The organism is Spiroplasma endosymbiont of Tiphia femorata (assembly GCF_964020225.1).
Classification (GTDB): domain Bacteria; phylum Bacillota_I; class Bacilli_A; order Mycoplasmatales; family VBWQ01; genus Spiroplasma_E.
In genome coordinates, this window is sequence record NZ_OZ026544.1 from 865072 (window position 1) to 922742 (window position 57671).

Consider the following 57671-nt stretch of genomic DNA (forward strand, 5'->3'; position numbering starts at 1 on the left):
ATTACTCAATATTTAGTGTCTGCTTTAAGTATTACAAATATTAATAATTCTGATGGTAATTTTGATTCTTCAAAAAATCTTTTTATTAATTTATTTTTGTCACAACCATGATTTATTTTACTTTTATCTTTAAAAAATACAATTCAAGTGGCAACCGAACCAGGAAAAGTTATTGTAAATGCTACTGTAAAACACAAAGAAACAATTTGAGGTTCATATATTCAATCAATAATAAATCTTGTTTTAGGTGTTATTTTGGGTTGAATACTATCAAATTTAGGTTGAAAACATCAAAGTTATCAATATTTATCATTAAGTTTATATATGATTCTTTTATCAAGTTGTATTGGTTGAGTTTATCGTTTAATTTCAATCTGAGTTTATGTTTGAAAACATTTGACGTATAATAGTGATTTACGTTTTATTATTCAAAATACTTTAGTGTTAATTATTCCAATTTTAGCAGTAACATTATTTGGATGTCTTTATTTCTTTGATAAATATCCACCAACATATAATTTCACAGATTATAGTTTTGTATTACGAGTTATCGGTTATTCATTATTATATTCATCAATTTTAATTTTTGGTTTAGCAATGACTATTAATTTTCGTCAGTTTTGATCAATTTTTAATTTTAAGAAATTCTTTACTAATTTATTTTCACGTAAACGTAAGCAAAAAGCATTTATGAATCAAGAAGTACAAGAATTTTTTAAAGATAGTAATAAACCTAAAAATAACTTTACTAATAAAACATTTGATTGAACTGCTACTTATCAAAGTACCAATATGAACGTTGATGACTTTATTGAACAAGAGTTGTTACGAAGAAAAAAAGAAGTAGATATTAAAAGTGAAACAAAAGAATCTGAAAATTCTTCTATTCGCGTTGGTATTTATAAAATTAGAGGTTAGTTTATTTAAGGAGTGAATTACATGTTATTAAATGAAGAATGATTTGCAGAAAATATTGTTGAAGAAAAATATTTAGAATTATTAAAGCGTAATTATCCTCAACATCAACTTAAAGATTTATTTTTATTAAACATTGATTTACGTTTATTGTATTTAAAACATATTTTAATGATTGAAAATTCTTTAAAAAATGCTTTATTACATCAACTTTTTAATGATAATGTTCAAAATTTAGATAATGCTACTTTTCTTAATCCAGAACACCTAGCTCAAATGAAAACAGCTTTACGTTTGATTCGTGCTGGTTATAATAAATATAATAGAAGTGGTGTTTTAAAATCACGAACAATACGCAGTTTAATAGAAGTTATGTCATTTGAATGAACAATGAAATTATTACAAACTTTAAATGATAAAAGTATCGCTAAGATTGCTCATTATTTTGGTATCAAAGAATTTAATGATAGTAAAATTTTATTAGAACAGTTAGAGTATATTAAAGATGTTCGTAATTATTTATCACATAATTTTAAAGTATTAGCAATTCAATTTAAGTATAAAGAACGGTTCGCTTATTATGAACAAACTTTAAATGCCAATAATGATCATCATTATTTGCACTTATTAATTACTCGTTTTTCTAGTAAAAACCAATTACTAGTGCCATTTAATGTTGATTATGAAAATTTATTTAATAGTTATGATGTTAAAATTCATGATTGTGTTAAGGAAGATAATCAAAGTATAATCCATACTTAGTATAGAAAAATTATTAAATTTTAGTAGATTTAATTTAATAAGTATATTATAATTATATCAATTAATTACTAGTGTAAAATAAACCATTGTCATTTAAAAATGACAATGGTTTATTTTATTTAGAATTAATGAAACTTGAAGAAAGTAGGAAAAAAATGAAATCAGAGTATAATGAAAAAAAGATTTAAATATTACAGAATTAAAACGACTTGATTTATTAAAAGAGTTATTTCCCGAAGAAATTATTAGTAAAAAAAATCTTTTTCAGATAATGAATCATTTTTATAAAAACTTAGAAGTAAAATATAAAGGTATATCTAATTATTTTGCTCCAACTATTGAAAAAACTGAAAATAGTATATTACTTAATACAATTTTTAATTTAAATAAAATGAAAATCACAGATAATATACAAAAGGGTTTTTTAAATTGTTTATTATTGAAAGGTAATGCTGAACAATTATATGCAAGTTTGTTAAAAATATCAGAAGTACAAAAGGCGCTTGATCAATTTATTGAAAGAAATAGTCAATCAGTTACAAAGTTTTGGGAGATTGTCAAAAATCCGGAATAAATTAAATCGTTGTAGTCTTATTATAAATTTAGACAAGAAATAATTTGGATTTTTATGAAATTGTAAATTTATCTTACTACTAATTTAAAAATATTACAATTAAAATACTCAATTTTATAAATTATAAAAACATTTTAATAATTTAATTAACATAAATATATAACAAAAATTCTTATTAACTTTTAATTTAATAAGTTTTTTTAATTTTTTATTTTAAAATAAGTAAAATTATGTTTTTAAATTTATTTGATTACATTTAAAAATAACCATTTTTATATAAATAAAAATACTATATGTTCTATTAACAATCATTTCTTTTAAAACATGTCAAATATTTGTTTCAGTAAAACAACCAATATTTCATTTTGCACCTTGATTAACAATACCTTTTTTATTATTTTTAAAATATTGTTTTTTTAACTTTTTATGATTATCTAATTCTTTATATAAATAATCAATTAATTGTTCATATTGACCATTATTAATGAAATCTTTACAATTATTATATTCACTTCAATATTTTCCTTTATTTCCCGCCATTATACCAAGATATAATGTTCTAATTAAATGGAATTTATCTAAAACAAACTCAGCACCAAGATAATCTGCTACATCTTTAATTCATCCAGCACTATCTCCACAAATAATTATTTTTGCTTGTTCAACATTTTCATAAAATTTTTGACAATGTTCTTTAACAAATTCAGCAGTTTTTTTAACTCCAATTGCTGTTCTTGTTGGTCTAATAATTGCTTTTACTCTTTTATTTTGTACTTTATGATTAATATTATCTGTATATGTTGTTATTAATCTCATAGAGTGTTTTATACCTTTACGTTTAAAATCTCAAAACTTTCGATGTCCATCATCAATTGCTACAAAAATAGGTTGATTTTTTTCTAATTTTACTTTTACTGGATTTGCTTCAATTACTTCTAAATTTTTAAAAACTCTATGAACAGTACTAACACTAATACCTGCTTTTTTACAAATATCACAAATATCATGATATCTTTTTCCATCAGCAAAATATTCAATAATAGTTTGTTCAACATCTTCACCAATTCTTTTATATTTAGGTAATTCTAGTCATTCATCAACTAAACAAACACGAACTCATTTTTGTAATTTTTCATCAAAATATTCATAAATTCTTCTTTTATAAGTTACTAATCCATACATTATTTTTCTTGTTCGATATTGATAATCAACAATTTTATATTTCTTTTTATCTCTTGTATTTTTTATTCTTCAATCTCATTTTTCTCATTTTTTTGTTATATGTTCTAAAACTAATTTATCAATTTTTGCACTTTGTTCTCTAAAATTTCATTTATAATTAAAATTCACATTTACTTCTCCTAACTATTTTAAAAAAATCTAAATTTATTGTAAATATATTTAAAAAATTAATTTACTTAATTATTATATAAATATATAAGTGTAATTTTAAATAAAATAAAAATTATTTAAAAAACCACTTTCATATTTAAAATATAACAAACAATTTCAATATAATTAATAGTATAGGTATCACAAAATAAACACCTTTAATTTAGGCATTATTTTGAGTTTAAAAGCATACTTGTAAAAATAATCAAAAATAGTACAATTTATAAGTAAAATCAAGGAAAAAAGGAGTAATTAAATATGAAAACATGAATAAAAACAAATTTAAGTAAAATAACATTAGCATTATCACTAACTGGTGCTACAACTGGAACAGTAGGTTTAATCATGGGGGGTGCTTACCCATAATGTTAGTGGAGTTAAATATTTTTTAACTCCACATAAACAAGTTGAATGAGGTGTTCAAACTATTTGAACAACTAATCCTAATGATACTTTAAAAAAAGATTATAAATTTGAGTTATATTTTGCAGATGAACCATTAAGAAGAAAATTTGATATATCTTTTCAAAATTGATATTACAGTACAGATATAGTATGAAATGGTAAATATCCTAATTGTTTATTTGATAGTATGTTGTAAATAATTAATAATTTTGTTTTTTTTATATAAAATATAATATTAAATTAATAAAAAGAATAAACTTATCAAAATATAATTTGATATTGATAGTTGAATATAAAAAATAAAAACGTTATACTATCTCTGGATTAAGTAACACAATTCACCGCAAGATAATTTATTAATTATTTTGTTTTTTATGTTATGATTATTTTGTTATTAAAGTATATAAAATTATTAAAAAATCTGTGGAGTTTTATATATGCAAGAGAATTTTTATATTAAAAAAGTATATTATGGTGCTTATGTTAAAAATATAGTTTTACCTATGAGTGCTATATTAAATAATAAACGTAATGGACAAGGTATTAAAAATTTAGGTATTAATGATAAAAAGTTGCGTAATTCTACTATTCGTACTAAAACAAAATTAATACATAAAGCATATCATAATTTTTATAATTCAAATGTTTTAAGTTTTGTTACTTTAACTTATAAAGATAATATGCAAGATATTAATAAAGCAAAACATGATATTGCTATATTCTTTAAACGTTTGAAACGTTGATGAAATGACCCTAAACGTGCTAAATATTTAGGTGAATTAAAATATATGTATGTTTATGAATATCAAAAACGCGGTGCTATTCATTTTCATATTCTATTTAATAGAAAAATACATAAAAGTATGTTACCTCAATGATGACCATTTGGTTTTAATGATGTAAAATTTGTTCAAAAAGGTACTAATGAAAATATAGTTAAGTATTTAAGTAAATATGTTGTAAAAGTGCAAAATGATATAAAATCTCAAAATCAATATGATTTAGGTGTGCGTGCTTATGCTTTTTCTCGTAATTGCTCTAATCCAAAAGTAATTAAAGGTCAAAAAATAATGTTATATCAACGTTTAATTGACGCTTCTGTAAATGCCTTACATACACAATTTTTTAAAAAGAAAATTGATAATTTAGGTCGTACTATACTTTTTGGTGGTAGTTTTGATACTACTGTTTTTGGCGATAATTTTAAAGATTATAATGAATATGTTTCAATTGATAGTATTCGTTTTAGAAATGCTATTAAAGGTATACCAAGAATTTTACATTAGTGAAATATTTTGATATAATTTATGAAAAATTGTAAAGAGTTGATTATTTTTATGTCTAATGAGAATTTAAAATATTTTTTAGATAATGCTTATAAACCAAAATGTGATTATAAAGAAGTAAACTTAGTTGCACCTAAAAGTAATGATTTAGAAATATGAAAATTATTTTTATTTCTATGTTTCATTAATGATAATATTTATCTTACATATTCTAGTTTAGAACTTAAATTTAGAAAAGCATTAATAAAAATTAATGTATTTCTTAAAAAAAGAATATAACTTAATGTTAAATAATGATGAAAAATTTAATCAAAATATATTTGAAATTAAAAATATAAAAGATGCTTTTGATGAAATAGATAAATTATATAATGAAGTAGCAAATAAATTTCAAAAATATAAGAAAAATAAATTATTGAAGTTAGAAGCACTTGAAATAAATTATTCAAGTTTTATAAATTTTATTTATTCTGATAATAAGTATAACTTAGGTATATTTTTAAATAATTATTGTTCAACTATTATTCAAATACCAAAATTAATTTTAAAAACAAAATATTTAGAAAAGAAAAAAACGAAAATAATCTTTTCATTTGTAAAAGATTTATTATTTTTAGTTTTATCTATTTTGTCAATAATATTAGCAATAGTTGCTTTAAAATAAAATATTATTTTTATAAAATCACTTGTATATATATAATGGTTAATAGCAAAGATGTAAAGTTTTACCACAGATTTAACTTTATGTTTTTGCTTTTTTTGTTGTTTTTTTATTTTTTTATGTTATATTATAAATAATAATGTTTATTACTCGCATTATTAATCTGGCTATTATTAGTCTAATCTGTGGAGGTTAAAATGTATTTTCTTTGTCAATTGACAAAAATTAGAAGTAATGAAGTAATTAAAGATGAAAAAAGTGGTAAGTCCAAAAATTATGATGTACTTACTTTTTCGCCGTTTTATGTTACTGATAAAGGTATTAAAATATCAACTGGTGAAAAATCTAAGGATAAATGGGTTTTACATGATAGTGAATTATTTATTAAACTTTCTAAAATGAATTTAAGTCTTGGTTCTTATTATGATGTTGAAATAACATGAGAAGCAAAAATTATTGACATACATAATTTAAAAACTAAATAGTTATTTATTATAGGGTAATTGTTAAATAATTATTTAAAGGATTTAAGTTATGTCAAAAATTAATAATTGTGCTTGTGAACAACATTTTCATTTAGCAATGTATATATGTAAACTTTGTGACCAAGTTATTTGTCCTAAAAGAGTTTTACAAAATTTATATACTGGAAAATATTACTGTCCAAATTGCATATTAGATATTACTTTGGTTAAACAAAAAGAACAATTACAACAAAAAGAGAATTAAAAACTAAATAGGGAGCATATATATACTTTTTTGTGTACTTTGCTCCCATGTTATACAAATTAGTATAAATATGCTCCTTATTAAATAAGTAAGGAGTTTTATTTATGCCTAATGAGTTAGAACAAACTAGTAATTATACTTTAACTAAAATATTAAGAACTGGATTAAGTCCATTAAGTGCTATGGTAGGAGTTAGTGCTTATTATGGTCAATATTTAAAAGACCCAATTTTAGGAAGTATTAATTCTTTGTTATTTAGTAAAAAGTTAGGAATTGATATATGGAATATTAATCAAAGACCAACTACTAGAAATAAAGTTATTAATAGTTATAAAAAGATATTTTTAGGTTTAGGAACAATTGGTTTAATAAATTATGCTAAGTTTGTTCAGTATGTAGATAAGTCAGTTTCTTTATTAAGAGATGAACCTTGTTTTTGGCCACCTTGTCCTACTGAGCCACCAATTCCTACTCCAATACCAACTCCTAAACCAGTAATTGATAAACCTTTTGTAGATTGAGATACTTATATATCTTTAAATAGTTTTGGTATAGCGAATATTATTAGTGGTTTAACTGAATTAATACCTAATAGATTTCAAAATATAAGAAAAATAGCGAATATGGGTACTGGTGGTTGTTTGATTAGTAGTGGTGTTGCTATGGGTATTAATAATGATTTTAAAAATTATTTTGCTATTCCTACGATTATTGCTGGAGCAAGTGAGATTATAAATACTTTATTGTTACCTTTGGGAAGTACACATAATAATACTGAATTACAAGAAGTATTTACTGATGAAAGAGCAAGAATAATTAATAACAGTGTTAATGATTATCAAAGTACAGATGACGGTATGGTTGAAGTTGATTTAAATGATGATAATATGTCGGAGATTAATTTAGATAGAGCAAGTTTAAACTGGGATTATTCTTATGCTTATACATTAGGTGGTGTTTAAAATGAAAAAAGATAAATGAAAAAATATGCCAAGACAAAAGTTACATAAGAAAAAAGCAAAGAGAAATTTTGAACAAAGATTAAGTGAAAATATGAGTTTTGATAATTTTTTAGGAGGTAAAAAATAATGGTTAAATGAATAGTTGTGATATTGGCTGTGCTTGGTACTTCTTGGGCTTTTAAGGGTACTATTAAAAAGATAATTTGAAAATTTAAACATAAAAAGCATAATGTAATTGACCCAGATTGTTGTTATTGTAAAGAACAAAAACGTAAAGAAAGAGCAAGAAAAGAATTAGAGGAGGGAGGTGATTAGAATGCCCGCAGGTTTAACCGCACTATTAAATATGATTGAGGTAGGGAGGTTCCCAAAAAAGTAGGAAGATGAATTACTAGATAAATAAATTCTTTCCAACATTACCATTTAAAAATGATGATAGACAAATTAAATTCTCTTTTACCCTTAAATTTATATTCGACGTATTTTAAAAAATATAGATTTTATAAGATAAAATAAAAATTATTCTCAAAGGAAAAAGACAAGAAATAATCTTGTCTTTTTTTGTAATTGTAAAATTTTAAAATTTTTATTATTAGCACCCTTTAAATATCTACTACACCAGTGACCAAGTAGGAAAAAGTTAATAATTAATAACCATCTTTAACGCTATTATCAACACGTGTTAGGGAATTAAAACAGTGAACCACAACACAGTTGTTAAAAATAGTGGCCAAAACATGTGGACTTGCATGGATAAATAAAAAGTGGAGTGATACCTAATAAAATATACTAACCAGTAATGGTAATTCTTGGGGTGGGAGCGAATTGGAAACTAGTATATATAGACCTACTAGGGAACCTACTATATTAATTCTATTCTTTATTTAACCAACCTTGCCACTCCCCAGTGAGCAAGCGTTGGTTTTATTTTTTTTGAAATTTATTTTTGAGCCCAGAATTTCTGGAATGAATAAAACTAATAGTATTAATAATATAAAAATAAAAATATATATTCTTTATGCTACAAGCAACAGAATATATTAGAAAAGAAAGTAAAAATGGAAGAAAAAGAAAAGAAAGAATTAATAGAACAAAAAATCAAAATAGCAAAAGAACATCAAAAAAAGTGATTAAAAATAAAAATAATTATTTCTTTAATTTCAACTTTAATTGGATTAATAATTTTATTAATTACTGTAAGTAAAAATTAAAGAAATAAATAAAGTTATGAATATTAATGAAAATAAAAAATGTGAATTAAGAATTTGTAAAAATAAAGTTTGAAAAGATTGTATTAATAATTCTACTAAAACTATTAAATATAAAAATTGACCAATACCTTATTTAATATGTAACAGTTGTTATCACAAACTACCTAAATACCTTAAACAAACAGCAAAAATAATTGAAAAGGATATTTTGATTATGAATAAAACTAAAAAAAGAAGAAAAAGATGTGTTGAATGTAATGAATTATATGAAGATAACAAAATCAATATGCTTTATCACTTTAAAACAGAATTAGAAGCAGAACAACATAATACTAAAAAATATGAAGATAATTATAATATTGAAAAACATTTAGATTATACAAAATCATATGGATATGTTTGTGATTGATGTAGAGATGATTAATAAATGCAATACGAATTAATCATTGGTATTGACCCTGCTGGTATTGGTAATAATGGAATTGTTATATACTCAAATGAAACTAATAATATTATTTTTAATGAAACATTTAAAGCAAAAACAGTTTTAGAAAGTAAAAATATATATAAAGAATATTTTAAATTAATTAAAAAACAATTTAAAAATAAAAAAATATTAGTTATTGTAGAAAATTTCTTTTTAAGTTCAAAACAGTTATTAATTAATCCATTAGCAACACCAAAAGTTATTGGTGCTTTAATGATATTAGTACAAGATGTTATGAACTGAGATTATCATGAAAATGAACCAAAAAACAAACATAAAATAGAAGATTATAAAGGAAATATAAAATTTACAAAACATGAACAAGATGCTTATAAACATATTCAATATTATTTAAGGAATTATAAAAATGAAAAATAAAGAAAATTACGTTAAATTAACAGTAAAACTTAGTAATACTATTGAAGTAAAATATCATGAAAAAGGTAATAAACAATTATATTATACTGTTCGTGGTCAATGAAATGGATTAAACTATGTTACTTTAATTTTTAATAACCCAAAATTTTATAAACGATGTATTTTATTAAATAAAAATGATGAAATTATAGTAACTGGTCAAATCTTTAATACTTTAAATATTCCTAAAAATCGTGCATTTTGTTCAATTAATGTTAAATGATTTAAAAAATGAAAGGAATAAATAATGAATTTTGATGAATGATACATGAAAAAAATAAAAGAAACTTTAAAAATTATTGAAAGTGATAGTTATAAAGAAGAACTAAAAAAAACATAATGAAATCATTGAAAAACATAAAAATTTAATGAAAGGACTAAATAATGAATAAAGAAAAATTAATTAATTATATTAAAAAACAACAAAAATTCTATAACGGTACAGAAATAGATTTGATACTTGATATTTTATTGCAAAAAATAATTAATGGTGAATTTAATAATGAATAAATGTAAAAAATGTAATAAAAGAATCTGATTAAGTAAAAATTGATGTATGACATGTTTAGAAATAATAGTTAATAATTTAAATAAAAATAAGGAGAAATAGATAGTGAATAAAGACCAAGAAATTATTAATGAATATAATAAAAAACGTAATAAAGAAATAACTGAAGAACATTTATATAATATAGAAAAATTAAGAGAAGAGTTTAAACAAAAAGTAATTAATAAATATAATGAAAAATTAATTATCTGATTGAATAAGCAAATTAGTATTTGTTTATGTGATTCATTAAAAGAAGCAGGTAAACTTACTGCTTATTATAAATTAATTGAGTTTATAGAAAATGGAGAACTTCATTAATGATAATATTACCTACTTTGTTTGAAAATAAAGATGAAATTGAAATATTATCACCATTTCCAAAAGCAATTCATACAAGTAATGATATTAGAGCAATTATTTTAAAACAATATCCAAATGTTAAATCAAAACACATAATTGTTTCTGATCCCGAAAGTAATGTTGCATTAATAGTTGGTGATAATGATGTTTATCAAGGTTGAATTAAAGTAACAGTTAAAAAATTAGAAATTAAAGGAGAATAAAATGCCAAGTATAGAAAATACACAATCAAATTATACTTTAACTAAATTAATAAGAACTGGTATAAGCCCAATTTGTGCAATGATAGGTACAAGTGCTTATTATGGTCAAGTAATAGATAATTCAATATTGGGTTCAATTAATAGTTTATTATTTGGTAAAAAATTAGGTTTAGATATATGAAATTTAAATCAAAGACCAAATACTAAAACTAAATTAATTAATAGTTCTAAAAAAATCTTATTAGGTTTAGGAACAATTGGATTAGCAAATTATAGTAAATGAACTGAAAATAATATTAATCCTATTATTCCAACAACACCAATTCCAGTAACTACTACAACTACAACAGAAGGTCCTCCATGATTACTATTAAATAAACAAGAAAATCAGTCATTAATGGATTGAGATACATATATTAGTTTAAATGCTTATGGTATTTCAAATCTTATTAGTGGAATTCTAGAATTAATACCTAATAAATTTGAAACAATAAGAAAAATTTGTAATATGGCTACTGGTGGTGGTTTAATTTCAAGTGGTGTTGCAATGGGGATAAATAATGATTTTAATAATGCTTATGCAGTACCTACCATAATTGCTGGTGCAAGTGAAATTATCCATAATTTATTACCTATGGAAAGAAAATTTGATGTAGAAATGCAAGAAACTAGTTTTACAAATGAAATAGCACATTTAATTAATAATGATAATAGATTTTCAATTAATAGTGAAACAACTAGTCAATATGGTAGTGATAATATGAGTGAAGTTAATGTTAATGCAAATTTAGAATTTGATGAAAATTATTATCATTTATAAAAAGGAGAATATTAAAATGAAATATGCTTATTTATTAAAATATAAAACTAATTATGGAATTGAAACAAAATATAAATTATTTTCTACAATTGAAAATGCTATTAATTTTCATAGAAATTATAAACATCATATATTAGAAAATGCTTATATTCAGGATTATCAAATATTAGTAATGGAATTAGATACAAATCAAAAAATTAATTAATGAAAGGAAAATATTGAAATGAAAGAATTTATACATGAATTAATTATTATTGGAACAAGCGTTGGAACATTAATTTGCAGAGAAATTATTGTTTTATTAAAAAGATTTATCACAACTCCAAAACATGTTAGAGCAAATAACAAAATTATTAAACATCAAAAAAAATTAGCAAAGTTAAATGAAAAGATTAATAAAGAAAATAAATAAAAAAGTGGTGATGTAAATGTTAGAAAATGAAAATAATGTTCAACAAACAACTGAACCTTTAACTGAAAATAATGCTTCTTCACAAGAAATAGAAAATAAAGTTAATGAAGCAGAAAATAAGTTAAATAAACTTAATCAAGAAATTAAAGAAAAAGAAATGATTAATATATTTAAAAAATATCAAGTTAAAACTGAATTTTATGATTATTTAAAATTTAAAACAAGTAATATAGAAAATTCAAAAATTGAAGAAACTATTAAAAAAATGATTAAAGAACAACCGGTATTTAAACAAACAATTAATACAGGTGGCAATAAACAAATAATTATTAATAATAAAACAAATGATAAAGAAAATTTTTTAATTAATTATAAAAAGAAAAATTATTTATAAACGAAAGGAAGAAATAAAATGTCAGTACCATTTAATCAAAATTTAGACAATACAGAGAGATTAGTAGAAGCACCAGAATTTATAGAGTTTTTTAAAATTTCAAATAGTCCATGGGCAAACTTTTTTCCTACTGAAATTGTTGACTCAGTAAATATTGAGTTTATTGTTAAAAAACCAAAAAAACCGGAAGTAAAAATTATTGCTTGGGATGATAAAAGTAAAAGATATGAATTACCATATGTTGATACAGATAAAATTAGTAAAAAAATAACTAAAAAATATCTTGCAGGAGAAATTATTGCAGATGTAGATTTAAAAGCAAATAATGGACAAAATTTATTAGATAGTATGCAATATGAAGTTGCAAATGATTTAGCAGATAAATTGGCAATTGATGATACACAAGCAATTGCAAAATTTGCTACTAAAATCGATATTGAAGATACAACACCAGTAGACTATTTAAAATCGATGTTATCTGCTTGAAATACTTTGTTTCAATTTAGAAATATTGCAAATAGTAAATTTTTTATTACTAATGGTCTTTATGATAGTTTAGTTTATTTAGCAGATAATAAAGGTTTAATTACCGATAATCAGTTGGCACAACAATTACGTTTAAATGGAAATAATTTATATGTAAAAGGCGTATTATGTGAAATCGTTCTTGATGACTATATGATTTTTACTAATGATAAAAATGAACAACAATTAATGACCTTTGTTTTAGCAACACCAAGAGCGATGAAAAGATACATGATAGAAAATACAGTTATTTATGTAGATTTTATTAAAGATGCTAAAGCAGGAAGAACATATAAAGTTGCTGGTGAAGTTGTTGGAGAAGCAATCCCATATATTTCTAATAATGAAACAACATCAAGATGAATGTTATGTGGAGTTATTAAAACAGAAAAAAATGATTTAAAAACTAAAATTACAGTTTTAACAACAAATATTACTGCAAATGTTAATAACAATAACAATGAATTAAATACAGAAATAAAAAGTACTAATGAATTTAAAACATTAAATCCTAATTTAACAAATCCAACTATTAAATATTTTAGTGATGCACAAGGAAAAACTAATGTAAGTAATCAAAAACAAAAAGTAGGTGACTTATATATAACTATTACTGCAAATGTTAATGACTTAAATTATAAAGGAACAACAAATCCAATTAAAATAACTCTTAAATAAAGGAAATTAATATCATGCCAATTGGTACAACTAGTACAGCAATACTTTTAAACATAAATAAACCAAAACATACTAGAACAAGTAACCAACAAGAAAATAAAAGTTTTTGATGAGAAATTTTAGAAATGATTGGTGTACAAGTAATAGCAGTAGCACTTGCTCCTTTTACTGGTGGTTTAAGTGAAAGTATAGCACTTGGATTAGGTGCAAGTGATTTACTTGCTAGTATTAGTGCTGTTGGTGTAGAGTTTTTAACTGATTTTACTATTAATCAAGTTTATGATTATTTAAAAGGAAATGTAACACCATTAAATACTTTTTTTAATATATTACCTGCATTTGTTGGAATTAATAAAATTAGTCGTGGTTATCGTACTACTAAATTTATTAAGTTAGCACAAAAAACTAAAACATTAGAACAAATTGGTGTTAAAGAAGCAAAAAATTTACAAGAAATTATTAGTCAAGTAAGTGGAAAAGAAATTTTAACAGATAAAATCATTGGTAATAAACGTTATTTATTTAATTATAGTTTGGCACCTAATCGTGAAACAATAACACAAAATTTAGGTTATGTTGCTGAAAAACAATTTAAAAATAATTTTAAATCTTTAAAATCACAACAAATAAAAGAATATTTATCATTACAAAATACATTAATAAAATTAAGTCCACAATTAACTCCAAAGTTTAAAATTAAAGATATTGAAAAAGCAAATAACTTTTTAAAAAAATATAATACTGAATTAAAAGAAGTATTAAAAATGAACCAACATGATTGATTAAATTTAGTTCATACAATACATACAGAGAATAGATATGGAAAAACTTTAATTTTAGATTTACAAAAAATTCGTGCTAATGCTATTAAATTTAATTTTAAAAATAGTTCAATTCATAAAATTGTTTTAAATGCAAATAAAATTTTTAAGTATTTTGATATTAGATTTTATTTAAAAAAAGGTTTAAATAAATTTTGAAAAGATACACCATATTTTGAAAAATTACGAGAAAGTATATATAAATTACAAGAAAAATTTGAAAAATTAGAAAAACAAGCATTTGAAAAAATTAATAAATTAAAAGAAAAAGCAACAGATTTATTTACTAGTGCAGAAAAAAGAGCAATTAAACATGCACAATTAATTCCACTAAATTCACCAGTATTTATGGGTTGTAAAATTCAACCTTTATCATTAGACAAATGTGCAATTACTATTTATCATCGTAATCCTAAGTATAAACCAATTACAGTTGTTGATAGTATTCTTAAAGCAAAAACTTTTGTTACTCAAATACATCCATTTCATTGATATCGTTGATATAGTGGTTGATACATTGGTTATGGTGTTAATCGTAATAAATGATTAAAAGCAATAGCATTTGCTCCACCAGTGGTGCAACAAGTAATTAGAGATAGTTTTAAAGTATATAGAGAAATATTTAGAACTATTAGAACTTATCATAAAGTAGTAAATGTTATTAATAATCCTATTGAAAATATTAATAAATCATTTAAAAGTGTTGGTTTAAAATTTTCAGTTAATACTTTATTTGGTACTGGACTATTACATCATTTAGAAAAATTTGCATATAGTCAAGTTGTAGAAAAAGGTAAGAAAAAATTACAAAAAGAAATTATCCATATATCACATAGGAAAACTAAAACAAAAACTAAACATTATAAAAAAGCATTTTTTAAGGAATGATAAATTATGATTAATAAACTTTGAACTGATGTCAGTCTTGAAAATTATAATAACTGATATCCATTAACTGGAAAAATTACAGAAACTCCACCTCAATATATAAATACATGACCTAATGTCAAAGACTGATTTACAACTTTTGCTATTCGCGCTCAAAATGATATTAATGCTTATCTTGATTTTATTTTATCTAAATTTCCTTTTGATAGTTTTAAAGATGAATTAATTAAAGAAACATTAAGAGATATGGTTTATGTAATGGTTGAACATTGAGTATTTAATCGTACACCAATTGAATTTAATGTTGATGCTACTATTCAATTCAATAATGGTACATCATTTAATGCAAGTAGTATTCCTACAATTAATGTTTGAGATTTAGCACCAAGTAGAATGAAAATATGAGCAAGATTAACAGAATTAAAACAAGTATTTTCAAATTATAATCAAGATGAAATAGATATTGAAAAAATTGACTTAAAAGTATTTTATACTAGAAATCAAGTTGATGAATTAATTAAAGAACAAAAAGAATTTACATTATCAAAACAAATAAAATTATATGATGATTTAGTTAATGATAACGAAAATGAGATATATAGGGGTCGTGTTACAAACTTTATAAATAAAGGTTATGTTGCAACTGATTATGACCCAAAAACTGAAACAATGATTTTAGATTGACCTGATGAAATTGGTACATTACCACCAGAAGCATTACAAAATAATCCACAAATTGGTGATTTTACTCATGCTGCGACTGCTGACTTTTCTGCTAAACAACAAAAAAGAATTACTACTAATGAAAATAGTATTAAATTATTAGAAAATAAAGTTGATATTAATAAACAAAATATTGATGATATTAAAAATAATTGATTTAATATTGAAACTAGTCCTTTATGAAAAAAAGTTAAAAATGAAAATATTAAAACAGATATATGATATATTATTGATTGAACATATTATTTTATCGATAGTAAACAACTTATTATAAGTAATAATAAATTAACTAAATCTAATATAAGAATTACTAATCATCAAATAGAAAATAGACAAATAATAATTGAAAAAATTGATGTTAATATTGACAAAGTAATGTTATTATATGATGATAATTTAATAAAATTTATTGTTGCTAATAGCACAAAAAAGTATACACCAATAATTCATAATATATATCAATATCAAGGTACTGGAACACCAACTGAATTTATAGCAGAAGAAAATACTGAACGTGATTATTACACAAAACTAGAAACTAATAATTTATTAGATAAAAAACAAGATAAATTAATTGCAGGTACTAATATAACTATTGATGAAAATAATAAAATTAGTGCTAGTGGTGGTAAAATCGATTTAACTGATTATTATAAAAAAGAAGAAGTAGATAAAAAATTAGAAGACACAGAAAAAAAGTTTCCAGTAGCATTTCAATTGAATGCTGTAAGTCAAGAAATCCCTAATTTAGAAACTATTAATAAAACTGTTGCTGGTGCTATTAATGAAAATAAAGCAAATATTGATAAAAAACAAGATAAAGAAATATGAAAAGTAATAAGTAAAAGTAAAAATAATCGTGAATGAGATACGTTTGAAATTAATTTTAATACTGTATATAGAGTAATTATAACATTAGATGAATTACCAGTAAATCAAGCAAATATAAAGCATAAAGTAGAATTTAAAACTGGTAATTATTTAGGTGGAGATTATTTACTTGCAAAATTTAAAATTAAAGATGAAGATGTAATATTAACTTTAACTGTTAGAGAAAGTAGTTTTAATTGTAGTTTATATTTAAAAGGTGGAGATATTAATTATGGTGCTATTCTTTCATTAGAAGAATTACAAAATACAATTAAAGTTGATGTTACACCAAAAATAAAAATTAATTCAAAAAGTTTAGAAACAAATGAAGTTGAAGAAAATTGTTGAGATATTGAATTACCAGATAATCCAACACCAAGTCCAAATAATCAACAATGAAAAGATGTAGGAACAAGAGAAAAAAATAAATGAGATAATTGACAAATTACTTATGATTTTATAGTTAATAAACATTATAGAGTTTATTATTCTTGAAGTATATATAATCCAGTTTATACTATTCAAGAATTTATTATAACGGATAACAAAATTGCTGGTGTACCAATACAAACCTTTAATGATAGTGTTAATATAGTAATTTTATCAGTTCAACATGCTAAATTGATTACTATTTATAGTGGAAAAGGTAATTTAAAAGGTAATGTATGAAAATTAGAAGAATTACAGGAATAATATTATGTTTTTTAAAATTATAAAAATTATTTTAGGTTTAATTGGAGTAATTCTATCATCAGCAACTGCTGGTTTAATTATATTCATTATTGTAAAAATTATATTAAAAATTAATCAAATATTTTAAAGAAAGGTGGTGAATATTATGCTAAGTTTATTTAAAAGAAAAGAAAAAAATAATATTAATGATAATCAAAGTGAAAAATTAAAATTTTTAACTAATAAAAATAAAAGTATACATGCTTCTATTTTAAATTATTTTGGTTTTAATGATTTTAACCATGAAACTTATTTTACTGATTTTGTAGCAGAAAATAATGCTAATTTATATAATGCTCCATTAGAAATTAATAATGAAACTATTACACAATATTTAATGCAACAAGAATTTTATCGTAAAAATTGAAATTCTATTTTTAAATTAAGCAAATTAGGAATTAGTGGTTATTTAATTTATATTGCTAATGATAATTTATATTTTCAAGTAGTAGATATCCAACAAAGAGTTTATGATATTACAGGTAAATTAATTGAATGTACTATTTTTTATGATAATTATGAACAAAATGCACAAACAGTAAGATTATTTGAAATTTATACATTAAATAATAAACAAGTAACAATTAATCGTGCAATTTATAGTATTAATGATACTAAAAAACAAACTAAATTAGATTTTAAATCATACATTAATAATCCTAATTTATCACAAGAACAAACATTAAACATTAATTATATACCAATAGCAATTATGCGAAATAAAGCAAATGAGTTAGCAGATTGTGATAAAGTAATGGATAAAATTAAAGCACTAGATGTTATTTATGAACAAATTGTTTTAGATTGTATTTTAAACTCACCGAAGTTTATTTTTGACCAAACTTATGGTAATGTTCAATCTTCAATGGAAGAAGCAGTAAGAATATTAGTTACTAAAAACTATATTTGAAAAACTACTGGTGATAATAATGAAAAAAATGAAAATATTAATATGACAAGCAGTAATTTTAAAGGTAAAAACTTAACTGATATCTACGATTGAAATGTTAATGAAATATTTAAACGTTGTGGTATTCACATTCCAAGTCAAAAAAAATCAGCACAACAATCAGTTCCCGAAAGTACAGCTGTAAATATTTCAACCATTAATTATATTGAACAAAAATTATGACAATTTAATATTGATATTCTTAAATTTATTCAATTATTAGTAAGTGTTGATAAAGATTTATTAATTAGTAAAACATTTAATATTAATGATGAACAAGAAATTAATAATTTAACAGTTAAATTAAAATTATTTAATCCCGAAAATAACCAATTAATAGGAGAAAACAATGGACAACCAAGACAACAAACCACAAACCAAGTTTCCACAGAAACAAAAGCAAACTAAACTTAATCAAGCAGATGTAGAAAATGATTACTTAATAGATAATATCCCTTATGATTTTACTAATATGATGCGTGCAACTAGTGACCCTGATATTAATAGAGCATATGATGAATTTAAAAAAAGAACAATTTATATTTATGAAATTGCACGTTTATTTAAAAATAATGAAAATAATAGTTTAAAATTTTCAGCAAATACTATTAAAATAGGTTTTATTGATATTGATAAAGTATTAAAAACTACTGCTGTTGAAACATCAGACTTTACTATGCAATTAAATCAAAGAGCAAGTACTAATATTAATGATAATACTATTGAATATAGTATGACTGATATTAAAAATTTAATATTTCAAGAAATAAATTTATTAAATCAATTTAAGTTATATGCAGTTAGTATTAATGAACCATTAACTGAAAATAATATTGATAATTTATATATCATTAATAATTATTCACAACCTTATCAAAATCCAAAAACTAGAAGTACTAAAAGTATAACTATTATTAAAATTAAAGATTTTAAAACAAGAGATGGTTATCCAATTATTATTAAATTACAAAAACCATTAGACAAAGATATCAAAGTTACTGGTTTAAAAATTAAAGCACCTAGAAGTATGATTTTCGGTAATATAAAGGTACTTGGTGAAGTTGACAATATGGAAGTATACCCAAAGTTATTTGTCAAAGATAAGATAGCATTTCCACTGTTATCAATGCCTATTGAAACTCAACCAAAAGTTAGAATATTACAACAATGATTTAGTGAACAAATATTACCATGAAATTTAGCAAAGCAATTTATAGGACAAGAAAAATCAGTTTTAGATTTAATTGCTATTGGTGGTGGAACTGAAACAAGAAAAGAAATTATTAATAACGCAAGAGTAACTAATGCTTGATTGGGATATGAAATGGGTACTGTTTGAAATGGTCAGTGACCATTGAAGAAAGAAAAGGAATTAAAAGATATAAAGAAGTTTGAAATTTCCCAGCTGAAAGCCAATTTTATCAATATGTTGCAACCAATAACAGATTTGACGATATAGAAATTGAAATACAAGATACGCCAACAGTTGATAGTTTACAAAAAGTATTATTAGATATGCTAACTTATACATATAATTATAATAGAAATTTTGATGGTTTTACTCCTGATAATTTAAAAACTAAAATTGCAACGTTAAGAGCAAAATTTGAAGGACAAAAACCCGAAGAAGTAATAACTAACTTATTTAAACAATGAAAATTGGATTATCCAAATTATATAAATTTACCACAAGTTCATATTTTTAAGAAACTAGTAATTATGTTATCAAATAATATTTATTCAATTATGTCAATTAATAAAGGTTTAAACGATGATAATAAAATTTTATTACCTTATTATTTTGAATTAAAATCAAATCCAATACATCCTAGTAGTGAAGATATTTGAGAATTTAAAGATGTAAAAGTAATATTAAAATCTCATTATTTTGATTTTACAGATATTAATAATATTAAATTAAAAAGTAATGATATTAGCCAAAATGAATTATTTAGATTAGATGATAATCAATTTAATTGATTATCTATAACAAATGAACTAGAAAGTAATAATATACCTTCATTAGTTCCTGCTGATTGAACGCTTGGTAATGGTGAATATGGTAAGTATTTTACAAGATTAATTATTGATAAGATTAAAATTGAAAATGCTTTAAATTTATATGGTTCAAATAAATCTCAATTATTTTCTAAATTAGAATTTTATAAAGAAATATCACAAATTAATAATGATAATGAATTAGAATTACAAATTGAAAATCCGATTAATAATTTAAATCGAATTGAAATTAGTGGAATATTCGGTGCTGGAAGTTATGATTTAATTTTAATTACTGATAAACAAGAAATTAATTTAAAAAATATTAATTTATTTGATAAATATAACGAAAATATTTCTTATATAAATTTAGAAATTTAATTTCAAAAATATCCTTTTGGATAAGTGCCATTTCATACTATATCATCTTTTTTTTCGGGTTTATTATTAAAGTATAGTCTTATTTTATTAGCCCCCCCACATTTTCTTCTCATATTGTAGTATTACCTCAAACTGCTGTGTGGTCATTATTTAAAAAATACTTTAATTCGCTAGTTTTATTTTGTGCTATTGAACCAATTATTAAACCAGTTACTCCACTTACTGCACCAGTTAGTGCTAATGCTAATGTTATTTTACTTAAATTTGTTTTTATTCATGTTTTCATATTAAATTACTCCTTTTTTAAATTTTATAAAACTGTACGACTATTTGAGCAATAATTACTTTTTTCATCAGTTTGAATTTGATTATTATTTATACTATTTACTCATTTTTGACAATTTTCATTTTTTCATTTTTTTTCAAAAAATAAATCTCATTTTATAATCACTTTTTTAAGTTTATTTATTTTTTCATTTAATTGCATAATTTTGATTCTATTTTCTTTGTTTTTATTAATTTTTCCAAAAGTAAAAATTGTAATAAAAAAATTTTTTATTTTTGGTTCTTTTTTAATTTTTATTATTTCATTATTCATATCAGTAATTGTACTTTTTGCAAGTTCAATTTTTTCTTTAAATATTTGTTCAGTTGTTTCTCTTGAATTTGCCTTTTCTAAAAAATTAAAAATTCAATTATATTCTTCTTCAATAATATTCATTATTTTAATTACTCCTTTTTTCTTAATTTTATTTCTAAATTGTACTATTTTTGATTATTTTTACAAGTATGCTTTTAAATGCAAAATAAAACTTAAATTAAAGGCGTTTATTTTATGATACCTATACTATTAATTATATTGAAATTGTTTATTATATTTTAAATATGAAAGTCGTTTTTTAAAAAGTTTTGATTTAATTTTAAATTACACTTATATATGTTTATAATAAAAAAGTAAATTAATTTTTTAAATATATTTACAATAAATTTAAAATTTAAAAAAAGTTAGGAGAAAAAATATGAGTTTTAATTATTTATGAACTTTAAAAGAAGCAACAAAAAGAATGTATCAATCATTTAGAGATGATGTAAAAAATCAATGAGAAAAAACAGATTGAAGAATCTTAAAAGAAAGAGATAGAAAATATATCCCCGTTAAAATTAAAACAAGAACTAGAAATACTATCAATGGTCTTGTTACTTATAAATGTCGTGATTATAAATATTATGATGAACAATTAAAAAAATGAGTTCCTATTTGTTTATTAGATGAAAAATTGCAATTACCTAAATACAAAAGGACTTGTCAAGATATCAAAAATAATGTTATTGAACATTTTGCAGATGGAAAAAGGTATATTGACATTTTACATACTATGAAACAAACAAAATTTAGCACAACAAGTATTAGTAGATTATTTCAAGAATATCAAGTTAGTAAATTAGATGTTCCTAAAATAAAATTAGAACCAAATCAATTTATTTATATTAGTATTGATGATGGACATCGAAAGTTTTGAAAATTTAAACGAAATTCTGGTAAATATTCAATGCGTTTAGTGTTATTTTGTACAGATAATGTTAATCATAAATTAGTTAATAAAAGAGTAGATGTAATAATAAGACCAACAAAAACAGCAATTGGAGTTCAAAAAACTGCTGAATTTATTTTAGAACAAGGAAATAGATTTTTTGAAAATTTTGACCAAGCAAAAATCATTATTTGTGGAGATAGTGCAGAATGAATTAAAGATGTTGCTAATTATTTAGATGCACAATTTGTTTTAGATAAATTCCATTTAGTTAAAAAGTTGTATGTAGGAATTATTGCTGGAAACAAAGGAAAATATTTTGAAGAATATAATACTTGTAGAAACTTTATTGAAAATGGTCAATATGATGAATTAATAAAGTATATGAATGAAATATTAAAAAATCATAAAAAATTAAAAAAACAATATTTTAAAAATAATAAACAAGGAATTGAAAATCAAGGTGCAAAATGAAATATTGGTACTTTTGCTGAAAGTAATATTTGATATATTTTAAAAGAAATGCTTGGTAATAGAACATATAGCATAGATATTTATATTAAAATGGTTATTTTTAAGTGTAATCTTGTCAATTCTAAAACATAATCAAAATTTTTATTTTTATTAAAATATTAAAAACTTATTAATTAAAAGTTAATAAGAATTTTTGTTGTGTATTTATATTAAATTTTCTTATTGATTTTTTAATATTTGTATTTTAATTGAAATTAATTTAATTTAGTAGTAATATTTACTTACAATTGCATATAATTACAATTATTTCTTGTCTATAATTTTAAAGAAATGTTTAAAAAGTAATTATATCCTCCGTTTTTGTTACCGTCCCAATTTTTAGGTCATTGTTTGGGTAGGTGTTAATTATGAGTGTTTGAGATATTTACAATAAAATACATCAATGTATAGTTGATTATTGAACTATGTTTATAGGTAGTCCAGTTGATGATTTTACTACTATTTTATGAAATTTAGTGGTTTATGGAACTCAGTTTTTTATTGGATTTATTATATTTTATGGTTCATGGTGAATTTTAAAATGTTTATTTGGTAAATAATTATGTGATTTAAGTTTGCTAAATTATTTTTTGTTGTAAATAGTACTGTTCAAGCACCCACTAGTTTAATTGTTTCTAATGCACCTAGTGAAAGTAATTACACTATAACTAGCGATATGGTTAAACCCGTTAAATATAATGATTTTAATGATTGAGCAACTATTCCTTGAAATTCTGCTTATTTTGATGTTGGTCAGCCAGATTTAAAATTAGTTTCTGCCGTTGTTCATAAAACTACTGTTACTCCTTATTCAATTCAATTTCATTCTGATGTTGTAGGTAATTTTGATAGGCGAGTTAGTGATTTGTCCACAGATTATAGATTTACAGAACAAGACTTAGACCAATTATCTCTTATTTTATTTAATCATAATTATATACAAACTGGTAAGTTTAATGAGTTAGTTTTTTGGAATTATAATGTTTCTAATAATTTAAGTTTTAAGTTGACTTTTGAAATTTCAAAACCTTTGAGTTTTTATATACAAGGTTTTATGTTTTATATTTCTGCTGAATATTTTAGTTATTTTTCTTCTATTTATACATTTTCGTTTTTAGATTATGAGGGTAATATTCGTTATAATTTTAAAGGTGTATTAAATGATAAAGATAGTGTTTATAATTTAGGAAAATATAATTTTGTTACTATGCCGGTTCGTGTTCCTAATTTAAAACATTTAACGATTAATTTTGATTTATCTTCATTAACTAATCGTGACGGTTTGCATGTTAAATTTGGTCAGATGAATATTTTTTCTTCCAAAGATATTGTTCCAGTACCACCAAATAGTCCTTTTAACCCTGATTATGAACGTGTTAGTTGATATGATGTTTTTGGTCATTTGCGTAATGCTTTTAGATGAGTACTTTATGGTGTTGTTGGTAAAGTTTTACCAGTAGAACCATTAAGACAGTTTTTGTTTACAACAGATAGTTTATTACGACATATTTTTTCAGATACTATTAGTACCGCTTTAAATGTTGATATTGTTAGTGGAATAGAAAATATTATACCTTTATGATTTATTTGTTAGAGCAATTAGTTTAATTATAGGTTAGGAGTTTATTATGCCTTGATATGGTTATGTGTTATTAGTTATAGGTTTGATTATGATTATTTATCCAATTTGTATAACTATTCGTAATGTTAAAATTTTAAAACGAGTTGGTAGTTATATTATTTCAGCGCCACCACGTACTGGTAAATCTGCTCTTGCTTGTTGTTTAGCACAAACTCATAAAAAACGAGTAGTTAGTCCTTTTCCTATTAAATTAAAAAATGGTTATTCTTATTTGGTTAATTATAATGATGTTTTTACTTTTAATCAGTTAGCAAGTAATTATGCTTTTGAAGAAGAAGATTTAATAATTTAGATGAATTAGCATTAAAGATAAATTCTAATGATTTAGGAGTACAGTTTAAAAATCAACAAGAAAGTTTAGGGCAATTTTGTAAGTTAATAGGTCATATGTTTAATGGTACTATGTATTTGATTGAACAACATCCTAATAGAATACCAGTACAAGCAAGAGAAAAAGTAGAGTATGTTGTGCAAGTTAAAAGAATGCGTTTTTTGGGCTTTGTTGTTATATTTAATCTTAATTTATATACTAATATTGATGATTATAATAAAGTAGTGTTTTCACGACGTAGAACAAAGAAAATGATTAAAAAAGGCATTATGCCTCCAAGTTATAGTGGTGAAGCAATGGCTATGACTTTATTTTTTCCTAGACACTGGTTAAAAAGGTATAATTCACGTGCTTTACATTATGTGCATGAACTTAAAAGTGAATTGTCACCTAAAAAATACCTTAAAGAAGCAAGTAGTATTGATATGACTTATACTGATATTAAGTCTGCTGGTTTAGATAAATTAGATAATATTTTAAAGAAAAAAGATAAACCTAAAAATAAAGATAAATAAAAATAGTTATAGTCGCAGTGAACCTACTGCGACTATAATTTGGGTGAGCCACGTAGTGGCGAGGGACGTAGTCCCTATATACTTGAGTTAAATGGTAAAAGAATTAGTGTTAAATATATTTAAATATATTAATTATTAATGTTTTAAATTATTATCAAAATAGTATTTAAAAATATTAACAAAAGTTAATTTATAATTAAAGTCAATTTTTATTAACAATATTAAAATATTAATGTAATTTTATAATTAATAATAACTTACAGTCAAATATTAATTTAATTGAATATGCTTTTATAAAACATTCTAATGTTTAAAAATTTTCTTATCAAAAACCATAAAAATAATCTTAGTTTGAAAAAACCAAAAACTATTTTTTAGATAGTTTTTTATTAATAGTTAATAATAATTATCAAAGTTTGCAAAAAATCATCATAATGTTTTATAAAACAAAATTAAAAATAAACTTGATAAAAATAATTTCAAAGATAAGAATAGTTATTGTTTTTAGTTACACTTAAAAATTTAAATGTAGCTTAAAGAAATAGAAATTAAAAAAAATAAAATTTAATTATTAATTTAATTTATTTTTTATTTAAATCAATAACTAATAAAAAGGAATTTTAACTAATGAATGACAATGAAGTTAATTTACTAAATGAAATTAAAAAACAAATAGAAAGATTTGATGGAAAGGCTAGCATATTATCAGCTATTGCCGGTGCTCTGTTAGGACTGTCTTTTGGTTGAATACCAATATTTAAAAATATTGAAAATTGTAATATAACAATTAAAACATGTTTTTTATTTACTTTTGTACTTTTATATGTAGTGTTTTTATGTTTAGCATTTTTATTTTTTATTTTAACAATTTTTCCAAGAAGTACACCTAAAAAACTTAATAAAATAAGAAAAAATGATTATACTCTTTATTATAAAGATTTACAAAAAATGAAACCTGATAGTATTAAAGAAATAATTTTACAAGATCAAGAAACTGACTTATTGAAATGAATTCAAATTAATTCTATTATAGCTTGTAAAAAACATAAAATGTTAGTTTTAGGTATTTTATTTTTAATTTTATCAACGCTTTCAATAGTTATTTCACTTTTATTTTATATGTTTATATAAAATAAACTAGAAAAATTAATAAAAAAGACTATTTTTAAAAATAGTCTTTTTTCCTTTTTGTTTTTAAAAATGTTTACACTTATTTAGGATATTTTTTATAAAATTAGAAAAATAATTCCAAAAATATTGATAAATTAATGTTTTAGTTACAAAAAAAGTAATAAAAAAGAAAAGAATTTTTCTTTTTTTTTTTTTTTTGAAGTGTAATTAACAGATAAAAAGAAAGAAGGAGAAATAAAAAACTATGGAAATTTATGTTAATGATGAAGTTAAACAATGCAAAAATAATGGAATTTTTGAAGAACATTTTGCAGGTTTTATTAAAACTGCTCAAGAAGAAAATGTAGTTCTTATTGTAAGAAATGTTAATCCAATAACAAAAGTATTAATACCTCAAAAATATCCAGCAAAACATTTTAGTATTAAAAATAAAAGTTCTGATTGAGGTGTACAATCTGGCTTTATAATTTCTTTAGATGAGTTAACATTTTTAAGCAAGATAGGATTAAAAGATAATGAAACACAAACTGAAAAAATAAATCTTCTTTGTAAGAAATTTTCAATAAAATTAAATAAAAATAATAAAGATAATAAAATAAATCCTGTTTCTTTAAAATTAAAAAATAATGAAACTATTTTTAAAATTACTAATGAACATTTTTTCTTTTTATTAGTTAATATGGAAAAATTTGGAATTATTGATGCTGAATTTTTTTGGATCAAATTTTTGTTAAATGTTGTCAACCAAAAAATAAAAAAAACGAGATAGTACTTTATTTAGAAAAAGAAAAAAATGATAATACATATAATGTTTATTATATTTTTGCGCTTGATGAAGAAAATAATATTAAAAATTTAAATAATAGAGATTTAAAAGAAATAATAGAAATTGAAAAAAATAATTTAATTTATTTTCCAATTTCTATTTTTTGTCAAGAAATTTCTAAAGAAAAAAAACCAATAATTCCTGATTATGATCTTTTTGCAGTTTGTTGAACAATAGATGAATCAATAAAATATCATCAACCACCAATACCTACTAATTCATTTGCAGCATTGAAAATAGATAGTTGATCAAATAGTTATAGAGAAAGAGATTTGAGTAAAATTTTTAAAAAAGGTCATAATTATGAAAATTTTTTTGATTTTAGATACTCTTTAGAAATATCAAATACTTTAGAAAACAAAGTATTTCTTGATAAATTAAGTAAAAATTTGGGTTATGAAGAGGCAATAAATAATCAATTATGTCCAATCCAGCATTCTTTTGAACTTGTTAATATTAACGTTAGAGATTTTAATGAAAATTTTTATACATTTTTTTACCTAATCAACAATTATTAACTGATTTTACATTTCCTAATGGAATAAAAGTAGATAAACAGACTATTTCTTATTTTGCTGTTTATGAACCTTTTAATGATGGAATTTTTTTATGAAAAAAATTTCTAGAACCTTTTTTGTTTTATATAAAAACAAAAGGATATTATGTTCCAAATAATTGTTTTGTAAAACAAACTGATTTTTTAGGTTTTGCTAATTCATTTAATCCTTGAGTTAGAAAAATAAGAGAAGAACAAAGTGAAAGACGGAAATCTAATGAACTAAGTTTATCAGTTAATGTTGAAGCAGTAAATAGCTTAGAAAATGATAAACCTAATTCCAAAAAAATAAAAGAACAGTTATTTTGTATTAATTCACATTTGTCTTTGTGTTAGATTTCTTTTTTTTAAATTGTTGTTTTAAGTATCAATCATAAATAATAGCAATAATAGTTAAAATGAAACCAATACTAAGAAAACCAGAAATAATATAACCTAAAGTATTACCACGCGCTTCATTAATTGTTCAATTAACTGATAAATTTCTTAAATTATTAATTTCTGTTGCATTCATATTTTCTAGTTCCTTAGAAGTATAATTAAGTTTTAAAGCAGCATTTCATAATTTTATACCAGTATCAGTAGTTCAAAATTCAATAATAGGTAAATTATTACCATGATAAATAGTAAAATATTGTCAGTTGCTAATATTATTTCAATTAACAGTTTGTAGTAAATATACATTATTATTGCTTTTGGCATTTAATTTAAAAGTAGTTTTTGGTTTTAATGTTCATAAATTCATTTTATTCATAGTAGTACTATCAATAGTAATAATATTTACAAATTGGATAGTATTATCATAGTTAAAATTAATTGTAAAACCGTCATTAGTATTAGTGCTATTAATGTCATATAAATTATTATTTACTATTCCAACATATTTAATATTAGTATTAGTACTATTATCTAGTGTTGGCAAAATATTTTGATTATATATTAATACATGGTAAGTTATTATTTCATCTTTAAATTTAATATTAATTTCAGAATTACTATTAATAATAGTTGTAATACTATTATTAATATTTGGTAATAATGGTTGATTATCATTAATAGTAATATCTTTTAGTTCATCATTAGTTACATTTAAAATTAGATTATTATTACTAATTCAATTATTAGTACGATTAACTGCAGTAAGTTTATCTTTATCAATATATGAATTAATAAAATTAGTCAATTGTTCATTTTTAGTTTTAGTAAATTTAATAGTATTAATTCGACTTCAATTGTTATTTTTACTATCACTTAGTAATAATTTACTTGTATTATTATTAATAAAACCAAGATTATCATTTATTCTTTGGAAATTGGCACAATAACCAATTTTAGTAAAAGCACCTAATTCATTTACAAAATAGCCAATTTCTTGTTCATCAATAAAAATACCTAAACCATCATGAAGTAAAATGAAATTATTCATATAATGTTCATTAATTTTTGTAAGTTTAATATCATTACTATCAGTAATGCTTAAATGATAAGGTTGTCCAAAAAATTTGGAGCTATTTTTGAGATTTACATTTAAAATTCCTTGATTGTTACCAGTCTTGCTAAAAAAAACAGTAGTAGTACTAAACAGTGGCTCCTTATTAACAATTAATGGTTTTGTTGTAGCATTACCATTATCTTCTATTGTTAAATAAAATAATTGACCATTAACATCACGAATAATGCCACCATTATTATTAATGGCAACAAAAGAATTTAATAGTATTGGATTAGGAACATTCATATTAATTGGCTTGATATTACCATCAACTTTTAGAATATAAGAATTTTGATCACCACCAACAAAAACACCAAAAGTATCATTTATAGTAGTAAAACTAGTTTTACCTTTTCCATAGTGATAGGGAGTAACTAAGTTAGTTACTTTTCCGTCTGTATTAATTAAGTCAGCACCAATATCGGTACTAACGATATTATTACCAAAGTTAGTAAAAGTATGATTTGGAGTTTCAATGGCAGTAGCATCATCACTAATACCATTTTTAGTCATTAAAAATGAATTATTAATAAAATTAGTATCATCACTTTTATGAAAATTATTTAAAGTAGCAATTCCTAAGTTATCATCAAATCTAATAAAATTATTAATTTGTAAGTCTAAATTATTATATGTGCCATCCTTATTTAATAAATAAGATTGTGCTTGTGAATTTGTAAAAATACCAGCAATAGAATTAGTTGAATCATTTTCATTTCAATTATAAAAATTTCCACTTTCAAAAGCTAAGGTTAAACTTTGTTCATTTAGGATAGTATTTTCTGATTTTATTTCTTTATGATGATAATTATTTATTTTCACTTGGCTTAAATTAGTAAAAGCGGCTAGTGAAATAGTAACTAGTGTATATAAAATTTTAAACATATTATCAATTCCTTTAATATAAACTAATATTAATTATAAAGATTTTGAAGATAGTGTATAGCAAAATAATAAAAATAAGTTACAATTTATATATGATATTTTTTAAATTAAGGAATGATTATAATTATGAAAAAAATTTTAACATTAATGGGTACTATTGCTTTTGGTAGTGGAATAGTAACGCCAGTTTTAGCTTGTTCTGATCAACAACAAGATAGTATTTTAAAAGCAATTACTAATGGTAATGGTAATTATAATGGTTGAGAATCAACTTTATCAAAAGTTGGTATTAAAAAACCAGTGAGTGTTCCTATTGATGGTCAAAGACCTGAAAAAGAACAAGTTATTGAAAATAAAGCATTAGAAAGCAGTCTTGCACAATCACTTGCCAAATTAATTTTAGATAAAGCAAATATTAAAGAACCAACTTGATTTGATAGTCAATTAGAAGTAGGTACTAAATGTTATTATTTTACGATTGATAATGGTAAAATAGATGAATCAACAAAAGCAAGAACTTGAAATGTTGATACTTCAACCGGTAGAATTAGTATTAATATTACTTATCAAGTTGGAGTAGTAAATAATGATAAAAGTTTTAAAGTTGAACAATACATAAAAAAAACTTTTAATATAAAATGTTCTTATACACAAAGCGATTACATAGTTTATAGTTGTGTTAGTGATGTTACTAAATTATCAGAACAAATAGTACCAATTAGTGTTGATGATGAAACTAAACCTGATATTGATAAAACATATGCTGATTTTTCTCAAAAAACTAAAACTTTAGTTCAAGAAGGAATAAGTTTAGCATTAAATAATAATCCTTATGTTAATTCTGTTGATATTAATATCAAAGGAATTGATGGTCAAAAAGTTACAAGCTCTGGTCCTAATAAATTAGAACTTAAAGTTAATTTTGTGATTAGTTTTCAAGATTCATTAATTGACATGTCTTTACTTTCGCCTTATGATGATAGTAATTTTGTTCCAACAATACTTCAATTTAATAGTTAAAAAGGAGTTTAATATGTCCAATAATTCAGAAGCAAAAAATAAAGATAAAGAGCCACCGTTAATTGTTGATGCCTTTACTTTTAAAAATATTGGTGTTAAACAAGAGATCCATTCTTCATGAAAAAATTTTAATTGAAAAATAACTTCCAAAAATTTATTATTAATTTTTATTGGTGCTTTTTTAACAACTGTTTCCTTTTTTTATTTTATTAATCGTGCTGGTTTATATACTAATGGTTTATCAGCTTTTGCACAATTAATAGCTAAATTTATTGCCTTATCTTATAATGGCAGTATTACTGAACAAGAAACAACGCAAGCATTTTGATTTTATCCAGTATATTTTCTTATTAATGGTCCTATCATTATTTGAGGATTATTCAAGGTTGGATTTCGTTTTACTCTTTATACTATCATTTATTTGTTATTTCAAAATGGAATTAACTTTTTGTTAACAGCAATTGATGCTCTTAAAAATTTTCAAGTTTTAGGTAATGAGCCATTAAAAGGTACTACAGATTATTGGCACTTAGTTTTACCACGTACTTTTATTTTTGCTGCTTTAGGTGGATTAATTTATGGTGCTGGTATTGGTATTTTATTTAAAACTGGTGGATCTAGTGGTGGTATGGATTTTATTAGTACTTATATTTCTATGAAACGTAAATATTCAATTGCTACTATTATTAGAAATACTAATATTATTATTGTTGTTATTGTTTTAATTCTTGATGGAACTTTTTTACAGAAAACTAGTCTTGTTGATAATTTTTTAGTTAGGCCTTATTTTATGTCAACGCTTGTTTATATTTATGTAGCAGCTTTTGTTATGAATAGAGTTTATCCAAAATATATGTTGATGAGTGTATTTATTATTTCTAATGAATTAGAGCAAATCCGTAATGATATTTATCGAAATAATTATTTACGTGGTGGTAATGTTTGAAATGTGAAAGGTTTGTATTCAGGTAATGAATATAAAATGATGATGACAACAATGTCATTATTAGAATATAATTTTTTTAAAACAAAAATAGTTCGAATCGATCCTAAAGTTTTTATGGTAGCAGTTCCTGCAAAATATATGCATGGTGGTAATGCAGGTAAACCTCCACAAAATGCACCTGTTAATATTACTGAAATTAATGATTTTTTAGAAAAAAACTAATAATATATATGTTATAATGTAATTAGTTTTATAATAGTAGGTTTTTAGACTTCTAAATAGATTATTACATCTATAGTTAGTCTTTTTCTATTTTTTTATAAAACAAAATTAATTATAAGCTATATTAAGAATTAAAAAAGAATGGAATAATTATGAAACATAATTTATCGCCAAAGGTTGTAAATGAGATTGTTAATAATATTCATACTGACTATAATAATAGTAGTAATCATTGATGAATTAAATTAATAAATAATCGTTTATGAATTAGTTTATGAATTATTACTACCATTATTGCTCTAATTGCTATTGGTGCTAGTATTGGTATTAACAAATCATCATTTATTAAAAAACCATTTACCATTATTAGTATTATTGGATTCATTGTTGGATGCTTTTTATTAGTGCAGAGTTTTGTATTAAAAACTAAAATTCATGAAAAATTAATAGAAGAATTACCAATTATTAACTATTATCAATGAGTTATTAAAGATAATAATTCACAAATGAATTTAACAACTATTAGTGATTATTGAACAATTGAACCACAAGGTAATTTACCTTTAGATGAACAACCTAATTATTATAATTATTGCGAACAAATAATGATAGGAAGTATTAATGGTCAAAATTTTAACTATGGAAGTATCATTAACCAAAAAGTTATGTATGAGACAAGTTCTGGATATAATAGTGCTGCTCAAGTTATTGAAACAGAAAAAATTACTTGTTATTATGCACGTTTTGTTTATTATACAACTATTATTAGGAATAATAATTTTACAATGACATTAACACCACGTAATATATTTTCAAAAAAATTTCGTAGTAAAAAGAAAGTTCAATTAGAATCACATTTATTTGAAGATTTATTTGAAGTAAAATGTGATAATCAAATTAAATTAAGATTAATTTTAGAACCAAAAGTAATGAATTTACTTAATGAATTTGCTTATAGTTTAGGAAATAAGGATTTACCAGTTATTCACATAGAAAATGAACAATTAACATTAAGTTGAAAATATGAATTAGGAAAAAATCCTTATAATGATGGAAAAGGCAAATTGATGGTTTTACCCACCACTACTAATCTTGAAAAGTTTATTAATAAATTATTAGCAATGATTAGTAAAGATATTTTAAATTTAACGCAAGCACAAATGTGAGTTAATAACTTACAATTATTATAATAATAATTTATATAAATTACTTTACAATAATTTAAAAATAAGGTAGATAAAATTATGAATAACTATCAATTATTAAAATCAAGCTGAAAATGATTTAACAATAAATATTTGATGCAAACAATTTTATGAATGTTATTAACAATTTGTTTGATTATTTGTGCAATTTTATGAGAAGTTAAAAGTAGTATTTTTAATAAAATTTTAACATTTGATTTTTTTAATAATGCTAGTATTACTGATGAAACTATTATTACTTTAAAAACTTATTTATATATTGCTATTTTTAGTAGTTGTATTGCAAGTAATACTTTAATATTTATTCAAATCAGATGTTGAATGAAAAATATATTGAAAATAAATATAAGGTAATTTCAAATTTTGAAAATAATTTTTTTATTTTTAAAGCTTTATTAGTATTAAATGTTGCTAGAAACATTACTTATATTTTTTGTTTTACTAATGTTTTTACCACATTATTTGTTTTAACTTATTGATTTTGTTATTTTATTATTTATAATTTTAGAAAAAATATTAGAAGAAAAAAATCAGATTCTTGGTAATCCTTGATGAAAAGATATAGAAAAACGATCATTATTTATTATTTTAGGTTTTGAAGTTTTATATTTAATTGTAAAAAATTCAATTTTAAATTTTACTAAGGGTACTATTAACATTGATCAAGTTTTAAAGTACTTTATTCCCGCTAGTTCTTTAGCATTAATATTAGCAGTCTTCATTCAAAGTTTAGTTAAAAATGATGTTAAAACTATTTTAAATAATATTAAAAATGTTAAAACCAAAGTTGATGATTTTAAAATATTTTATAATTGAGATTATAAAAATATCATTAGTGATTTTCTATTTGTTAAAGAAGCACCATTAATTATTCGAAATGAATTAAAACAAAAAGTATTAACTAATGAAGAAAAAAATAAAATATTTGAACTTTTACATGAAATTTATCAATTTCTAATATTTGTTGAAAAACAAAATATTAAAGTTAGTGAGTTGAAATATATTTATTATCATTTATTTTATGAAATAACAAACCGTGATGAAATTTCACAAATTAAAAATAGAATTATTAATACAAAAAAGAAAAATTTGAAGATAATACTAAAAAAGTAGTGATTATCTAAGGAAGTTTATTATGAAAAAAATATTAAAAATTATAAGTGTTTTTGCATTTACTAGTATTACTAGTATTAATATTAGTGCATGTGATGTTTTTCACAATTCATCAGTTGATTATCAGCAATTATTAGAAGATGCTGCAAATTTAATTGCTAATAATACTTATCCCAATTTTAATAATTTTTTAAAACCCGAAAATAAAAATCATGTTTTTGATTTTAAAAAATTAATTGAAGACAATATTAGTAACTTGTTTAATACTGCTCCAGAAGATTTTAGTAATATTACTTATGAAATTACTAATGGTCAAGATGAAATAAAAAAAATTAGTACTACTAATATTAAAATTCATTTAGCTGTTTATAATAATTCTACGGTAAAAGATTGTAGTTTTGATGCTAATTTTAGTCCATTACAAGATTATATAAATGAAAAATTAGAACCATTAGTTAATGGAACACAATATTTATCAATTAACAAAAAAGACAGTGGTGGATTTTATAATGACTTAGTTACTGCTGGTGCTACTTTTAAAAGGGAAGAAAAAAATCAAAAAGAACAATATTTAAGAAATAATTCAGATAAAGCTAAAAATTTTTGAAAATTATTTCAAGAGTGAATTCCTTCTGAAGAAGTGAAAAACCCTTTACTTGGTAATATTTTAGTTTCATTATTAAATTTTATTCCAAAAAAACCCTTTACTTGGTTAACTTTTGATAATTTTAAACCATATTTGTTAAATGCTGGCGGCTATAATAATGTTATTGCTATTACTGGCAATAAAAAATTTGGTGATAAATATTATGATTATATAAAAATTCGATTAGAGGGTAAAAATTCAAAGGATATTGCTTTTGGTAATAAATATGAAGGTTTAACTTTTATTTTTACTACTAATAGTTAATTAATAAATTTTTAGTTCCTTTTTGAAAAGATAAAAATTAATAATAAAAATTACTTTTATAACTAATTTTGTATTAAAAAAATTAAAAAAATATAGACAAGTTATAAAACACATGCTATTATTTTTTCATACCTTTTTAGGTTAAATAATATATGCGACTAAAAGAAGTAGTTTCACGTAATAATTATATTACTGGATGCTACTTTTTATTTTAAAAAAGTAGCAACTTAAGAAAATTATTATTATATATGAAAGAAGTGTTTAAAATGTCTCCTTTATTTACAGGTAATCAAAATCTTAATATTCGTAGAATGTCTGACGATAGTGCAATAAGTTTATTGGCTTCAAGTGGTGATTTTTCTAGCATATCTAATAGTAGTACAATATCTATTTTTGAAGAAACTGCTATTAGAGAAAACAAATATTTATCAAAAATAACTAAACTTTTAGGTAAAAATATTACTTTTATTGTTGCTCTTTCTGGTAATATCACTGCTCAAATGATAATTAGTACTACTGTTGCTAAAACACCATGAAATTGACAAACTATTAAGGATAGTTTGATATTTAGTGGTATACTTATTGGTTTTGATACAGCTATTGAACCTTTTATTTTTGGTTCAATCGAAAATATTGAAAATTGAGTTATAGATAAATGAAAAAACAATGAAAATAATATTAATGTAGGAAAAGAAATAATAAAAGTTATTCCTTTCTTATTATTTTTAAGTTATTCTGGTGTAATTTTGGATAGAGCTTCTAATAATATTTTAGATAATTGAATTTCAATGGAAATTCTTGGACAGACAACTATTGAATTTACTAGTTATGTGTTAAATATGACTTTTCATGGTGCAATCATTTCTAGGATAGAAAAAGTAATAAAATTAGGTTGAGAAAAAGTTAAAAGATTATTTAATAACAATATTAATGATATAGAAAATCAACTTCTTAATAGTGAACAAAATAGTGATGAAAATAGTAATTTTTTTTATAAAAATATTTTACCATTATTTTTTATAACACCAATATCAATGGCTATAACATGAGGTACTGAGAATTATATATCTAATCAAGAATTTACTTGAAAAAAACTGTCAACAGATGCTCCAAAAATTATGGGTGGTATAACTCTTTCTCTAGTTTCATCTTTACTTAATTGTATGGTTAATAAAGAAGGAATACCATTTCTTCCAAAACTGAGTACTGTTATAGATACTATTAAAAGATGAACTGGTTATCAACAAAATAATGGTAATATTGAACAATCAGTAACATCATGTCAATCTTCTATTAATGATTCTTGTTTAGTAGATGTTTTTAGTGAATTAGAAAGTATTGAAGAATTTTCTAGTATTATTGGACAATTATGTAATGAAGAAGAATGAAATTTTAAAAATGATGAAGAAAAAGAAATCTTTTTTGATGCTGTTGAAGAGCAGAAAAAAGTAGATAGTAATTTTGGATCTACTACTAAACCAAGAAATAACTATGGAACATTCAATAACTATTGTGAGCCTACAAATTTTTTGGATAATGGAATTAGTAGTTCAATTCTTAAAACAGAGTTTGATGAACAATCACTTCTTTCAAAGCCACGCTCATTTACTATATAAAAACAGTATATAATAAATGTATAATAATATTTCTATATTATATAATTATATGATTTTGAAATTTAATAAATCAGAAAAAAGTATTTTAGTAAATTAAAGTACTTTTTTTATTGTATATTTATTTTTTCAATTATAAATTTAAATTGGGATTTAATCAAAATACCATATAATTCAATATTATTTTATATTTTTTTAAATTTACAATTGTTTATATTAAATAAAGTTAGAAAAATTATATTTTTGATGAATCTTAATATTGGTACAAGGAAACCACTAATATAAATTAGAACTATTCTGATATTTTTATTTTTAAATTTAATTAAAAATCAGATTATAAAAAATGTTATTTTTAACATATATAGAAGGAGAAAAAAATTAATGGATACTAGTGATGAAGAAAATATTTCTGTAGAAGATTTACAAAAGCAACTAGAAAAGATTACTCAAGAAAAAGAGGAAGTTCAATCTAAATTAGATGAAACTAGTAAGGCTAAAGAAGAAGTAGAATCTAAGTTAGAAGAAGCAAATAAAGAAAAAGAGGAAGTTCAATCTAAATTAGATGAAGCTAGCAAGGCTAAAGAAGAAGTAGAATCTAAGTTAGAAGAAGCTAATAAAGAAATTGAAAAATTAAAAAAACAATTAAATGAAAAAGATAATAATGAAATAAAGCCTAATCATAAAATTGAATTATTAAAAGAGAAATTAGAAAGACTTGAAAAGAAATTAAAAGAAAAGGAAAAAGAAATTCAAAATATTAAAAATGATCCAGAGTCATTAGAGGACTTAGAAGCTAATATAGAAGAAAAAGAAACTATTGAAAAACAAATCAATAGTGTTAAAAAACAATTGGAAATTTTAATAAAAGAAGAAGAAAAAAATAAGATTCATTTAATTAATTGTCAAATTTTACAAGAACAATTAAAAGAAATAAATGAAAAACTTGATAATTGTCAATCTAATGAAAAAAATGATAATAGTCAATGTTGTGAAACAATTAATAAAAAAATGGATCAACTTCTAAACTATAATAATGATAAATCTATGAAAGAAATTGAAAAATTAAACAAAAATATTGAAGAAAAGAATAAACAAATTAAAGAATTAGAAGCAAAAATAAATAATAATAATACTAATAGTCAAGAAATTAAAGATAAGTTAAGTGAATTAGAAAATAATAAAAATAATTTAATTAAAGAAAAAGAACAATTTGTAAAAGATGCTGATTATGATAAAGCAGCTAAAATTGATAAAGAAATTAAAGATTTAGAACAAAAACAAAAAGATTTAGAAAAAGAACTTTTAGAAAATAATAAAAAAGAACTTGAAAAAAAAGAACTTCAAGAAAAAATAATTAAAATTCAATCAGAACTTGAACAAATAAAAAAAGAAAAAATAGATTTAGAAGAAAAGATAAATAATAATAATAATAACAATAATATTTGTTCTAAAGAAGAAGTTATTGGTGAATTTACTATTACAAAGGTAACCACAATTGAAGAATTTAATAGTACTAATAGTATTAGAGAAATGATTGCTAATAAAATAAAAAATCTTTATCCTAGCGCTGTTATTAATGAAGATTACAAAATTGAATTTGAAAATTTAAATACTAATGATATTGTATAAGGAAAAGAATTAAAAATAAAAATTAAACCAACAAAAAATAGTAAAGTAAAAGAAGAATTAAATTTTATAGTTAAAATTAATTATAAATATGATGCCGAAGAACAAAAAAGAGCAGCAACTGGTATTTTAAGAAAAGCAATACCCACAGAATTTTGAAATGATAGAAAAAATAATAAATATCTTGCAATTTGACGTGCTGAAGGTCGATATGCAGCAGTAGCATCAATGATTCAAAATGTTAGACCATTACCTATATTATTAAGCGAACCTCATTTTGCAAGTAAAATTATAGTTGAAACATTTGCAGCTAGTTATTGAACTAATTATCATACACAATTTTGAGGATTATGAGTAAATGCTGATAATGGTTATTGACCTCAATATACTACTATACCTAGTTCAAATGATACTAATAAGATAAAAAATGTTAAAATTCTTTCTGAATTAAATAATACTTATTTTAATAAATTATTCTTTGTTATTGAAAAATATTTAAATGATTCAGGTATTAAATGTCGTATTTCTAAAAAAGCAGTAAAAGATTGATATTCTAGTTTATATTTATATGGAGTTGGAAATATTCAATTTAATAATCAATATGACGATTATGATAATGGCAAAAAACGACAATATTATATTCAAGTTAATTTTGATGTTTTATTCTTTGATAATAATGATTCTTCTTCAGATATTTCACAAGAGTTTGCTGGCGTAGTATTTACTTTAAGTGATGAATTAGATTTATATTCTTAACAACTAAAAAAACAAAATAAAATAATTAAGTAAATTTACTTAATTATTTTATACTGTCAATTCAGTTATTTTTATTTAATAGAAGTAGTTCAACCACGTGTTCTTTTAACTGCTTCTTGTCAACCCTTATAAAAAGTTTCTGCTTTTTTTTCTGTCATAATTGGTTTATATTCTTTTTCAATTTTATTTATTTTTTTAATATCATTAATATTTCAAAATCCAATTGCAAGTCCTGCTAAGTAAGCAGTACCCATTGCTGTAGTTTCAGTATTTTTAGGTTTAATTAAATTAGTACGACTAATGTCACTTTGGAATTGCATAATATATGAATTATTACTTGCTCCACCATCAACTTTAATCTTAATTTTTAAATCTTTTAAATCTTTATTTAATTTAACATCTGCTTGCATTGCCAGAATAACATCTTGTGACTGGTAAGCTAATGATTCAATGGTACCTTTAACAATATGTTCACGCTTCGTACCACGTTCTAAACCAAATATAGCGCCACGTGCTGTTGAATCTCAATAAGGGGCACCCAAACCAACAAAAGCAGGTACTACATAAATACGTTGTTCTTCTTTGGGATCAACAATTTGTGAATATCATAGACTTTCATCGGAACGATATAACATTCGTAATTGATCACGTAAAAATTGAACAGCAGCCCCTGCAATAAAAACTGAACCTTCTAAAGCAAAAACTGGTTCTTCGCCTGATATTTGATAAGCAATAGTCGTTAGTAAACCTTGTTTTGAAAAAAGAGGAGTATTTCCAATGTTCATTAAAATAAAACAACCAGTACCATAAGTATTTTTGATTTCACCAGGTGTTAAACATAATTGACCAAATAATGCAGCTTGTTGATCACCAATTGCAGCAGTAATAGGAATTTCTTGCTCATCATTTTGGAATAACATTCCTTTATAAGTAGTTCCAATTTTACCTGAACTGGGAACTACTTCTGGTAACATATTTTTAGGGATATTAAATAATTCTAGTAATTCTTCATCTCATTTTTTAGTATTAATGTTGAATAACATTGTTCGTGAAGCATTTGTAATGTCAATAACATGTTTAGTTTTTTCAACATTATTTTCAATACCATTTGTCATTTTATAAATTAATCAACTATCAATAGTACCAAAAGCTAGTTTTCCTTTTTTTGCTAATTCACGTGCATTTTTAACATTATCTAAAATTCATTTTATTTTAGTAGCAGAAAAATAAGAATCAATTAGTAAGCCGGTTTTTTTATGAATTTTTTCTTTTCATCCTTTTTTTGCTAATTCTTCACAGTAATCTGCTGTTCTGCGATCTTGTCAAACAATAGCGTTATAAATTGGTAAACCTGTATCACGATTTCATACTACTGTTGTTTCACGTTGATTAGTAATACCAATTGCTTCAATTTGATTAGATTTAATATTACTTTTATTTAAAGCTTGTTGCATTGTTGTTAATTGATTATTTCAAATTCCAAGTGCATCATGTTCAACTCAACCTGATTGAGGGGGATAATGCTGAGGTATATCAATTTGATGGATACCAGTAATTTTTCCTTCTTTATCAATAATTAAAGTACGACAACTAGATGTACCTTCATCTAATGCCATAATATATTTTTTTTCTTCTGACATATTATTTATCCTTTCTGTACTTTTATTAAAGTATTTCAATTACTTGAATTAAACCACCAGCAATAATTGCTCCTAAAATTGGTCCAATAACAGGAACTGGAGCATATTTTCAATCAGAACTTCCTTTATTTGCTATTGGTAAAATAGCATGAATAATTCGTGGTCCTAAATCTCGAGCTGGATTAATAGCAAAACCTGTTGGTCCACCAATAGCAAGTCCAATAACCATAACACCAATACCAACAGTCGCAGGTCCAGTAATAAACGCAGAACCACTATTAAATATTTGTGAATTAATAACTAAATTTTTAATACCAATAGTAGCACAAACAATCATAACTAGCATAAATGTTCCAATAATTTCTGTTATAGTATTTCAAATATAACTACGTTCGGCTGGAGCTGTTGCAAAAGTTGCTAAAATTTTATTATTATCTTCAGTAATGTTATATTGTTTAAAATATGCTAAGTAAACAACTAATTGTCCTAACATTGCACCTAAAAATTGAAATAAAATATAAAATGGAATATAAAAGAAGTTTTCCCCAATAAAAGCTGTTTTTTTATTAGCAACTCATAATCCAATAGTAACAGCTGGATTTAAATGTGCTCCTGAAATTCCACTTAACATTGCAGCAATAGCAACAGCAAATCCTCATCCAGTACAAATAACAAGCCAACCGCTATTTTCTCCCTTTGTTTTTTTTAATAAAACGTTGGCAACAACACAATTTCCTAGTAAAATTAGGATAAATGTGCCAAATAGTTCACCAATAATTACTTGTGAGACTTCTGGCATAATATTTTCCTCCTTAAATTAAATATTTTTTATCATATTTGCTACTAGTAAAGCAATTGCTGGTGCTGAACTTAGACCTGGTGATTTAATACCAGCAACATTAATAAAGTTAGGATTATTACTAGCAAATTTTATGAAAAAATCATCAGTTTCAACACAAATTGCTCGTGAACCACTAATTACTTTACAAGTTTTATTAATATTTAAAGTTGGAATAATTTTTAGACCAATTTTATTAATAAGTTCAATATCTTCAATTGTAATTAATCTAGTATCACTTTTCGGTACATTTTCATGAGAAGTAGGACCCACCAAGATATGACCATCAAGCATTGGAGCAACTATTACTCCTTTACCATGAATAGTAGGTATCATAAATAGAATGTGATTATTTATAATATGATTTTCGGTTTTTTCAAGAATACAATACTGTCCTCTTCTAGTTTTTAAAGTGAAATCTTGACAATTTATTAACTTTGCAATATCATCAGCATAATGACCAGCAGCATTAATAATATATTTTGAAGTAAAAGTTACTTTTTTTTGATTATTTAAACAAGTAACTCGAAAACCTGAATTTAATGTTTCAATATTAATTACTTGATGATCAACTTTTAGTTGTCCTTTATTTTTAATCATGCGATTAATTAAAGATTGTGTTAATAATACTGGATCAACAGCATATGAAGCAGAACAAAGTAGTGCACTAGTAACTTTTGGGTTAACATTAGGTTCTAATGAAATTACTTCTTCTCTTGTTAATATTGATAATTCTTTTTTAGCAAGACCATTAGTAATACCACGTGCATATATTTTTTGTATTTCTGAGTTTTCTTCTTTGCTAAAAGCAAGTATTAAAGAATCAATTTTTTTTCATGGAAAATCTAAATTTTTAAATCAATCATTTTCATATAATTTTCTGCCCTCTAGATTTAATTTAGCATTTAGTTTTCCTGGTGTTGGATCAAATCCACCATGAATGACTCCAGAATTTCCTTCTGATGTTTCTTGGGCAATTCTTAAATTTTTTTCTAAAATAACTACTTTTAAGTTTCTTTTTGATAATTCATCACTAATAGCAGCACCAATAACACCAGCACCAATAGTAATCACATCAAAATCAAATTCCATTACTTTCACCTCTCTCTAAACATCATTAAGAACAAAAGTTCTATCTGTGTATAGTTTAATTATAATATATTTTTTTATTATTAACTTAATTCAAAATATTAGATTAATTTTTAAACATTTTTAAATGAGATTTTATTAAAAAAAATAAGAAAAATTTGTGTTATATTATAAATAACGATATAAATTCAATATCGTTATAATTTTAATGAGTATATATAAAAAGATATCTAATTATTAAAATTGTATTATTTAAAAGGTAGGTATATGAATGAAACAATTATTAATTACTTTAAGTACATTAACAACATTAACTTTAACAAGTAATACTGTTATTAATAGTATTAATGATAATATTGTTAATAACAGTAGCTTAACAAATAAATCATCAATAAAGAATTCTACAAATTCATTATTTAATAATCAATGAAATATTTTAGGTACTAGTGATTGAATTACTAACCAATCAATAACCGATTATAAATTTTACAGTTATGATACTTCAGCATTAAAAAGTTATACTTTTGCCAATGCTCAAAATACTTTTTTAGTAGATACAACAGGTAATCAAGTATATAGGGACTTCGTCCCTCGCCACTACGTGGCTCACCCAAATTATAGTCCCAGTAGGTTCACTGGGACTATAATCATTTTTATTTATCTTTATTTTTAAGTTTATCTTTTTTCTTTAAAATATTATCCAATTTATCCAAACCAGCAAATTTAATATCACTATAAGTCATATCGATACTACTTGCTTCTTTAAGGTATTTCTTAGGTGATAATTCACTTTTAAGTTCATGCACATAATGTAAAGCCCTAGAATTATACCTTTTCAACCAATGTCTAGGAAAAAATAAAGTCATAGCCATTGCTTCACCGCTATAACTTGGAGGCATTATGCCTTTTTTAATCATTTTCTTTGTTCTACGTCGTGAAAACACTACTTTATTATAATCCTCAATATTAGTATATAAATTAAGATTAAATATAACAACAAAGCCCAAAAAACGCATTCTTTTAACTTGCACAACATACTCTACTTTTTCTCTTGCTTGTACTGGTATTCTATTAGGGTGTTGTTCAATCAAATACATTGTACCATTAAACATGTGACCTATTAACTTACAAAATTGTCCTAAACTTTCTTGTTGATTTTTAAACTGTACTCCTAAATCATTAGAATTTATTTTTAATGCTAATTCATCTAAAATTATTAAATCTTGTTCCTCAAAAGCATAATTACTTGCTAACTGATTAAAAAAAGTAAAAACATCATTATAATTAACCAAATAAGAATAACCATTTTTTAATTTAATAGGAAAAGGACTAACTACTCGTTTTTTATGAGTTTGTGCTAAAAAACAAGCAAGAGCAGATTTACCAGTGCGTGGTGGCGCTGAAATAATATAACTACCTACACGTTTTAAAATTTTAACATTACGAATAGTTATAAGAATTGGATAAATAATCATAATCAAACCTATAACCAATAACACGTAACCATATCAAGGCATTATTTAACCACCTTATTTTTATTTTTAAACTTACTTTTAATTCAAAAACAAAATTTCATAAAATATGAACCAAAAACAAAAGAAAAAATAAAATTAAAAATAAACAATAAAAATTGAACATCAAAACCAGAATTTTCATAAAATAATTTTAATTTATCTACATCAAAATTAAAAAATAATGCAGTAACTAATGATGTTAAAAACAAACAACAACTGTAATCAAAATTTCACATCAAAACAATCTTTTATTTTCCATAATAAACTCCTAACCTATAATTAAACTAATTGCTCTAACAAATAACCATAAAGGTATAATATTTTCTATTCCACTAACAATATCAACATTTAAAGCAGTACTAATCGTATCTGAAAAAATATGTCGTAATAAACTATCTGTTGTAAAAAGAAATTGTCTTAATGGTTCAACTGGTAAAACTTTACCAACAACACCATAAAGTATTCATCTAAAAGCATTACGCAGATGACCAAAAACATCATATCAACTAACACGTTCATACTCAGGGTTAAAAGGACTATTTGGTGGTACTGGAACAATATCTTTGGAAGAAAAAATATTCATCTGACCAAATTTAACATGCAAACCGTCACGATTAGTTAACGAAGATAAATCAAAATCAATTGTTAAATGCTTTAAATTTGGAACACGAACCGGCATAGTAACAAAATTATATTTTCCTAAATTATAAACACTATCTTTATCATTTAATACACCTTTAAAATTATAACGAATATTACCCTCATAATCTAAAAATGAAAATGTATAAATAGAAGAAAAATAACTAAAATATTCAGCAGAAATATAAAACATAAAACCTTGTATATAAAAACTCAAAGGTTTTGTAATTTCAAAAGTCAACTTAAAACTTAAATTATTAGAAACATTATAATTTCAAAAAACTAACTCATTAAACTTACCAGTTTGTATATAATTATGATTAAATAAAATAAGAGATAACTGGTTTAAATCTTGCTCTGTAAAATCATAATTTGTAGACAAATCACTAACTCGTCTATCAAAATTACCTACCACATCAGAATGAAATTGAATTGAATAAGGAGTATCAGTAGTTTTATGTACAACAGCAGAAACTAATTTTAAATCTGGTTGGCCAACATCAAAATAAGCAGAGTTTCATGGAATAGTTGCTCAATCATTAAAATCATTATATTTAACGGGTTTAACCATATCGCTAGTTATAGTGTAATTACTTTCACTAGGTGCATTAAAAACAATTAAACTAGTTGGTGCTTGAACAGTACTATTTACAACAAAAAATAATTTAACAAACTTAAATCACATAATTATTTACCAAATAAACATTTTAAAATTCACCATGAACCATAAAATATAATAAATCCAATAAAAAACTGAGTTCCATAAACCACTAAATTTCATAAAATAGTAGTAAAATCATCAACTGGACTACCTATAAACATAGTTCAATAATCAACTATACATTGATGTATTTTATTGTAAATATCTCAAACACTCATAATTAACACCTACCCAAATAATGACCTAAAAACAAATTTAATACTACGATAAATAAAATTAAAAAATACACCTAATACCAACCAAAAAGTCAAATTAAACAAAATATAAACTTCATCAGTAATATTTGGTTGATTTAAAAATATACTAATATCATTACTAGAAAATATAAAAATTAAATGCAATATACTATTAACAAAATCACTCATAAATTAAGCACCTACAAACTTCCCTTTTTTATTTTCAACACCCTTAGCCTTATTTCTTAAACGTTTTCTTTCATGTTGTTTAGCAATTTGCTTTCCAACAAATTTTGAACTTCCTTTAATATTTCTATAACTTTGCTTTACAGTACCCGATGTAAAAACTGGCTGAATATCAATATTTAAAAAAACTGACATAGCAAACTTTATTAAAAGAATAAAAACAACAAAAGTCCCCAAATTAAAACCCAAATCTGCCATTGGCAAATTTCAAAATTTCATAAAAATTTGCGCAAATAATTCTAAAATTTTTGAAATAAAAACAACACCCATAATAAACTACTCCTATATTATTTTTAATAATTTTAAAATTAATGAAAAAGTAAAAAGTACTAAAATAATTGCTAACAATGGTGCTGGCATAGAAACTATTTGTTGTGAACTATCACCAAAAATAAAACTTTTAATAACCAAAGATAAATTATGTAAACCGGAAAAATCAGTAATATAACTTTGCAAAATATTTTGCACAATATTATTTAAAGAAGGTAAAAGTTTACCTAATAAAGGAAAAACAAAAATTATTGCAAAAAATAATTTAATCATAACTATTACCTCCTAAAAACAACTTTAGTTTTTTCTACCTAAATCCACGAATAATATGTCCTATAAATTCTTTAATAAATACTAAGACCATCATAAATATTGGAATTAAAACTGGTCAATTTGTCATAATTGAATCACCAGCAAATACTCAATCAAATACATAACTAAAAGATTCTAATAATTTTTGGCCAATACCTCCAATCATATTTAATAGTGCGGTTAAACCTGCGGGCATTTTAATCACCTCCCTCCTCTAATTCTTTTCTTGCTCTTTCTTTCCGTTTTTGTTCTTTACAATATCAACAATCGGGATCAACTATATCATGTTTTTTATGTTTAAATTTTCAAACTAACTTTTTAATAGTACCTTTAAAAAACCAAGAAGTAGCAAACACAGCCAATATTACAACTATTCATTTAACCATTATTTTTTACCTCCTAAAAAATTATCAAAACTCATATTTTCACTTAATCTTTGTTCAAAATTTCGCTTTGCTTTTTTCTTATGTAACTTTTGTCTTGGCATATTTTTTCATTTATCTTTTTTCATTTTAAACACCACCTAATGTATAAGCATAAGAATAATCCCAGTTTAAACTTGCTCTATCTAAATTAATCTCCGACATATTATCATCATTTAAATCAACATCAACCATACTGTCATTTGTACTTTGATAATCACTAACACTAGTGTTAATTAATCTTGCTCTTTCATCAGTAAATACTTCTTGTAACTCTATATTATTATGTGTATTGCCTAATGGCAACAATAAACTATTTATAATTTCACTTGCTCCCGCAATTATCGTAGGAATAGCAAAATAATTATTAAAATTATTATTAATTCCCATAGCAACACCACTACTAATCAAACATCCACCAGTAGCCATATTACATATCTTTCTTATTGCTTCAAATTTATTAGGTATTAACTCAGTTAAACCACTAATAACATTCGCTATACCAAAACTATTTAAAGATATATAAGTATCTCAATCTACAAAAGGCTTATCAATTACTGGATTAGGAGTTGGTATTGGAGTAGGAATTGGTGGTTCAGTAGGACAAGGCGGCCAAAAACAAGGTTCATCTCTTAATAAAGAAACTGACTTATCTACATACTGAACAAACTTGGCATAGTTAATTAAACCAATAGTCCCTAAACCTAAAAATATCTTTTTATAACTATTAATAACTTTATTTCTAGTAGTTGGTCTTTGATTAATATTCCATATATCAATTCCTAACTTTTTACTAAATAACAAAGAATTTATAGAACCTAATACTGGGTCTTTTAAATATTGACCATAATAAGCACTAACACCTACCATAGCACTTAATGGACTTAATCCAGTTCTTAAAATTTTAGTTAAAGTATAATTACTAGTTTGCTCTAATTCATTAGGCATAAATAAAACTCCTTACTTTATATACTAATAAGGAGCTTATTTATGAATTATAATCTAATCCATTGGGGCTTAATGAAAAATATATAATCCATATATAAGCCCCTTATTTAATTTTTACTTATTTCTTTTATTCTCTTTTTTTATTCGTTCCATTTCATTAGCAACTCTGTAACACATTTCACAACCATATACTCGTTCATAAGTTCAATCACTACATTTATGTCTCATAATTTAACTTACTTTCTTGCTGTCTCATTGCCTTATTTAAAGCAATATCTAATATACAATTTGGACAATAATATTTTCTAGTATATAAGTTTTGTAAAACTCTTTTAGGACAAATAACTTGGTCACAAAGTTTACACATATAAATAGCTAAATGAAACGGTTGTCCACAAGAACAATTATTACTTCTAGCCATAATTTAAAATTAACTCCTAACATAAAATAATTATTTAAAATTACCCTTTTAATAAATAACTATTTTCAATTAGAAAGTTTTTTAATATTACCGCTTAAATCAAGTTCAAGTGAATAAAAATTACCAACTTTTAAATCAAGAGTAGATAAACAATTATTAAAATCACTAGCAAATTCCGGATTATATCATTTATCACGTGTTTGACCAGTTGGCACACTTGTTTGTTTGTTTATTTCTACAAACTTCAAAACATCAAACTTTAATGTTTGACCTTTATTATTTTTATCGGGAATAATACGCCCTTTTTCAATATTAACTAATTGAACTTTAAACATAAAAAAATACTTAACCTTTCGCGTTCATTAAAATTTAATTTAATAAGTCAAGCATAGTAGGGTAAACCTATACTTACTAATAATATATCATAAAAATATAAAATTTCAACTAAAAATAAAAAATGAACATTAGTAAGAACGCGAATAATCACTAATGTTCATTAACCATTATATATATACAAGTATATTCTTTAATAATTTAATTTTTTATGATAAAACTTAAAATTTTTAAATTTATTATTTTAAATCATTTTTTAAACAATTCGGGCAAATAGCAATCATAATTTTTAACTTGTTTTTTTCAGTTACTAAAAAGAATTTAAAAATTACACTTCAATCAATTATTTTTTTCCTATTATATAATGAATTAGTAAATTCATCTCATTTTTTTGTATCAATAATACTTCTACATTGAGAACATTCATATTTATTTTCGAAATTAAAAATAGATAATAAAATATTTACTTCTCACAAATACGAATTAAAATGTGTTATAAATTGTTTTGACATTTCTTTTACTGAAAGTTGTTTACTACCTATTATTTCATTTTTATAATCTCTAAGTAAATTTTTCTCTTCATAAGAAAAAAATTGATATTTATTTCAAATCTTTTCTAATTCTTTATATAATTCTGTTCTAATTGTTCTTTTTCTATTTTCAAATTGAAAATATATAGTAATTCCTAAAGTTATAATAACAGACATAGCACTAATAATACTAGTACAAATTTCAATTATTGTTTTAGTATCCATTTTTTTCTCCTTTTATATTTTATTATAATTTAAAAAAATAAAAAAAATACTAAAAATTAAACTAATGTAAAACTTTTTTCTTAAAATTTATTTCTTCAACTTTACTACCAAAAACTTTATAAACCCAAGTCAAAACATCTCTATCTCTATGATTTAAATAACCAATTTCACTAGTCCATAAATAATGTTTATACGATAAAGCACTTAAATATACATATTTTTCGTAATCTTCATATTCTTTAAAATAATCATTTACAACAGTACTCTCAATAATAGCACCAATCATCACAGTATCACCATTACTATCTCTTTGAGTTTTAAAATAAAATACATTTGTTGCATTAAAACTTGCTTTAATTATATCTCCAATTGTCAATTTTTTAATACCACGAACAACAAGAGGATTTTTACAATTACGACTAAAAGCATAAGCCTTTACACCTACATCTGTCTGATTTATAGATTTAACATCATCCATGGCTTTTGTAACATATTTTCCTAAATATTTAATAACAAATTCATTTGTACCTTTTTTAACTACTTTTAAATCATTAAAACCATGAGTTCATCATTCTGCTAACATACTTTTATATATCTTTCTATTAAAAATTATATGAAAATGAATAGCACCACGAGATTGATATTCATAAACATAAAAATACTTTAATTCTCCTAAATTTTGAAAACGTTTAGGGTCATTTCATCACTTTTTTAATTTAATAAAAAATAAACCAATATCTTTTTTTGCTTTTTTAATATCTTGCATATTATTTTTATAAGTCAAAGTAACAAAACTTAACATTTTACTATTATAAAAATTATGTAATGCTTTTTGAATTAAATTAGTTTTAGTACGAGAAGTATTATTTCTCAATTTTTGTTTATTTCCAACATAACATTTACCTTTTTTATTTCCAATATTATTTAAAAAAGAAATAGGTAAAACAACATTTTTAACATAACAAGCATAAAAAATTTTTTTAACATAAAAATCTTGTTGAATATCCATATATAAAACTTCCGCGTTCTAGGTTTTAAAAAACCAATTTTATACATTTTAATAATAAACAAATCTTAACATAAAAAATTATAAAAATAAATAATAAAAGAAAAACGATACTTAATTAATTAATCTAGTTTATAATACCAAAGTAATTGTTCCTGATAAAGATAAATCAGATATTGAAAATACAAAACAAGAAATGAATAATACTAAAAAAGTAACTACTATTAAAGATACATATAATCCATATAGTAAAAGTGAATATAGTACTTCTTACTTTAGTGGTGATAATCAAGATTGAAAGTTAATTCAGCAAGGTGGAATTGAAAAACACATTGATATTTCACAACAAACAGGTGGTCATAAAGTTGAGCATAGTGATAATTTAAGTGAAACATTGGGTCTATATTATATTGCTAAAGCAACATTATCTAATAAAATTGATAGAACAATTGCTGAGAAGTTGTCTAATTATTTTATTAGTCAAAGTAGTTTAAAAGGAAAAATTAATAATGAATTAGCTACTAAAATTGTTGATTTAATTGTTGATAATAAAGATATTTATAATTTTATTTATAATCTTCCATTTAATATTAGTGACAAGAACTATTCATTAAACTATATTTTTGATAATAATAATAATTTAATTGAAATTTATTATAATAAATTTAAAAATGATAATATTACACAAAATGTAAATTTTAATTATACTACTAATTATAATGGAACAGATTCTACAAATGTTTATAATAGTGAGCAAAAAAATATATTTTCAAATTGAACTGACTATGCTAAATCTTGGGATGATTTTACTACTTTATTTCCTAGTATCAGCTTTGATAATAATTCTTTTATTTCTGCTGGTGATTCAAGTCAAAGTACTCAAAAACATAATATTAAAATTAGCACAAAAGATATAACAGAAGCGATTGATAATTCTGCTAAAATTCAAAATAATTTTTCTGTAAGTGGTTTTATGTGACATGCATATATTAATTCATCTGTTTTTATTTGACATGATTCTTCTGGTATTTACATTAAATTTTGAATTGGTGAAGATTCATTTTTTTATAATGATAGTCTTATTTTTTCTATAGTATTAGATAAAGCTACTTTTAATAATTCAATGAATAGTTAGTTTATATTAAAAGAATGCAAATTTGAAAAATATTTATTTAAGTATAAAAGATATTGAATTAAAAATGCTGGACAATTACCAGCATTTTTAAAGTTATATTTGATAATAAACTATATTAGAAAATTAAACTATTATTTATTCAAACTCTGATTTAGGAAATACATATTTATCGATAGCTTTTGCAACACCACCACAAGTATTTTTACTAGTAACATCATATGCTATTTCTTTTAAATTAGGATGAGCATTTTGCATTGCAATACCATATTTAGCCCATTTTATTAATTTATAATCATTCATACCATCACCACAAGCTAGTACTTGGTCAGGAGTAATATTTCATTTTTTGCATAAAAATTGTACAGCAGCAGCTTTATTAACACCAATTGGATTAATTTCGATAACACTATGAGAAGAAGTAGCAAGTTCTAAATCTTTTATAGTGTTTAATTGTTCTAAAATTGTATTAACTTGTTTTTTCTTTTTACAAAATAATAAAATTTTATACATACCCTCATCGGTATTCTCATCAATTTGTTTAGTTGGTAGGTTATTAAAATTTTCCATAATTTTAACTTTTAGTGATCTGCGATTAATTAAGCCTGTTTTATTATTGGTACTATATCCTCACATTGCTAAATTATTTTTATTAGCAAATTTAACTATTGTTTGTATTTGTTCTTTTGTTAATGATTTTTCATACAATATATCTAATCTATTATCATTAGTAATATCAAGGATGTTACCACCATTATAACAAATAATATGACCGGTTTTTTCATGCATTAAACATGATTTTGCAATATCAATGGTTGAACTTGGTGCTCTTCCTGTTGCAATAATAACTTTAATATTTTTTTGATATGCTTTTTGAATTGCAATTAGATTTTTAGGATGAATTTTTCATCTACTTTTCAATAAAGTTCCATCTAGATCAAGAACAATTAATTTAATAGCCATTATAAATACCTTATTTTCCTATTTCTTCGATAATATTAGTCATATCTTTTTCAGAAACTAAACCAAAAGTTTTTTTAACTTCTTTTCCTTCTTTATTAAAATAAATTAATGTTGGAATTGATTGGATTTCATAATCTTTTGCTAGTTCTTTAGCTTTGTCAACATCAACTTTAATAAAATTAATATTTTTGTGTTTTTCGTCATTAGCAACATTTTCAAATCTTGGCCCTAACATTTTACAAGGACCACATCATTCTGCTGAAAAATCAATTACTGTTATTTTTTTTGATTGTAAAAGTTGCTCAACTTCTTTTATAGAATTAATATGTTGTATTTTGCTTTCATTATGCATGTGTTCACTACCTTTTCTTTTAATTTATTTTATGGTTTAATTCTATCATTAGTTTTAATTTTTAAAACATTAAACGATAAAATAATTTTTTTAATTTTAGTTATTACTATATAAAAATTTATAATTTTTTTAGAATAAATTCATAAGAAAATTGTAAATTATTTTTTTTAAAATTAAAGAAATATCTTTTCAATTTTAGAATATATCTGTTATAATCTGAAATATATAGGTTAGGACTAAACAATTTGAGAAGGAGAAAAATAAATTATTAGTACATTTTACAAAACTGTTTAATAAATAAATGTAAATGAATTTTAAAAGGTGTAGAGTTAATATTTATTTATGGTATTTCAAAAAAATAGTTTGGTAGAGAGTTATTTTTTAATTTTTAATATTATTTATTTTTCCACAAAAACAAAAATTGTAAAAACCTATGTGTTAAAGTATGTTTATATTAAGTTTTTAAGAGCAGGTTATTTGGGTTACTATAATTTATGCATCCTTTTAGAAGGAGAGTAAAAAAAATGTCTGTTTTTAATAGACTTGCATGTGTTTTTAAGCCACCTGCAAAAAAAGAAATTTTTAGTGAAGACTTAAAGCAAGTTAATAAAAAATTTATTATTTTACGTAATCAAGTTTTTGGTTTTAGCATTTTATCATATATTCTTTACTACTTTACTCGTCAAGCGTATACAGTAGCGGGTTCTGCTTTAGAAAGCAATGGTAGCATAACTAAAATGGAGTATGCTTTAATGGGAACAATTTTTGCCGTTGTTTATGGTGGTGCTAAATTTATTGTTGGAAATGTTGCTGACCGTAGTTCAGGAAGAGTAATCATGATTTTTGGATTATTTGTTTCTTCTATTTTAAATATTATTATGGGTGGTGTAGTTGCTTTTGCTGGAACTAAAATTAGTGTTGGCCCATTTGTAATGATGTTGAGTTTGATTGCGATGTTAGCTGTTTTCCAAGGCATGGGCTGACCAGCTACAGCTAGACTATTTTCTCATTGATTTACTGATAAAGAACGTTCGGGACGTATTGGAATTTGAAACTCAGGACAAAATATTGGTGCTGCTTTATTACCGGTTGTTGTTATTTCTTTAGTAACATTACTTGATCCGGGTGGAACAATTTATGGTTTATATTTTTGAATTCCTAGTATTTTTGCTTTAGCTATGATTCCATTATGTTTATGAGGATTGCGTGATCGCCCCGAAGCAGAAGGGTTACCTACTGTTGAAAAATGAAAAGGTGTTCTAGAACATAAAGAAGAAAGAGTAGAACTTAATTGAAAAGAAATTTTTGTAAAATATATTTTAAAAAATAAATTTTTATGAATATTAGCATTTGCTAATATTTGAGTATATGTTGTACGACAAGGACTGGCAGGATGAACATTAATTTTAATGAAAGATATTCATGGCTTAGATTTAAAACACAGTAAATGATTTGCTGCCTGTTTTGAATTATCTGGTTTATTTGGTGGTATTTCTGCAGCATATTTTGCTAAGTGATTTTTTAATAATCGTAAAGCACCATTAATGATATTTGGATTATTAATTGCACTTTGTGGACTAGTTTTATTGCAAGTTGCTCCTCGTGGTAATATGCCTATGCTTATTACTGCTTTAATGATTGCTGGTTTTGGTATTTATATGCCACAAGCGATGATTGGTGCTACTGCTATTGAACTAACAAATAAGAAAGCAGCTGCTACTGCTTCAGGATTTACAGGATTATCTGGTTATTTTCTTGGTGATGCTCTTTTTTCAAAAGTAGTAATTGCTGGTATTGGTAATGAAAACTGAGATTATGTATTTTATTACTTTTATGGTTGTATTGCTGCTGCTATTATTTCATTATCTTTACTATGAACAAAAAATCAAGATAATAAAATATTATAAAAATATTATTAGATTAGCACCATAATAAGGGTGCTAATTTTTTTTATTTAAAATGATATTTTAATAATAAAATTAATAAAATTTTATTGATTTTCAAAGTTACGGTGTTATAATAAATTTAAGACACACAAAATTATTGGTTATTAGCCTACTAGTATTATTTTTTATTTTTACTAAGTAGTTTTTTTATGTTTTTTTGTAATGTCTTATAAAAAGGAAAAATATATTGTTATTTTTAAATAAATCTAGTTATATATTCTTATTTTTTATTTAATGAAATTACAATATATTATTTATGGGATTTTTCTTTTACATATTGATAGAAAAAATGAAATTTAGTTGATTCAATTATTCTTTGTAAGTAAAACAATAATTTCTTATATATAAAAAATATATATTATGAACTTTTAGTTTTAATTTAAATAGTTCTATTAAAAAGAGATATTGGAATAAAATCAAGAAATATAAGCGAATTGAATTAATATAGAAACATATAAATAGAACATTTAACATAAATATTAAAATTTCAAAATAAAACCTATATTTCTTTAAAAAGAAAATGAAAATATTGTGTTAATTTTAAAATATGTTTAAAAAATCTTTGGAAACTTTTCTCAATCTTTATGCAATAAAATTTTAATTATACATAATAGAGAAAACGTGTTATTAATATAAGTTTAAAAAGGAAAGAAGCAAAGACAAATGTGTCCAATAAATGGTAATAGTGCCAGTATAAGAAATCAAAATATGGAATCTTTAGTGGTAGGAATAGAAAATAATAATGAAATAGTTATTACTAAAACTAAAAAAATTATTGCAGAACTTGCAAATATTAATTTAAGAATTCGTTATTATACCAATTACATTAATCAATATTGAAATAGTGATGAACAAAAATATAAAAATAAGGTAAGAATATATTTTAATGATTTAGGAGAAATTTATGAAAATTTACCAAAATTTATTAAAAAAGAAAGTGAAATAAGTTCAAATAATTGTTGTTGAAAAACTATTGAATATTTATCTTCTCCAATTGTATTGTTAACAGGTATTTCAATTAGAGTAGCACAAAGATATTTTTCAATAGCTGTAGTATCAGAAAAGTCTATAATAGGTAAAACTTTTATAGAACAATTAGAAATATTAGGCAAAGGAATGTGAGAATCATTAAAAATTCCTGAAAATTATGCTATGGCTGGTGTTGATACACTTACATCTTATTTTTTATCTTACTATCCATTTGGATTAAAAAGTATTATTGATTTATTACCTTCAAATCAATTAACACAAAAAAGAATTAGATGAATATTTACCACTTGAAATTATTATTAAAAAATTAGAAAAACATTTAGAACTTAAAGAATATGAAAAATTAAATAAAATTAATTCGAACTTAGATAAGTTGTGTACTAATTTATCAACAATTATCAAAAAACATGATGTAATAAATCATATTAAAGATGAATTAAAAAATATTGATTTTAATGATGAATTTACTTTTGAAAAATTTAATTCTTTAATTAGTGCAGAAATCAGTAATGATTTTTTAAAAGAACTTTTAAATGAATTAAGTGAATTATCAAAAACTGATTTAAAAAATGAAGACTATTCTATTAAAGAAATTATAAAAAATAGTTTATCCAATACTAACTTTTTTTTGACAACATTATTAATAAATCATTTAGTTATTACTGCTTCTTCTGCTTATACTGCTGAAACATTAACATGAGAATCTTATAAAGAAGATATAGTATCAATTAATAATATTATTTCAACTATTGTTCGTGCTACAGTAATGAAATTTGTTAATGAATGTTTTATTAAAAATTCATTAAATACAATTTTTGAACCAGTAAAAAATTATTTTTGCCCTCAAAATAATGATCATACATTGCTACAATCATTTAAAAATTGAGTTAAAAATCAAAATAAATTAAGTCAATTAGGAGTCTTTATCGTTAGTTTTCTTTTTATTAGCGCTATTACTAATGCTATTAAAACTTATGCAGCAGATGTTACACAAAATAAAGGTGATTGAAAAAAAGCTT

General features: G+C 22.9%; 77 protein-coding genes (2 of these 77 only partly in view). 52 read left to right on the forward strand and 25 right to left on the reverse strand.

Going from position 1 to position 57671, the window contains the following annotated elements; translation table 4 throughout:
* From AACK83_RS05415 to AACK83_RS05425, 3 genes are all read left to right on the forward strand, one after another.
* Positions 1 to 918 carry the 3' end of a hypothetical protein gene (locus AACK83_RS05415; RefSeq protein ID WP_338956634.1) on the forward strand. It extends 996 nt beyond the left edge of the window, so the window shows 918 of its 1914 coding nt (coding positions 997-1914); its start codon lies beyond the left edge, outside the window; its stop codon occupies positions 916 to 918.
* 21 nt (positions 919 to 939) lie between these two features.
* Positions 940 to 1677: an Abi family protein gene (locus tag AACK83_RS05420; protein ID WP_338956636.1), complete on the forward strand. Its 738-nt coding sequence runs from the start codon at positions 940 to 942 to the stop codon at positions 1675 to 1677.
* Positions 1678 to 1948: 271 nt separating this feature from the next.
* Positions 1949 to 2251, forward strand: coding sequence for a hypothetical protein (locus tag AACK83_RS05425; RefSeq protein WP_338956638.1), 303 nt, complete (start codon positions 1949 to 1951; stop codon positions 2249 to 2251).
* Between the two features lie 228 nt (positions 2252 to 2479).
* Here the strand turns inward: AACK83_RS05425 and AACK83_RS05430 are convergent, their stop codons facing one another.
* Positions 2480 to 3601, reverse strand: coding sequence for an Mbov_0401 family ICE element transposase-like protein (locus AACK83_RS05430; protein ID WP_338956640.1), 1122 nt, complete (start codon positions 3599 to 3601; stop codon positions 2480 to 2482).
* Between the two features lie 394 nt (positions 3602 to 3995).
* On the opposite strand from AACK83_RS05430, the gene AACK83_RS05435 reads away from it, so the two are divergent.
* The 27 genes from AACK83_RS05435 (at position 3996) to AACK83_RS05565 (ending at position 21105) form a co-directional block, all read left to right on the forward strand.
* The gene (locus AACK83_RS05435; RefSeq protein WP_338956642.1) at positions 3996 to 4244 is read left to right on the forward strand and encodes a hypothetical protein; all 249 of its coding nucleotides are present in this window, start codon (positions 3996 to 3998) and stop codon (positions 4242 to 4244) included.
* A 241-nt stretch (positions 4245 to 4485) separates the two neighbouring features.
* Entirely contained in the window at positions 4486 to 5334 is an 849-nt protein-coding gene (locus AACK83_RS05440; protein WP_338956644.1) for a rolling circle replication-associated protein, read from the forward strand.
* Between the two features lie 51 nt (positions 5335 to 5385).
* Positions 5386 to 5613 (forward strand): hypothetical protein, encoded by a 228-nt coding sequence (locus tag AACK83_RS05445; RefSeq protein ID WP_338956646.1) that lies wholly within the window; start codon positions 5386 to 5388, stop codon positions 5611 to 5613.
* A gap of 4 nt (positions 5614 to 5617) precedes the next feature.
* Complete coding sequence (locus AACK83_RS05450; RefSeq protein ID WP_338956648.1) at positions 5618 to 5998, forward strand: hypothetical protein; 381 nt, start codon at positions 5618 to 5620, stop codon at positions 5996 to 5998.
* Between the two features lie 194 nt (positions 5999 to 6192).
* On the forward strand, positions 6193 to 6480 hold the full coding sequence (locus AACK83_RS05455) for a hypothetical protein (protein WP_338956649.1): 288 nt from the start codon (positions 6193 to 6195) through the stop codon (positions 6478 to 6480).
* Positions 6481 to 6529: 49 nt separating this feature from the next.
* Complete coding sequence (locus AACK83_RS05460) at positions 6530 to 6724, forward strand: hypothetical protein (protein WP_338956651.1); 195 nt, start codon at positions 6530 to 6532, stop codon at positions 6722 to 6724.
* 104 nt (positions 6725 to 6828) lie between these two features.
* Positions 6829 to 7686: a hypothetical protein gene (locus AACK83_RS05465; RefSeq protein ID WP_338956652.1), complete on the forward strand. Its 858-nt coding sequence runs from the start codon at positions 6829 to 6831 to the stop codon at positions 7684 to 7686.
* 1 nt (position 7687) lies between these two features.
* Complete coding sequence (locus tag AACK83_RS05470) at positions 7688 to 7813, forward strand: hypothetical protein (RefSeq protein ID WP_338956654.1); 126 nt, start codon at positions 7688 to 7690, stop codon at positions 7811 to 7813.
* Positions 7813 to 8001, forward strand: a complete 189-nt coding sequence (locus AACK83_RS05475) for a hypothetical protein (protein ID WP_338956656.1) — start codon at positions 7813 to 7815, stop codon at positions 7999 to 8001. The genes AACK83_RS05470 and AACK83_RS05475 overlap by 1 nt, the downstream gene beginning before the upstream one ends.
* A 743-nt stretch (positions 8002 to 8744) precedes the next feature.
* Positions 8745 to 8897, forward strand: coding sequence for a hypothetical protein (locus tag AACK83_RS05480; RefSeq protein WP_338956657.1), 153 nt, complete (start codon positions 8745 to 8747; stop codon positions 8895 to 8897).
* Between the two features lie 16 nt (positions 8898 to 8913).
* Complete coding sequence (locus AACK83_RS05485; protein WP_338956660.1) at positions 8914 to 9321, forward strand: hypothetical protein; 408 nt, start codon at positions 8914 to 8916, stop codon at positions 9319 to 9321.
* Positions 9322 to 9324: 3 nt separating this feature from the next.
* Positions 9325 to 9762, forward strand: coding sequence for a hypothetical protein (locus AACK83_RS05490; protein WP_338956661.1), 438 nt, complete (start codon positions 9325 to 9327; stop codon positions 9760 to 9762).
* Positions 9752 to 10045, forward strand: a complete 294-nt coding sequence (locus tag AACK83_RS05495) for a hypothetical protein (RefSeq protein ID WP_338956663.1) — start codon at positions 9752 to 9754, stop codon at positions 10043 to 10045. Before AACK83_RS05490 ends, AACK83_RS05495 begins: the two co-directional genes overlap by 11 nt.
* 140 nt (positions 10046 to 10185) lie before the next feature.
* Entirely contained in the window at positions 10186 to 10311 is a 126-nt protein-coding gene (locus AACK83_RS05500; RefSeq protein WP_338956665.1) for a hypothetical protein, read from the forward strand.
* Between the two features lie 103 nt (positions 10312 to 10414).
* Complete coding sequence (locus tag AACK83_RS05505; protein WP_338956667.1) at positions 10415 to 10669, forward strand: hypothetical protein; 255 nt, start codon at positions 10415 to 10417, stop codon at positions 10667 to 10669.
* Positions 10669 to 10914, forward strand: a complete 246-nt coding sequence (locus tag AACK83_RS05510) for a hypothetical protein (RefSeq protein ID WP_338956669.1) — start codon at positions 10669 to 10671, stop codon at positions 10912 to 10914. The genes AACK83_RS05505 and AACK83_RS05510 overlap by 1 nt, the downstream gene beginning before the upstream one ends.
* 1 nt (position 10915) lies before the next feature.
* The gene (locus tag AACK83_RS05515; protein ID WP_338956670.1) at positions 10916 to 11734 is read left to right on the forward strand and encodes a hypothetical protein; all 819 of its coding nucleotides are present in this window, start codon (positions 10916 to 10918) and stop codon (positions 11732 to 11734) included.
* Between the two features lie 16 nt (positions 11735 to 11750).
* A complete protein-coding gene (locus AACK83_RS05520) occupies positions 11751 to 11939 on the forward strand; it encodes a hypothetical protein (protein ID WP_338956672.1) in 189 nt (62 codons plus the stop codon).
* Between the two features lie 18 nt (positions 11940 to 11957).
* Positions 11958 to 12146: a hypothetical protein gene (locus AACK83_RS05525; protein WP_338956674.1), complete on the forward strand. Its 189-nt coding sequence runs from the start codon at positions 11958 to 11960 to the stop codon at positions 12144 to 12146.
* Between the two features lie 16 nt (positions 12147 to 12162).
* On the forward strand, positions 12163 to 12540 hold the full coding sequence (locus AACK83_RS05530) for a hypothetical protein (RefSeq protein WP_286641354.1): 378 nt from the start codon (positions 12163 to 12165) through the stop codon (positions 12538 to 12540).
* An 18-nt stretch (positions 12541 to 12558) separates the two neighbouring features.
* Positions 12559 to 13743, forward strand: a complete 1185-nt coding sequence (locus AACK83_RS05535) for a hypothetical protein (RefSeq protein ID WP_338956681.1) — start codon at positions 12559 to 12561, stop codon at positions 13741 to 13743.
* A gap of 14 nt (positions 13744 to 13757) precedes the next feature.
* Positions 13758 to 15455 carry a hypothetical protein gene (locus AACK83_RS05540; RefSeq protein WP_338956683.1) on the forward strand — a complete coding sequence of 566 codons (1698 nt, stop codon included), beginning with the start codon at positions 13758 to 13760 and terminating at the stop codon, positions 15453 to 15455.
* 3 nt (positions 15456 to 15458) lie between these two features.
* Positions 15459 to 17738 (forward strand): hypothetical protein, encoded by a 2280-nt coding sequence (locus AACK83_RS05545; protein ID WP_338956685.1) that lies wholly within the window; start codon positions 15459 to 15461, stop codon positions 17736 to 17738.
* A 4-nt stretch (positions 17739 to 17742) separates the two neighbouring features.
* Positions 17743 to 17865, forward strand: coding sequence for a hypothetical protein (locus tag AACK83_RS05550; RefSeq protein WP_255495924.1), 123 nt, complete (start codon positions 17743 to 17745; stop codon positions 17863 to 17865).
* An 18-nt stretch (positions 17866 to 17883) separates the two neighbouring features.
* The gene (locus tag AACK83_RS05555) at positions 17884 to 19134 is read left to right on the forward strand and encodes a hypothetical protein (protein WP_338956690.1); all 1251 of its coding nucleotides are present in this window, start codon (positions 17884 to 17886) and stop codon (positions 19132 to 19134) included.
* Positions 19076 to 20185, forward strand: coding sequence for a hypothetical protein (locus AACK83_RS05560; protein WP_338956692.1), 1110 nt, complete (start codon positions 19076 to 19078; stop codon positions 20183 to 20185). Before AACK83_RS05555 ends, AACK83_RS05560 begins: the two co-directional genes overlap by 59 nt.
* Complete coding sequence (locus AACK83_RS05565) at positions 20074 to 21105, forward strand: hypothetical protein (protein ID WP_338956694.1); 1032 nt, start codon at positions 20074 to 20076, stop codon at positions 21103 to 21105. The genes AACK83_RS05560 and AACK83_RS05565 overlap by 112 nt, the downstream gene beginning before the upstream one ends.
* Positions 21106 to 21184: 79 nt before the next feature.
* Here AACK83_RS05565 and AACK83_RS05570 read toward each other — a convergent pair whose 3' ends face one another.
* Both AACK83_RS05570 and AACK83_RS05575 read right to left on the reverse strand, forming a co-directional pair.
* Positions 21185 to 21391: a hypothetical protein gene (locus AACK83_RS05570; protein WP_338956696.1), complete on the reverse strand. Its 207-nt coding sequence runs from the start codon at positions 21389 to 21391 to the stop codon at positions 21185 to 21187.
* Positions 21392 to 21415: 24 nt separating this feature from the next.
* A complete protein-coding gene (locus tag AACK83_RS05575; protein WP_338956698.1) occupies positions 21416 to 21826 on the reverse strand; it encodes a hypothetical protein in 411 nt (136 codons plus the stop codon).
* A 298-nt stretch (positions 21827 to 22124) separates the two neighbouring features.
* Here AACK83_RS05575 and AACK83_RS05580 point away from each other — a divergent pair, with 298 nt between their 5' ends.
* The 9 genes from AACK83_RS05580 (at position 22125) to AACK83_RS05620 (ending at position 28487) form a co-directional block, all read left to right on the forward strand.
* Positions 22125 to 23243: an Mbov_0401 family ICE element transposase-like protein gene (locus AACK83_RS05580; RefSeq protein ID WP_338956699.1), complete on the forward strand. Its 1119-nt coding sequence runs from the start codon at positions 22125 to 22127 to the stop codon at positions 23241 to 23243.
* 275 nt (positions 23244 to 23518) lie between these two features.
* A complete protein-coding gene (locus tag AACK83_RS05585) occupies positions 23519 to 23710 on the forward strand; it encodes a hypothetical protein (protein WP_174481228.1) in 192 nt (63 codons plus the stop codon).
* Positions 23711 to 23712: 2 nt separating this feature from the next.
* On the forward strand, positions 23713 to 24744 hold the full coding sequence (locus AACK83_RS05590; protein ID WP_338956703.1) for a hypothetical protein: 1032 nt from the start codon (positions 23713 to 23715) through the stop codon (positions 24742 to 24744).
* 34 nt (positions 24745 to 24778) lie between these two features.
* Positions 24779 to 25084 carry a hypothetical protein gene (locus AACK83_RS05595; protein ID WP_338956705.1) on the forward strand — a complete coding sequence of 102 codons (306 nt, stop codon included), beginning with the start codon at positions 24779 to 24781 and terminating at the stop codon, positions 25082 to 25084.
* Positions 25085 to 25179: 95 nt separating this feature from the next.
* Positions 25180 to 25638 (forward strand): hypothetical protein, encoded by a 459-nt coding sequence (locus tag AACK83_RS05600; protein ID WP_338956707.1) that lies wholly within the window; start codon positions 25180 to 25182, stop codon positions 25636 to 25638.
* A 627-nt stretch (positions 25639 to 26265) separates the two neighbouring features.
* A complete protein-coding gene (locus tag AACK83_RS05605; RefSeq protein ID WP_338956708.1) occupies positions 26266 to 26769 on the forward strand; it encodes a Pycsar system effector family protein in 504 nt (167 codons plus the stop codon).
* Between the two features lie 244 nt (positions 26770 to 27013).
* A complete protein-coding gene (locus AACK83_RS05610; protein ID WP_338956710.1) occupies positions 27014 to 27538 on the forward strand; it encodes an anthrax toxin-like adenylyl cyclase domain-containing protein in 525 nt (174 codons plus the stop codon).
* A complete protein-coding gene (locus AACK83_RS05615; RefSeq protein WP_338956712.1) occupies positions 27484 to 28113 on the forward strand; it encodes a hypothetical protein in 630 nt (209 codons plus the stop codon). The genes AACK83_RS05610 and AACK83_RS05615 overlap by 55 nt, the downstream gene beginning before the upstream one ends.
* A gap of 116 nt (positions 28114 to 28229) precedes the next feature.
* A complete protein-coding gene (locus AACK83_RS05620) occupies positions 28230 to 28487 on the forward strand; it encodes a hypothetical protein (protein ID WP_338956713.1) in 258 nt (85 codons plus the stop codon).
* Here the strand turns inward: AACK83_RS05620 and AACK83_RS05625 are convergent.
* Positions 28462 to 30528 carry a hypothetical protein gene (locus tag AACK83_RS05625; protein WP_338956715.1) on the reverse strand — a complete coding sequence of 689 codons (2067 nt, stop codon included), beginning with the start codon at positions 30526 to 30528 and terminating at the stop codon, positions 28462 to 28464. The genes AACK83_RS05620 and AACK83_RS05625 overlap by 26 nt on opposite strands.
* Before the next feature lie 126 nt (positions 30529 to 30654).
* Here AACK83_RS05625 and AACK83_RS05630 point away from each other — a divergent pair, with 126 nt between their 5' ends.
* The 4 genes from AACK83_RS05630 to AACK83_RS05645 all read left to right on the forward strand — a co-directional run bounded on the left by AACK83_RS05630 (position 30655) and on the right by AACK83_RS05645 (position 34275).
* Positions 30655 to 31548, forward strand: coding sequence for a hypothetical protein (locus AACK83_RS05630; protein ID WP_338956717.1), 894 nt, complete (start codon positions 30655 to 30657; stop codon positions 31546 to 31548).
* A gap of 13 nt (positions 31549 to 31561) precedes the next feature.
* Complete coding sequence (locus AACK83_RS05635) at positions 31562 to 32716, forward strand: YitT family protein (RefSeq protein ID WP_338956719.1); 1155 nt, start codon at positions 31562 to 31564, stop codon at positions 32714 to 32716.
* A 152-nt stretch (positions 32717 to 32868) separates the two neighbouring features.
* The gene (locus tag AACK83_RS05640) at positions 32869 to 33906 is read left to right on the forward strand and encodes a DUF3137 domain-containing protein (protein WP_338956721.1); all 1038 of its coding nucleotides are present in this window, start codon (positions 32869 to 32871) and stop codon (positions 33904 to 33906) included.
* Positions 33907 to 33960: 54 nt separating this feature from the next.
* Positions 33961 to 34275 carry a hypothetical protein gene (locus AACK83_RS05645; RefSeq protein WP_338956722.1) on the forward strand — a complete coding sequence of 105 codons (315 nt, stop codon included), beginning with the start codon at positions 33961 to 33963 and terminating at the stop codon, positions 34273 to 34275.
* 113 nt (positions 34276 to 34388) lie between these two features.
* Here AACK83_RS05645 and AACK83_RS05650 read toward each other — a convergent pair whose 3' ends face one another.
* Positions 34389 to 34643, reverse strand: a complete 255-nt coding sequence (locus tag AACK83_RS05650; protein ID WP_338956723.1) for a hypothetical protein — start codon at positions 34641 to 34643, stop codon at positions 34389 to 34391.
* A 413-nt stretch (positions 34644 to 35056) separates the two neighbouring features.
* Here AACK83_RS05650 and AACK83_RS05655 point away from each other — a divergent pair, with 413 nt between their 5' ends.
* From AACK83_RS05655 to AACK83_RS05670, 4 genes are all read left to right on the forward strand, one after another.
* Positions 35057 to 35944: a hypothetical protein gene (locus tag AACK83_RS05655; protein WP_338956724.1), complete on the forward strand. Its 888-nt coding sequence runs from the start codon at positions 35057 to 35059 to the stop codon at positions 35942 to 35944.
* A gap of 266 nt (positions 35945 to 36210) precedes the next feature.
* On the forward strand, positions 36211 to 37560 hold the full coding sequence (locus AACK83_RS05660; protein ID WP_338956725.1) for a hypothetical protein: 1350 nt from the start codon (positions 36211 to 36213) through the stop codon (positions 37558 to 37560).
* A gap of 378 nt (positions 37561 to 37938) precedes the next feature.
* Positions 37939 to 39186: a hypothetical protein gene (locus tag AACK83_RS05665; protein ID WP_338956726.1), complete on the forward strand. Its 1248-nt coding sequence runs from the start codon at positions 37939 to 37941 to the stop codon at positions 39184 to 39186.
* Positions 39187 to 39411: 225 nt separating this feature from the next.
* On the forward strand, positions 39412 to 39939 hold the full coding sequence (locus AACK83_RS05670) for a hypothetical protein (protein ID WP_338956728.1): 528 nt from the start codon (positions 39412 to 39414) through the stop codon (positions 39937 to 39939).
* A 71-nt stretch (positions 39940 to 40010) separates the two neighbouring features.
* Here the strand turns inward: AACK83_RS05670 and glpK are convergent, their stop codons facing one another.
* The 3 genes from glpK to glpO are packed head-to-tail and all read right to left on the reverse strand — an operon-like array spanning position 40011 to position 43509.
* A complete protein-coding gene (gene glpK / locus AACK83_RS05675; RefSeq protein WP_338956730.1) occupies positions 40011 to 41579 on the reverse strand; it encodes a glycerol kinase GlpK in 1569 nt (522 codons plus the stop codon).
* A 25-nt stretch (positions 41580 to 41604) separates the two neighbouring features.
* The gene (locus tag AACK83_RS05680) at positions 41605 to 42378 is read right to left on the reverse strand and encodes an MIP/aquaporin family protein (protein WP_338956732.1); all 774 of its coding nucleotides are present in this window, start codon (positions 42376 to 42378) and stop codon (positions 41605 to 41607) included.
* An 18-nt stretch (positions 42379 to 42396) separates the two neighbouring features.
* Positions 42397 to 43509 carry a type 2 glycerol-3-phosphate oxidase gene (gene glpO / locus AACK83_RS05685; protein ID WP_338956734.1) on the reverse strand — a complete coding sequence of 371 codons (1113 nt, stop codon included), beginning with the start codon at positions 43507 to 43509 and terminating at the stop codon, positions 42397 to 42399.
* A gap of 268 nt (positions 43510 to 43777) precedes the next feature.
* Between glpO and AACK83_RS05690 the strand changes: the two genes are divergently transcribed.
* Complete coding sequence (locus AACK83_RS05690; RefSeq protein WP_338956736.1) at positions 43778 to 44179, forward strand: hypothetical protein; 402 nt, start codon at positions 43778 to 43780, stop codon at positions 44177 to 44179.
* Here AACK83_RS05690 and AACK83_RS05695 read toward each other — a convergent pair.
* The 15 genes from AACK83_RS05695 to AACK83_RS05765 form a co-directional block, all read right to left on the reverse strand.
* Complete coding sequence (locus tag AACK83_RS05695) at positions 44160 to 45023, reverse strand: hypothetical protein (protein WP_338956737.1); 864 nt, start codon at positions 45021 to 45023, stop codon at positions 44160 to 44162. The two genes, AACK83_RS05690 and AACK83_RS05695, sit on opposite strands and share 20 nt — an antisense overlap.
* Positions 45023 to 45256, reverse strand: coding sequence for a hypothetical protein (locus AACK83_RS05700; protein WP_338956739.1), 234 nt, complete (start codon positions 45254 to 45256; stop codon positions 45023 to 45025). Before AACK83_RS05700 ends, AACK83_RS05695 begins: the two co-directional genes overlap by 1 nt.
* A 32-nt stretch (positions 45257 to 45288) precedes the next feature.
* Complete coding sequence (locus AACK83_RS05705; RefSeq protein WP_338956741.1) at positions 45289 to 46344, reverse strand: hypothetical protein; 1056 nt, start codon at positions 46342 to 46344, stop codon at positions 45289 to 45291.
* 2 nt (positions 46345 to 46346) lie between these two features.
* A complete protein-coding gene (locus tag AACK83_RS05710) occupies positions 46347 to 46538 on the reverse strand; it encodes a hypothetical protein (protein ID WP_174481228.1) in 192 nt (63 codons plus the stop codon).
* A 9-nt stretch (positions 46539 to 46547) separates the two neighbouring features.
* Positions 46548 to 46745: a hypothetical protein gene (locus AACK83_RS05715; protein WP_338956743.1), complete on the reverse strand. Its 198-nt coding sequence runs from the start codon at positions 46743 to 46745 to the stop codon at positions 46548 to 46550.
* A gap of 3 nt (positions 46746 to 46748) precedes the next feature.
* Positions 46749 to 47072 (reverse strand): hypothetical protein, encoded by a 324-nt coding sequence (locus tag AACK83_RS05720; RefSeq protein WP_338956745.1) that lies wholly within the window; start codon positions 47070 to 47072, stop codon positions 46749 to 46751.
* A 12-nt stretch (positions 47073 to 47084) separates the two neighbouring features.
* On the reverse strand, positions 47085 to 47345 hold the full coding sequence (locus tag AACK83_RS05725) for a hypothetical protein (protein WP_338956747.1): 261 nt from the start codon (positions 47343 to 47345) through the stop codon (positions 47085 to 47087).
* Positions 47346 to 47379: 34 nt separating this feature from the next.
* Complete coding sequence (locus AACK83_RS05730; RefSeq protein ID WP_338956748.1) at positions 47380 to 47580, reverse strand: hypothetical protein; 201 nt, start codon at positions 47578 to 47580, stop codon at positions 47380 to 47382.
* 1 nt (position 47581) lies between these two features.
* The gene (locus tag AACK83_RS05735; protein WP_338956750.1) at positions 47582 to 47770 is read right to left on the reverse strand and encodes a hypothetical protein; all 189 of its coding nucleotides are present in this window, start codon (positions 47768 to 47770) and stop codon (positions 47582 to 47584) included.
* A complete protein-coding gene (locus AACK83_RS05740; protein ID WP_338956654.1) occupies positions 47770 to 47895 on the reverse strand; it encodes a hypothetical protein in 126 nt (41 codons plus the stop codon). The genes AACK83_RS05735 and AACK83_RS05740 overlap by 1 nt, the downstream gene beginning before the upstream one ends.
* A gap of 1 nt (position 47896) precedes the next feature.
* The gene (locus tag AACK83_RS05745) at positions 47897 to 48754 is read right to left on the reverse strand and encodes a hypothetical protein (protein WP_338956752.1); all 858 of its coding nucleotides are present in this window, start codon (positions 48752 to 48754) and stop codon (positions 47897 to 47899) included.
* A gap of 217 nt (positions 48755 to 48971) precedes the next feature.
* Positions 48972 to 49175: a hypothetical protein gene (locus AACK83_RS05750; RefSeq protein ID WP_338956753.1), complete on the reverse strand. Its 204-nt coding sequence runs from the start codon at positions 49173 to 49175 to the stop codon at positions 48972 to 48974.
* 59 nt (positions 49176 to 49234) lie between these two features.
* Positions 49235 to 49510: a hypothetical protein gene (locus AACK83_RS05755; protein WP_338956755.1), complete on the reverse strand. Its 276-nt coding sequence runs from the start codon at positions 49508 to 49510 to the stop codon at positions 49235 to 49237.
* A gap of 237 nt (positions 49511 to 49747) precedes the next feature.
* Positions 49748 to 50263 carry a hypothetical protein gene (locus AACK83_RS05760; protein ID WP_338956756.1) on the reverse strand — a complete coding sequence of 172 codons (516 nt, stop codon included), beginning with the start codon at positions 50261 to 50263 and terminating at the stop codon, positions 49748 to 49750.
* 61 nt (positions 50264 to 50324) lie between these two features.
* Positions 50325 to 51272, reverse strand: a complete 948-nt coding sequence (locus tag AACK83_RS05765; RefSeq protein WP_338956758.1) for a rolling circle replication-associated protein — start codon at positions 51270 to 51272, stop codon at positions 50325 to 50327.
* A 193-nt stretch (positions 51273 to 51465) separates the two neighbouring features.
* On the opposite strand from AACK83_RS05765, the gene AACK83_RS05770 reads away from it, so the two are divergent.
* Positions 51466 to 52404: a hypothetical protein gene (locus AACK83_RS05770; RefSeq protein ID WP_338956760.1), complete on the forward strand. Its 939-nt coding sequence runs from the start codon at positions 51466 to 51468 to the stop codon at positions 52402 to 52404.
* A 135-nt stretch (positions 52405 to 52539) separates the two neighbouring features.
* Here AACK83_RS05770 and AACK83_RS05775 read toward each other — a convergent pair whose 3' ends face one another.
* Entirely contained in the window at positions 52540 to 53364 is an 825-nt protein-coding gene (locus AACK83_RS05775; protein ID WP_338956762.1) for an HAD family hydrolase, read from the reverse strand.
* Positions 53365 to 53374: 10 nt separating this feature from the next.
* Positions 53375 to 53716: a thioredoxin gene (gene trxA, locus AACK83_RS05780; RefSeq protein WP_199188855.1), complete on the reverse strand. Its 342-nt coding sequence runs from the start codon at positions 53714 to 53716 to the stop codon at positions 53375 to 53377.
* 524 nt (positions 53717 to 54240) lie between these two features.
* Here trxA and AACK83_RS05785 point away from each other — a divergent pair.
* The 3 genes from AACK83_RS05785 to AACK83_RS05795 all read left to right on the forward strand — a co-directional run.
* On the forward strand, positions 54241 to 55623 hold the full coding sequence (locus tag AACK83_RS05785) for an MFS transporter (protein WP_338956766.1): 1383 nt from the start codon (positions 54241 to 54243) through the stop codon (positions 55621 to 55623).
* A 747-nt stretch (positions 55624 to 56370) separates the two neighbouring features.
* Entirely contained in the window at positions 56371 to 56955 is a 585-nt protein-coding gene (locus AACK83_RS05790; protein WP_338956768.1) for a hypothetical protein, read from the forward strand.
* 70 nt (positions 56956 to 57025) lie between these two features.
* Positions 57026 to 57671, forward strand: partial view of a hypothetical protein gene (locus tag AACK83_RS05795; RefSeq protein WP_338956770.1) — the 5' portion only. The gene runs 371 nt beyond the window's last position; the window shows 646 of its 1017 coding nt (coding positions 1-646); its start codon is at positions 57026 to 57028; its stop codon lies off the right edge, out of view.